Source organism: Acrocarpospora pleiomorpha, assembly GCF_009687885.1.
Classification (GTDB): Bacteria; Actinomycetota; Actinomycetes; order Streptosporangiales; family Streptosporangiaceae; genus Acrocarpospora; species Acrocarpospora pleiomorpha.
Map to the genome: position 1 here is coordinate 1 of NZ_BLAF01000059.1, position 57348 is coordinate 57348.

The following is a 57348-nucleotide window of genomic DNA, read 5'->3' on the forward strand; positions in this document are numbered from 1 at the left end:
GGTGGGGAAACCCCGGTAGCTCTGTTCGTGGTTTTGCGTGATACTTGAGCGCTCTAGTGGGATTTTTGTGCCTAAGGGTTATTCCAACATGACGCATTTACGGGGGATCGCGGTGTTTGAGCTGGGAGTTTGCCCGTGACCGCGGCGCCGGCCAGGACCAGGCGGCGTAGACGTAGGCCGGCTCCGCCACCGCCACCCGCCCGGGCGCCGATCGCCGAGCAGTCGCCCGTCGGCGGGGGACCCAGGCTCGTCGAACTCGACTTAATGCGATTCATCGCCGCGTTCGCGGTCATGGCCTTCCACTACATGGCCGCCAGCAGATCCCTCTGGGGCGACTACCCCACCGAGATCTTCGCCTCCGTCAACCGGGTCACCACCCTGGGCATCCTCGGCGTCGAACTCTTCTTCCTGATCAGCGGCTTCGTCATCCTCATGAGCGCCTGGGGCCGCAGCATCGGCAAGTTCGCCGTCTCCCGCATCTCCCGCCTCTACCCGGCCTACTGGTTCACCGTCGTCGCCCTGTACGTCCTGTACAACTACACCGACGTCACCGGCTTCAAGGGCAACCTCTACCCCGTCCACTACCTCATCAACCTCTCGATGTTCCAGGAGGCGTTCGGCGTCCTGCACGCGGGAGGCGTATTCTGGTCGCTCTGGGTCGAACTCAAGTTCTACTTCCTGATCTCGATCATCGTGATCATCGGCATCAACCTGCGCCGCGCGATGGCGTTCATGTGGGTCTGGCTGGTCCTCGTCGTCGTCGCCGAATACCTCGAGAACGACCTGCTGACCGAGATCGTCATGCCCAGGCAGGCGCCGTACTTCATCGCCGGCATGGCGTTCTACCTGATCCACCGTGTGGGCCCCTCAGTGACCCGCTGGGGTTTCGTCCTGGTTGGGTACGCCTTCGCCGTCTACGCCGCTCTGGAGCGCGTACAGAGCCGGGTGGACGCCATCGGCCTGAAGCGCTTCCCGGCACCGCCGGAGGCCGTCATCGTGGCCATCACGCTCATCTTCCTGTTGATGGCGGCCGTCGCCCTCGGCTGGCTGAGCTGGGTCAAGTGGGCTCCGCTCACCACGGTGGGCGCGCTCACGTACCCGCTCTACCTGCTCCATCAGAATGTCTCAGCCGTGATCATCCCGGGCCTTCGCGACACGCTGAACCCGTGGTTGCTCACCGCGCTGACAATGGCGGCATCTATAGTGCTGGCGTATCTCGTTTACAAGCTGATCGACCGTCCTGGCCAGCGTTTGCTTCGCCGGATTCTCGGTGGCCGGAGACCCGTACGAAACGAATAGTCGGCTCTCTGCCGTAACTGTCGGGTAACCGGGCATAGAAGAGGGGCTAGGCTCGGGATATAAACGGCGGAACGACGGCCATGGGGTGCGCATGACGGTACGGCGGGTGATGGGCATCGAGACCGAGTACGGCATCGCCGTGCCCGGTCAGCCCGGGGCGAACGCGATGGTGACCTCTTCGCAGGTCGTCAACGCGTACCTCGCGGCGTCGGCCGCGCGCGCCAGGCGGGCCCGGTGGGACTTCGAGGAGGAGAACCCGCTGCGCGACGCCCGCGGGTTCGATCTGGCCAGGGAGGCGGCTGACTCCAGCCAGCTGACCGACGAGGATCTGGGCCTGGCCAACGTGATCCTCACCAACGGCGCGCGGCTGTATGTGGATCACGCCCATCCGGAGTACTCCACGCCCGAGTGCACCAACCCCCGGGCGGCCGTGATCTGGGACAAGGCGGGCGAACGGGTGATGCACGACGCCGCCGTCCGGGCGTCGGGCATGCCGGGGAACGCCCCCATCCAGCTCTACAAGAACAACACCGACAGCAAGGGCGCCTCCTACGGCTGCCACGAGAACTACCTGATGCGGCGGGCCACGCCGTTCGCGGACATCGTCCGGCATCTGACGCCGTTCTTCGTGTCGCGGCAGGTGGTGTGCGGCGCCGGGAAGGTCGGGATCGGGCAGGATTCCCGCGGCGACGGGTTCCAGATCAGCCAGCGCGCCGACTTCTTCGAGGTCGAGGTCGGCCTGGAGACGACGCTGAAGCGGCCGATCATCAACACCCGGGACGAGCCGCACGCGGACCCGGAGAAGTACCGCCGCCTCCACGTGATCATCGGCGACGCCAACATGTCGGAGATTTCCACTTACCTGAAGTTGGGTTCGACCGCGCTGGTGCTCGCGATGATCGAGGACGGGTTCCTCACCGGCGATCTCTCCGTGGAGTCGCCGGTCGCCGCGCTGCGGGCGGTATCGCATGACCCGACCTGCAAGTATGAGATCTCGCTGCGGAACGGGCGCAAGATGACGGCCGTACAGCTGCAGATGGAGTATCTGGAGCAGGCCCGCAAGTATGTCGAGGACCGGTATGGCGCGGGTCTGGATGAGATGACCAAGGACGTGCTGAACCGGTGGGAGTCGGTGCTGACCCGGCTGGCCGAGGATCCGATGCAGCTGTCGCGCGAGCTCGACTGGGTGGCCAAGCTGGAGCTCTTGGAGGGGTACCGGACGCGGGACAACCTGCCCTGGTCGCATCCCCGGCTCGGGCTGGTCGACCTGCAGTACGCGGACATCCGCCCGGAACGAGGGCTCTACAACCGGTTGGTGGCTCGCGGGCGGATGCAGCGGCTGGTGACCGAAGACGACGTCGAACGCGCCATCGAGACGCCGCCGACCGATACGCGGGCCTATTTCCGGGGGCGCTGCCTGCGGCAGTACAGCGAGTCGGTGGCCGCCGCGTCCTGGGATTCTGTGATTTTCGACATTCCCGGGCGGGAGTCGCTGCAGCGGGTGCCCACGCTGGAGCCGCTGCGCGGGACGAAAGCCCACGTGGGCGAGCTGCTCGACCGGTGCAGGACGGCCGCCGACCTGGTGGCCGCGCTCACCGGCGAGGGATAGCCGGGTTGACGGGTTTGTCCGTTCGGGGGTACGTTCCCGGTGAATTGTGGCGGCGTGAGGGAAATCCGGTGTAACTCCGGTGCGGTCGCGCCACTGTAACCCTCCCGATGAGGGGAGCCAGGTCACCACCCGCCACAGACCGACGACAGGGACGCGCAATCCCGGAGGAGGACCGTGGCGTGAGCCAGCTCTCAGCCCCGCATGTTCAGCCCATTCCGCTTCGCAACCTGGCCTGGTGGGCACTGGCCGTGCCCGTTCTCCTGCTGGTGGCCTACCTCGTCACCTTCGACCAGGGGGCGATCTCCCAGGCGGGTGACTACCTGCACGAGCTCATGCACGACGGCCGTCACCTGCTCGGCGTTCCGTGCCACTGATGATCCGCCAGTTGTTCGTCCGGGGCCTGCTCGCCGGAATCATCGCAGGACTCGCCGCGGGCGTTTTCGCCTACTTCGCCGGCGAGCCGCACATCGACAGCGCGATCGCCCTCGAAGAGGCCGCCGCGCACACCCACACCGAGGCTCCCCTTGTCAGCAGAAGCGGCCAGGTGGGGGGATTGTTCCTCGCCACCGCTCTGTACGGCCTCGCCCTCGGCGGCCTGTTCGGCCTCGCGTTCGCCCTGGTACGGGGGCGTGTCGGGCCCCGCTCCGGGAGCGTGTTGTCGATCACCCTGGCGGCGGCCGGATTCGCGGCCGTAGTCCTGGTGCCGTTCGTGAAATATCCGGCTAATCCGCCTGCGGTCGGGGATCCGGAGACGATCGGCTCGCGGACGTCGCTCTACCTGGTCGCGGTCGCGATCGGGGTGCTGGCGATGGCCGCCGCCGCAGTCGCGCACCGGATCTTCGAGGTCAACGGGGAGCCGGTGCGGTGGCTCGCGACCGGGCTGGGGTTCCTCGTCCCGGTCACGGCGGCGTGGGTCTTCCTGCCGGTCGTGTCCGAGGTGCCCGAAGGGTTTCCGGCGGACTTGCTGTGGGACTTCCGGGTTTCGTCGCTGGGGACCCAGGTCGTGTTGTGGGGGGTGCTGGGGGTTTCGTACGCGTACCTCGGGCATCGGAGCGAACAGGTAACCGGGGCGCCGCAGGGCGTACCGGCCTGATCGTGGCTGCGCGAGCGGCGCGGGTGATCGTGGTCGCGCATGGCAGGACGGCGGCCGTGCGGGCCGCCGCCTTCCCGTCCCCTGACGACGTTCTGGAGCTCCCGCCAGCCGGGGACGTCGTCAAGGGCGAGGGGAGGGCCGGGCCCGAGGAGCGTTGCCTGGGTACGGCGCGGTGGCTGGGCGTGGCGGCGGTCGCCGATCCGGGGTTGCGTGACTGCGATCTCGGGCGGTGGCGGGGGAGGGCGTTCGCCGAGGTGGCGGCGGAGGAGCCCGAGGGCGTACGGGCCTGGCTGAGCGATCCCGGCGCGGTGCCGCACGGGGGTGAGTCGGTGGCCGGGTTGATCGCCCGGATGGGGGAGTGGCTCGGCGGGCTCCCGCCTGGGCGGTCGCTGGCGGTCACCCATCCGGCGGTCGTGCGGGCGATGCTGGTGTCGGCGCTGAGGCTGCCGGACGTCGCGTACTGGCGGGTGGACGTTCCGCCGCTGGGCCGGGTCGAATTGAGCGGATTCGACGGGCGCTGGAACCTTCGCTTACCACAATGGGGACCTTTGATGGGGGCCTCGCGGGGGTCCGAAGGGATTTTTCCCGATTTTTCGGCTATTTCGGAGGGTGATTTTGAGGGGTAGCGGTGGTGGATTCCTCCATTTGACCAGCCTTCCGAGGTTTTTCGGTCTTGAGAAAAGGGCGTATCTGCGGTGACGTATCCGTTTAGCGCGGTTGTTGGGTTGGCGGATCTGAAACTGGCGCTCGTGCTCAACGCGGTGTCGCCGCGCGTGGGCGGGGTCCTGGTCCGGGGGGAGAAGGGCACGGCCAAGTCGACCATCGTACGGGCGCTGGCGGCGCTGCTGCCGCCCGTGGAGGTGGCGGAGGAGTGCCGGTTCTCGTGCGATCCGAGCGCTCCTGATTCCTTGTGCCCGGACGGGCCGCATTCGGGTGCCGGGCTGGTACGGCCGGCGCGGCTGGTCGAGTTGCCGGTCGGCGCGTCCGAGGACCGGCTGGCCGGGTCGCTTGATCTTGAGCGGGCGCTGACCGAAGGGGTCAAGGCGTTCGAGCCGGGGCTGCTGGCGGCGGCGCATCGGGGGATCTTGTACGTGGACGAGGTCAACCTGTTGCACGACCATCTTGTCGATCTTCTTCTGGATGCCGCCGCGCTGGGGACGTGCTATGTCGAGCGGGAAGGGGTGTCGGTGCGGCATGCGGCCAGGTTTTTGCTCTCCGGGACGATGAATCCCGAGGAGGGGGAGCTTCGGCCGCAGTTGCTCGATCGGTTCGGGCTGACCGTGGAGGCGCGGGCGTCGCGGGATCCGGCGGAGCGGGCGGAGGTCATTCGGAGGAGGCTCGCGTATGAGCTGGATCCGGAGGGATTCGCCGCGCGGTGGGCGGTGGAGGAGGCGGGGCTCGCTCGGCGGATCGTTGGGGCTCGTGCGCTTCTGCCCGGGGTGAGGTTGCCGGATGCGGCGTTGAAGCAGATCGCGACGGTTTGCGCCGGGTTTGAGGTGGATGGCATGCGGGCGGATATCGTCACCGCTCATGCGGCGATGGCGCATGCTGCCTGGCAGGGGCGTACCCGGGTGATTTCAGCGGATGTGCGGGCGGCGGCACGGCTCGCGTTGCCGCATCGGCGGCGGCGGGATCCGTTCGACGCGCCGGGTTTGGACGAGGCCAGGCTTGACGAGCTCCTGAACGATTTCGACGATTACCCGGACGACGACCCCGACGATGGTGCACGTCCGGGCGAATCCGGAAATATCAACACATCCGAGTCCGGCGACGGCGGAGCCGAGCCCAGTGCGGCCGGGTCAGAGGATGGGGGCGGGTCGGGATCAGCTGACTCCTGGGAGCCGAACGCGTCGACGGACTTCGGCCCGTCGGACGGGTTCGGGCCACGGGATTCCACCGGAATGCGGACGGGTTCTGACCAGCCTGGAGCAGAGGGCCGGGACGGCCCGGACACGCTGAGATCGGCGGATTCAGGTAGTACGGGTTTGGCGGAGGGCGGCGCATTCGCGGAGGCGGGTGCGCCCTATCGGACCAGGATTTTCACTGTTCCCGGGGTCGGCATGGGTGTTCCGGGGCGGCGGTCACGGGCGCGCACGCCGGATGGGCGGACGTCGGGATCCCGCCTGCCCGACGGGCGGATCACGAGCGTGCATCTGATGGCGACCCTCCGGGCGGCCGCTCCACATCAGCGGTCGCGTGGTGCGGAGGGCTTCGGGTTGCCGACGGAGAAGGCCGACCTTCAGGGGATGGCTTCGGGTCGGCGGTCGCACGGGGTGGAAGGTCCCGGGTCGCGGATGGAGCAGGCTGATCTTCAGGGACTGCCTTCGCGCCAGCGGTCTGGTGGGGAGGAAGGTCTCGGGTTGCGGGTAGAGAGGGCTGATCTTCAGGGGGTGGCTTCGCGTCCGCGGTCGCGTGGGGTGGAAGGCCGTGGGTTGCGGATTGAGAAGGCTGACCTGCGGGAAGCCGTTCGTGAGGGGCGTGAGGGTAACCTCGTGCTGTTCGCCGTGGACGCCAGTGGGTCGATGGCCGCGCGGAAGCGCATGGGGGCGGTTAAGGCGGCCGTGTTGAGTTTGTTGCTCGATGCGTACCAGCGGAGGGACAAGGTTGGTCTGATCACTTTTCGGGGGGAGGCGGCGGAGCTGGTGTTGCCGCCGACGTCGTCGGTGGAGGCGGGAGCCGCGCGGATGCGCGATCTTCGTACGGGAGGACGGACGCCGCTCGCGGCGGGCCTGCTCAAGGCCGCGGACGTGCTCCGTGTGGAACGGCTCCGCGACCCGGCCCGTCGTCCGCTGCTCGTGATCGTCACCGACGGCCGCGCGACCTTCGGCCCGAACCCCCGCCAGGCCGCTACCCTGCTGACCCAGGTGACCACCGTCGTCGTCGACTGCGAATCCGGCCCGATCCGCCTCGGCCTCGCCACCGACCTGGCCGCGCGGATCGGGGCGCTTCCCGTTCGCCTGGACGCGCTCGCCGAAGGCGGCCTGGCCCAGGTGGTCCGGGCCACCCGGCTGGCCGCATGAACCACGAGGAGAGGTCACATGCCGCAGGGCAAGCCTGACCAAGTGCCCGAAGACGGCCTCACGACCCGGCAGCGCCGCAACCGGCCGCTCGTGATCGTCCACACCGGACCCGGCAAAGGGAAATCCACCGCCGCGTTCGGGCTCGCCCTCCGCGCCTGGAACCAGGGCTGGCCGATCGGCGTGTTCCAGTTCGTGAAGTCCGCCAAATGGCGCATCGGCGAGGAAGCCGCCCTACGCGCCCTCGGCGAACTCGGCCCACCCGTCACCTGGCACAAAATGGGCGAAGGCTGGTCCTGGATCAAGAAAGCGGGCACCGAAGACGACCACGCCGCCGACGCCCGCGAAGGCTGGAACCAGATCAAACGCGACCTCGCCTCGGAAACCTACCGCCTGCTCGTCCTCGACGAATTCACCTACCCCATCAACTGGGGCTGGATCGACATCGAGGACGTGACCACCACCCTGACCACCCGCCCCGGCACCCAACACGTGATCATCACCGGCCGCAACGCCCACCCCGCCCTCCTGGACATCGCCGACCTGGTCACCGAAATGACCAAGATCAAGCACCCCATGGACACCGGCCAGAAGGGCCAAAAGGGCATCGAATGGTGAGTCAGTGATACCGGACGCGGCCAGGGCTTCCAATGGCAAGAGCGTGTGAAGACGGCGCGGGAGCGCCTCGTGTCGGTGTGCGTGCGGTGGCGCTGGGTTTGAGAGGTGAGGGTGTCTGCGAGGGCGATGAACGGTGCCGGAGCGCTTCGCGTCGGTGTGCGTGCGGTGGCGTGGGTGCGGGGGATGGCGCCCAGGACCGGGATGCCGGTGGATTCCAGGGATTCGCGGCAGACCTCCTCGTGGCGCGGGGAGCCTACGCGGTTCAGCAGGCGGACGCGGGTGTCGTACGAGGCGAAACCGTGGGCGATGGTGGTGCCGGAGTGCTTCGCGTCGGTGTGTGCGGTGGTGCTGGGTTTGAGGGGTGAGGGTGTCCGCGAGGCCGATGGTGGTGCCGGAGCGCCTCGTGTCAGTGTCCGTGGCAGGACGATGGTGTGTAGAGCAAGGACGAGAGCGGTGAATCGGATGGGTTTCGGATGGTGATGGTGCCGCGATTGGTCATCGCCGCGCCCGCGTCCGGTGCGGGCAAAACGACCATAGCCACGGGCCTGATGGCGGCACTGGTCCGCCGGGGGCTTGCCGTGTCACCGCACAAGGTCGGCCCCGACTACATCGACCCCGGCTACCACGCCCTCGCCACCGGCCGTCCCGGCCGCAACCTCGACCCCTGGCTCACCTCCGAAGACCTGATCGCCCCCCTCTTCCTCCACGGCGCCGCCAACGCCGACATCGCGATCATCGAAGGCGTCATGGGCCTCTACGACGGCATGCGCGGCACCGCCGACTTCGCCTCCACCGCCCACGTCGCCCGCCTCCTCGAAGCCCCCGTCATCCTCGTCGTCGACGCCACCGGCCAAGGCCAGTCCGTCGCCGCCCTCGTCCACGGTTTCGCCTCGTACGACACCCGCGTCCGCCTGGCCGGAATCATCCTGAACCGCGTAGGCTCCCCGCGCCACAAGGAGGTCTGCCGCGAATCCCTGGAATCCACCGGCATCCCGGTCCTGGGCGCCATCCCCCGCACCCCCGACGCCACCACCCCATCCCGCCACCTCGGCCTCATCCCCGCCGCCGAACGCCACACCGAAGCCACCACGACCATTCCGGCCCTAGCCACTTTGATCGAGTCGACTTGCGACCTGCCCGCCCTTGTCGCCCTCGCCCACCGCGCCGCACCGATCCCGGCCACCGCTTGGAACCCGCAAGACGCTGTCGCCACGACCGCAAACGTAAAAGGGGCGGGTGGGAAAGCCCCCGCTTCAGTCGGACAAGGCGACACCACGGGTGATGGCGAAGGCTTGGCAAGTGGGCCAGCCCCTGTTTCGGTCGGGCAGGGCGAAGCCACGGCTGATGGCGAAGGATTGCCGGGTGGCGGAGCTGCCGTTTCGGTGGGGCGGGGCGGAGCCACGGAAAGAAATCAAGGGTGGGTGGGTGGGAGAACCCCCGTATCAGTAAGGCAGAGCGAAGTCACGGGAGAAGGATGGGTGGGGGTCGATGGGCGGGCTCGGCGGGGTATTCGGCCCGTGGTCGCCATTGCGGGGGGAGCCGCTTTCACCTTTGGCTATGTGGAACAAGTGGAACTGTTGATCGCGGCGGGCGCGGAGGTGGCGACGTTCGATCCGGTTCGGGATGAGGATCTTCCCGAAGGCACTCGTGGAGTGATTCTGCCGGGAGGATTTCCGGAGGTCTACGCCTCGGAGTTGTCCGCCAATGAGCGCCTCCGGGTGAGGATGGCCGAGTTCGTCACCAGTGGGGGCGCGGTCGTGGCGGAGTGTGCGGGGTTGCTCTATCTGAGCAGGGAACTCGACGATCATCCCATGTGCGGCATCCTCGACGCTAAAGCGGAAATGTCTGGACGGCTGACTTTGGGGTATCGGGACGCGGTAGCCGTACAAGATTCGGTGCTGACGCGGGCGGGGGAGCGGTATCGGGGACATGAGTTCCACCGCACGGTCTGCACGCCACCCGACAGCCCGGTCTGGCGCTGGATTGACGGTGGCGACGGATACGCTTCCGGTCGGGTGCTGGCTTCGTACCTGCATCTGCACTGGGCGGGCAGCCCGGTGCTGGCCGCACGATTCGTGGGGGAGTGCCGATGAGTTTCGAGACGTTCTGGAAGGAACGACACCTCTGCACCCTCACCACGATCCGCCCGGACGGCACCCCCCACGTCGTTCCGGTCGGCGTCACCCTCGACGGCGACACCGCCAGGATCATCACCAGCGGCGGATCTCGCAAAGCCGACCACGTCCGCGCCGCCGGCCCAGAAGGCGCGCTCGTCGCTATCTGCCAGGTGGACGGCCGCCGCTGGTCCACCCTCGAAGGCCGCGCCGTCATCCGCGACGACCCCGCCTCGATCGCCGACGCCGAGCACCGCTACGCCGCCCGATACCGCCAGCCCCGCCCCAACCCGGAACGCGTCGTCATCGAAATCAAGGTGACCAGGATTCTAGGAAATGTCCCCCATGCCTGACCCGCACACCCCACGGGACACCCAAAGCGACTCAACGTCGCCGCCCGGCACATCCGGAAACGTGAGTCTGGCCTTCTCACCATGACCGCCCCCGTTGTCGTCGTCGGAATCGGCGCCGACGGATGGGACGGGCTCTCCCCCGCCGCCCGCCGGGAGATCGAAACCGCCGAGGTCCTGATGGGCAGCGCCCGCCAGCTCGCCCTGGTCTCCACCTCCGCCGAACAGATCACCTGGCCGTCCCCCCTGCTCCCGGCCCTCCCCGGCCTGCTCGCCGGCTACCGCGACCGCCGGATCTGCGTCCTCGCCAGCGGCGACCCCATGTTCCACGGCATCGGCTCCACCCTGGTCCGCATCCTCGGCCCGGAAAACGTCAGGATCCTCCCCTCGCCGTCCTCGGTCTCCCTGGCCTGCGCCCGCATGGGCTGGCCGCTCGAACGCACCCACGTGATCAGCGCGGTCGGCCGCCCCCTCGCCACCCTCAACGCGGCCCTCCGCCCCGGCGAACGCCTCCTGATCCTCGGCGCCGACCCCGCCCGAGTCGCCACCCTCCTCATCAACGCCGGTTACGGCGAGAGCCCCTTCAGCGTCCTCGAACTCCTCGGCTCCCCCGACGAGAAGCTCCGCCACACCACCGCCAACGGCTGGGCCATCTGGGGCTACATCCCCGACCCCCTCAACATCGTGGCCGTCGAATGTTTCCCCGACCCCGGCACGCCCACACCCCCACGCGTCCCCGGCCTCCCCGACGAGACCTTCGACCACGACGGCCAGCTCACCAAACGCGAGGTCCGCGCGGTCACCCTCGGCCTGCTCGGCACCGACGGCATCCTCTGGGACATCGGCGCCGGCGCGGGCAGCATCGCCATCGAATGGCTCCGCGCCCACCCCACCGCCACCGCGATCGCCATCGAACGCGACCCCGCCCGAGCCACCCGAATCACCAAAAACGCCGAAACCCTCGGCGTCCCCACCCTCCGCGTCCTCACCGGCACCGCCCCCGACGTCCTGACCGCCCTCACCACCCCACCCACCACGATCTTCATCGGCGGCGGCCTCACCACCCCCGGCCTCCTCGACCACTGCTGGTCCAGCCTCCACCCCGGCGGCCGCTTGGTCGCCAACGCGGTCACCCTAGAATCCGAAGCCGTTCTCTCCACCTGGTACGGCCACCTCGGCGGCGACCTCTTCCGCCTCGCCATCAACAGAGCCGCCCCCCTCGGCGACTTCACCACCTGGCGCCCCCAACTCCCCGTCACCATCTGGTCGGTGACCAAGCCCCACGAGGAACCCCGATGACGGCCATTCCACCTGAGGCCACCCAATCGCACCGCCAGCCAACGATGCCCGCTCCTTCCATCAGCGGCCCGCCGTTCCACCGGCGGCGCGCGGTGATCGTCTCCTCCACCAGCGGCCGGACGATGACGGGCGATTGCACGGGTGGGCCACGATGATCGTTCACTTCACCGGCGGCCAGCCGTTGCACTGTCGGTTCGCGCTGGCGGTCTCCTCCATCAGCGGCCGGACAATGATGGGCGATTGCGCTGGTGGCTCGCGATGACCGTTTACTTCATCGGTGCGGGGCCAGGCGCGGCCGACCTGATCACGGTGCGCGGTCAACGCCTCATTGAGCGGCTGCCCGTCTGCCTGTACGCGGGATCCCTGGTCCCCCCAGAGTTGATCGCCTGCTGCCCCCCAGGGGCCCGGCTGATCGACACCGCACGCCTGACCCTGGACGAGATCATGGCCGAACTGCTCGCCGCGCACGCCGAAGGCCTGGACGTCGCCCGCCTGCATTCCGGCGACCCCTCCGTCTTCAGCGCGATGGCCGAGCAGATGCGCCGTCTCGACGCGGCGGCGGTGCCGTACGAGGTGGTGCCCGGAGTGCCCGCGTTCGCGGCGGCGGCCGCGACTTTGCGACGCGAGTTGACGGTGCCCGGCGTCGCGCAGACCATCGTGCTCACCCGTACGGCTCTCCGGGCGACCCCCATGCCCGAAGGCGAGGATCTCGCCACGCTTGGCCGCAGTCGCGCGACGATCGTCCTGCACCTGGCCGTGCAACGAATCGAGACGGTCGTCGCGGAACTGACCCCCGCATACGGCCCCACCTGCCCGGCGGCGGTCGTCGCCTGGGCGAGCCGTCCCCAGGAGATCGTGCTCCGCGGCACCCTGGCCGACATCGCGGAAAAGGTCGCAACCGCGGGCATCACCCGAACCGCCGTCATCATCGTCGGCCGCGCCCTCACCGCCGCCACGTTCCCCGACAGCCACCTCTATTCGTCATCCCGCGTCCGCGACTGAGCCGTGAGGAGCCAGGGTGTGGCACCAGTACCCATTGCCGCCCCTGCTACCAGCGGAACTCGTACACCACCTCCGTGGACGCAACCAGTATCGGAGTGAGCGCACGGCGGTCCTCCTGCATAGGCCCAAGTGTCGCCGGTCACCGGCATCAGCACACGTTTCACCACAGAATTGCCAACACGATGAGGACCAAGAAGGCCAGTTGGAGCCACCGCTGCCACAGCGGAAGGAGACGTTGGCCGTACCGCCGCTTCTGATTGGGCGGCCTACTGCGACGGCGGCTGAACACGGCCGTCAGCCTTCGGTGGTCAGCCCGAGGTGCTCCTCCAGCCGTGCGATGCGCCGGCTCAGCGGTTCGATTTCCTGACGTACGGCCGCGGCGAGCGCCTGCTGTGCGCCGGCCGACGCCGCCGACTGGCCCTGCCCGCTCTCGGCCCGCAGGTGGACGTAGCCCGCCAGCGCGGCGGTGACGGCTCGGCGGACGAGCTTGGGATCGGCCCCCAGGGCCCGCAGAACCTGTCCTGCGACTCCGTCGGGCTCGACAGCCAGGCCGAGCAGCAGGTGCTCGCAGCCGATGTAGTTGTGACCGAGGGAGGTCGCCTCGGTGACCGCCAGTTCCAGAGCGTTGGCTGCGGGCCCGTCAAACCGGCGCGGATCACGGTCCGGTGGGGCGGTCTCCCGCTCTCCGGGCTGCCGACGGGCCAGATCACGCCCGACCTGCTCCGGCTCGATCTCCATGGCGCGGAGCACGTGGAGGGCCAGGTTGGTGCCCTCGTCCAGCATGGCGCCCAGCAGATGCTCGGTACCTATCCTCGGCGCGCCGGCGTCCCGCGCCCGCTCCACAGCCAGCTTCAGCACGGTACGCGTCCTTGCGGTGAGGTGCGCCAGTGCCCCGGTCGGTTCGTCGTCGAGATCACCCAGAACCGTCTCCCGGATGGCGGTCACCCGTCGCACGGCCTGCTCCAGAGCCCGCTGGCACACCGCCGACACCGGCACACCGGCCTCCTTGACCGCCTCGGCCAGATCATCGGGCAGATAGACGTTGATCTTCGGCATCGCGCACAACTCCATAGACTCCAGCTGTATGTACCCCCAAGATAACCCCATAGGGGTTATTAGGTCCAGTGGGTTCTGCGCCGCCGATGAACTTCCCAATCCCAGAAATGAGCATTTTGAGAACACGGACAGTCAGGAACACTGCGCCGAGCCAGGACACAGCCGGTCAGATCCGGACCTGAGCGCGATCATGAGCGAGCGGCGTCAGCTGATCAACCTCGCCTACCGGCTCCTGGGCTCCCTGACCGATGCCGAGGATGCCGTACAGGAGACCTACGCCCGCTGGTACGCCATGTCCCCGCGGCGGCAACAAGCCATCGAATCCCCCGGCGCCTGGCTGACGAAGGTCGCCGGCCGCATCTGCCTGGACCTGCTCGGCTCGGCACGGGCCCGGCGCGAGAGCTACGTGGGCGAATGGATCCCCGAACCGCTGCCCGATCACACGGAGTGGATCAATGTGCCGCCGGGCGGCACCACGGCCGACCCGGCCGACCGGATCACCCTCGACGAGTCGATCAACATGGCCTTCCTCGTCGTACTCGAATCGATGACCCCGGCCGAACGCGTCGCGTTCATCCTGCACGACGTCTTCGGCTACCCCTTCGCCGAAGTGGCCGAGATCGTCGGCCGGACGCCGGCGGCATGCCGCCAGCTGGCCTCCTCGGCCCGCCGCCGCATTCGTGCGCCGCAGGCTCCCGCGGTTCCGGCAGCGCGGCAGCCCGGCACCGTCAGGGACTTCAAGCAGGCCTGGGAAGCCAAGGACATCGACGCCCTCATCGGCCTCCTCGACCCCGACGCCACGGCGATCGTCGACGGCGGCGGCGTGGTCAGCGCCGGGATCCGCCCGATCGAAGGCGGCGAGCAGATCGCCCGCTACATGATCGCTATCGCCGGCATGGCATCGGACCTGACGATCCTGGAGCGTACGGTCAACGGTCGGCCCGGCCTGGTGGCTCAGCAAGACGGCGTCACCGTGACGGTGGCAGCGTTCGAGGTTGCCGGCGACCGGATCGAGCACATATGGGCGGTACGCAATCCCGAGAAGCTCCGGCCTTGGACGGTGATGTCATAGCACTAGGACCAACCCAGTCGCGCGGCCGTCGACCGGTTCGCCTCTGATGTTGACCTTGGCGGCCTGTTCTCAGGGCCGCCGGACCGTTTGGCCGGTGATCTTTGCGTTCCGGGCGGTCATCCGGTGCGACTCGACGCGGCCCTCGCCATCCGTCAGCCAGGCACTCTCGGTGGTTGTTGTCAGCCGATGGCAGTGGATCGGCCGACGATGGTTCCCGCGCGGTCGATGACGATCACATCCACGGAGACCGGGGCTCCGGTCAGGACGGTGCGGGCGGTGTTCAGGGCGCGGGTGGCCACGAGGTCGCCGAGAGGGACGGCCTCCGCCTGGCAGAGCCGGAGGGCGTGCAAGGCGGTGTTGGCGGATTCGATCTGGGTGACTAGGTCGGGGGGCGCGCCCGCTTCCGCGGCCAGGGTGGCGAGCAGGGGGAGGTTCACCTGGGAGCGGCCGGAGTGCAGGTCGAGGTGGCCGTCGGCGAGTTTGGAGAGTTTGCCGATGCCGCCGACGATGGTGAGGCGGGGGATGGGGTGGCGGCGGAGGTATTTCAGGACGGCGCCGGCGAAGTCGCCCATGTCGAGGAGGGCGTCGTCGGGCAGGCCGTACAGGGTGGAGGCGACCTGTTCTGAGGTGCTGCCGGTGCAGCCGGCGACGTGGGGGTGGCCTGCCGCGCGGGCGACGTCGATGCCGCGGCGGATGCTGTCGATCCAGGCGGAGCAGGAGTAGGGGACGACGACGCCGGTGGTGCCGAGGATGGAGAGGCCGCCGAGGATGCCCAGCCGGGGGTTCCACGTTTTGAGGGCGAGTTCGGCGCCGCCTTCTACGGATATTTCCACTACTACGTCGCCGGTGCCGCCGTGGCGGGCGGCGACCTGGGTGACGTGATCGGTCATCAGGCGGCGAGGGACCGGGTTGATCGCGGGTTCGCCGACCGGGAGGGGGAGGCCGGGTTTGGTCACGGTGCCGACGCCCGGGCCGGCGAGGAAGGTCACGCCGGAGCCGGGGGCGCCGGGGCGGACGGTGGACATGATGAGGGCGCCGTGGGTCACGTCCGGGTCGTCGCCCGCGTCCTTGACGATCGCGGCCATCGCCCAGCCGTCGCCGAGCGCCTCCCGGGCCAGCGCGAATGATGGGTGTTTGTCCTTAGGCAGGGCGATCTCGACGGGGTCGGGGAAGTCGCCCGACAGCAGTGCCGTGTAGGCGGCCGTCGTCGCCGCGGTCGCGCAGGCGCCCGTGGTCCAGCCGTACCTGAGGGCGCTCATCGGGCGATCAGGCCGTCGAGCCAGGTCACGGCCTCAGCGACGGTGGCGGCTGTGGGGACGCCTGGGGGTGGGGGCGGGCGCCGTACCACGACGACCGGGAGGCCCAGCTCGCGGGCGGCGGTGAGCTTGGCGGAGGTCATGGTGCCGCCGCTGTCCTTGGTGACGATCACGTCGATGTGGTGGGCGCGCAGCAGGTGGAGTTCGCCTTCCCGCGTGTACGGCCCCCGGCTGAGCAGCACCTCCATCTGGCGCGGGAACGGAGGCTCGGGCGTGTCGACCGAGCGGGCGAGAAACCATACGTCGTCGAGATGGGTGAAAGCGGGCAGGCTTCGGCGGCCGGTGGTGAGGAAGGCGCGCGTACCGATCCGGGGGAGCCGTTCGGCGGCTTCCTCCAGCGTGGCCGTCCAGCGCCAGTCGTCGCCGGGTTCGGGGGCCCAGCCGGGCCGCCGGAGCACCAGCAATGGAATCCCGGTGCCGTCCGCCGCCTTCACGGCCGAATCGGTCATTCGCGCGGCGAACGGATGCGACGCGTCCACGATCATGGTGATGCGTTCGGCTCGCAGCCAGGCGGCGAGGCCGTCCGGTCCGCCGAAACCACCGATCCTGACCTCGCCGACAGGCAATCGGGGGGAGCTCACCCGGCCCGCCAGGGACGAGATCATGTCGACTCGTCCCTGTACGGCTAGCGCCAGACGCCTGGCCTCGTCCGTGCCCCCGATGATCAGCAGCCGGGGACTCATGCCGGGTAGCGGCGCGGCGTGAACACGACATTCCCTTGCTCGCGGGGAACGATCCGCGTGGTCGAGGAGCCGATGATCAGCAAACAGCGCATGTCGACGTCGGCGGGGTCGAGGTCGGCCAGGGTGGTCACGCGGACGTCTTCGCCGGGCGTACCCACGGAACGGCCGATGATCACCGGCGTGTCGGGGGATCGGTGCTCCAGGAGCAGGTCGCGGGCCGCGGCGACCTGCCAGGTCCGGGTGCGAGACGCCGGGTTGTAGATGGCCAGCACCAGATCCGCGCGGGCGGCCGCGCTGATCCGATCCGCCACCACATCCCAGGGTTTGAGCTGATCCGACAGGGAGAGGACGCAATAGTCGTGCCCGAGCGGCGCGCCCACCCGCGCCGCGACCGCGTGCGCCGCCGTGAGCCCCGGGACCACCCGGACGGGCACCCCCGCGAACCGGGCCTCGCACGACACCTCCAGAACCGCGCTCGCCATCGCGAAAACCCCGGGATCCCCTGACGAGACCACGGCGACCCGCGAACCGGACAACGCCAATTCCAGCGCGTGCGCGGCCCGTTCGGCCTCGACTCGGTTGTCGGTCGCATGCCGTTTCTGCCGCGGATTCACGGGGACCCGATCCAAATAGGGTCCGTACCCCACTAATTCATCGGCCGTCATCAGCGCGTCCCACGCTTCCGGTGTCAGCCACGGCCGACCGGCGGGCCCAAGCCCGACCACGGCCACCTCGCCCATTCCCGAAGCCGGAACAGTCCGCACCGGCACGACCGCCGGATCATTCACCGGACTGGGCAGCAGCGCCAGCGAGAAATAGGGAACCGACGCCGGATCCACATCCGCCAGAGGCGCGATTCGTTCACCCGCCGCCGTGGCCCGCTCCACATACCAGGCATCGTCCAGTTTCCCCGCCGCCACGAAAGCGTCCCGCACCTTCTCGAAGGTACGGCCCAGCTTCAGAATCGCCACCGAATCAGCCGACCCGATGTGCGCCGCGAGCGTCTCCGCCGGAAGCGTCCCAGGCAGAACCGTCAAGGTCTCATCCCGCTCGACCAGCGGCCTCCCTAGGACGGCCGCCGCCCCGCTCACCGAGGTGACCCCCGGCACGACCTCCGTCTCATACCGATGCGCCAGCCGTTTGTGCATATGCATGTACGACCCATAGAACATCGGATCGCCCTCACACAACACGACCACATCCCGCCCCGCGTCCAAATGCTCCGCCAGTCGGATCGCACACGCGGCGTAGAAATCGTCGAGCGCGCCCTGATACCCACCTGGATGATCGGTCGTCTCCGTGGTGACCGGATACACGAGCGCTTCTTCGACTTGGTCCCCACGTAAATATGGGGCAGCCACCGACCGCGCGATACTTCGCCCATGGCGTGCGCTGTGATACGCGATCACCCCGGCCGCCCCGATGAGCCGCGCCGCTTTCACGGTCACCAACTCCGGATCCCCAGGCCCAAGCCCAACACCGTAAAGCCGCCCGCTCTTAACGGCCGGGTCAGGCGCGAGTTCTATATCGTAAAGCCGTCCGCTCTTAGCGGCTGAGTCAGGCGCGAGTCCTACATCGTAAAGCTGCCCGGTCTTGACGACATCGTCAGGCTCGGGTCCGACGCCAGAACGCTGTCCGGTCTTGACGGTTGTCGGTTCAGGTTCGCTGGGCCCGAGTTCAACGCCGCGGGTCTTGACGGACTCTGTATCGCCGGAACGAGTGGGTGAATCCTCGGGGGTTTGTGCAGGCCGGGTCACGTCGTTCGCACCATCCTCGGTCATTCTTCGTCGCTCGCGATCGCGTTGATCGCCGCAGCCGTCATGGCGCTGCCGCCTCTCCGTCCCCGTACCACCAGGAATTCCAGGTCGGCGCGTCCGGCGAGCGCGTCCTTCGACTCGGCCGCGCCGATGAAACCCACCGGAACTCCCAAGACCGCCGCGGGCCGCCCCGCGCCCTCGTCGATCATTTCCAGCAGCCGGAACAGGGCGGTCGGAGCGTTTCCGATGGCGACGACCGATCCTTCCAGCCGATCCCGCCACAACTCCAGAGCAGCCGCGCTCCTGGTCGTCCCCAGGCGTTCCGCCAGCTCGGGCACGCGCGGATCCCCCAGACTGCAAACCACATCATTTCCGGCAGGTAGCCGCTTGCGGGTAACCCCGGACGCCACCATCTGCGCGTCGCACAACACCGGAGCCCCGTCCCGCAACGCCGCCCCAGCCGCCGCGACCACCCCAGGTGACCAGGCCAGATCTCCCACCAGATCCACCATCCCGCAGGCGTGGATCATCCGGACCGCGACCCGCGCCACATCCTCCGGCAGCCCGCCCAACTCCGCTTCCGCGCGAATCGTGGCGAACGACCGCCGATAGATCTCCGCCCCGTCCCGGACGTAACTCACCCGATCCTCCTGCTCCGCACATCCTCCACCACGGCGTGCAATTCCCCGTGAGTACGGCTGACGCCCTCGAAATCCACCCGATAACCCCCCGGAACCGCCACCACATCCACGACCTCACCCCGAGGCCGCCCGCAACGACGCTCGCACCCCGCCCAGTGCACAGGCCTTGACCCGCCCAGCGCCCCCACCGACGTCCGCGCGTCCGCCTGCACATCGGTCAGCGACTTCGCGCACCCCGGCCGTCCCGTACACGCCGTGACCACAACCCAGGGCGACCGCGGATCAGTCACCAGCCCAACATTCCCCAGAGCGACCTCAGCCGACGCGGCGTTATTCGCCGACAACCCGGCCACGACAACCCCCCGCCGGGGCGTCAACCGCACGATCCCCTCCGGCCCCGCCACTTCGGCGAGCACCACGACCTGCGCCGCCGACAACCGCCCCAGCGGGACGACCGCTCCGATCGCGTACGTCCCGTCGCTCAACGCGATGACACCCACAGGCGAAAGCCCGTCTCCGCGTCGGCCATCGCTCCCTAGCGACGCAGTCTGGTCCGCCGCAAGCCGGGGGCTGCCCTGGGAAATGATCGGGGAGGGGGCGGGAGTGCTGCTGACCGGGTCGGCGCTCCGGGTGGAGACCGGGTCGGTGAGGACGGATGTGGTGAGCAGAGGGGATAAACGGGCGGCTATCTGGGCTGGGCCGTCATGGAGTTCGGAGAGTCTCCAGGCCTCGCTGCTCTGGGCGGTTCGTTCGGTGAGGAAGGATTCCGCGGCGGTCAGCATGAGGTGGACGGTGGCGTCGATCGGGCAGCGGAGTCCGTGGTCTTCCCCGGCGAGAAGGATCCGCATGGAATCGGCGTCGGGAATAGCCGATATATCGGCGTTTTGTGTGGCGACGTCTCCAGTGCCGTCGTCCAGCGCGAAGAGGAAGCGACCAGGAAGGGCGGCCAGGGGCGTACGGGAGCAGAGGCCTTTGTCCAGGGCGGTGACCAGCGGGCGGACGTCGAGGATGCCGCGCGGGCCGAGACCGGTCAGGGGGGAGGCGAGGATGTTGCGGACCCGTTCGTGGGTGGGGGATGGGAGCAGGCCCGCGGCGGCGATTCCGGCGGCGAAAGCGATGGGGTCGCGCAGGGCGCGGACCTGGACGTTCGCGCGGGACGTCAGCTCGATGAAACCGTCGCCGAGGCCCGCGGTCAGGGCGCGGAGCGCGGCGAGGGAGAGTTCGCCGCCGGGGACGCGTACGCGGGCCAGCGGGCCATCGGCCGCCTGGTGAAGCTGCAGGGCTCCAGGGCAGGCGTCAGGTCCCGTTCGGATGGGATCTGGCACGCTTCGCGTTGAAATCCCACTATGTCCGGCAATGGCCACGTCCTGGATCGTAGAGCTTGTCCGAGAGCTTTGCTCCGCGGGGGTGCTCCTGTCCGGTAAGCCCGTTGCCATCCTGCGACTGCCCGTCCCTTCGAGTCGCCACGACGGCTACCAGGCCGAGGCATACGGCGCCGACGGTGATGTCCGGTGAGTCATAGTGATGCGCCGTGCCCGTGGGGGAGTTCGAACTGAACGGATGGGGTGCCGTCAACCATGCCAAGCCGAACCGAGGGAACGCGGGTCGCCGCGCCGAGGTTCGGCGAGGTGCTGTCGCCAGTCTCCGGCGTGCGAAATGTCCGTGGCGGCCGTGAGCGCCACCGGTTCGCAGACGAATCCGAGAATGCTCCGCCCGTCGGAGAGATCGACCCGGCCGATGGCCATCGGCTGGACGAGGTCGTCCAGGAAGTCGGCGAGGCCGGCCACCGGCACGAGCCACTCCTCGCCGCCGATGGCGCACCCTTCGGCGTCCGTTCGCACGAGCCCGGGTTTCGGTGGATCGGTGGGCAGTTCGTAGAACCGGTAGCGCGGTGCCGTGGTGATTGGGCGGAGCATCCGGGCTCGGCAACGCGTGAGCTGGTGGGAGAGGGGTTGGCCGGTCATGTGGGCGCCGAACACGGCGAGTGACACGCCTGGCGGAAGCCACGGGTCGGCGACGTCCTCGGAGCGGATCATGGCAGCCAGGTCGAGCAGGGCGCGGTCGGAGAAGGCCGGTCCGACAAGGGTGACGCCGACCGGGGGTGCCCCGGGTATCGCGACCGCGGCCAGGTCGAGAAGGTTCACGAAGTTCGTGTACGTGCCCACCCATGCGTTTTTCCCGACAGGGTTGTCGAGTACCTCCGCGATCGTCGGGTGTCCGGGTGCCGTGGGGAGGAGCAGGGCATCGATGCGTTCCCAGAGAGGGCGGAGCCGGCAGCGCTGTGCGCGGAGCGTCTGCTGGTCTCGTACGAGGTCGGTCGCCAGGGTCGTCGCACCGTTCCCGACGATCTGCTTCACGACGCGATCCACCGTCTCGGGCCCGGCGTCGAGGAGGTGACCGAATGCGGCGGTCCGCTCCGCGACCAGGGCGCCGCCGTACAGCAGCCGGGCGGTGGCGAGCAGCGGTTCGACGTCGACCTCGATGATCGAAAGGCCACGGTCGCGAAGCTCGCCGACCGTGGCGTCGAAGGCGTCGCGCCACTCGGGTGACATCGCGTCCAACGCCGACCCGCCGGGGATGCCGATCCGTCCGATGGCGGGCCCGGCGAGGGGAGCGGTAGCCGGCCACGCGCGGCTCGCCGGATCCTCGGGGTCCTCGGCCGCGATGACCGCCAGCATCCGTTCGGCGGTGGCGAGGTCGCGGGAGAAGACGGTGACGGCGTCGTAGCTTGGCGAGGCGGGAACCACCCCGCGTGCCGACACGAGGCCGAGAGTCGGTTTCACCCCGATGATCCCGTTGAAGGCGGCAGGCACCCGTCCGCTGCCGGCGGTGTCGGTCCCCAGCGCGGCGTCGACGATGCCGAGGGCGACGGCGACGGCCGATCCGGAACTGGACCCCCCGGAGACCAGTTGCGGGTCGTGCGCCGCGCGAACCGGGCCGTACGGGCTGCGTACCCCGACGAGGCCGGTGGCGAACTGGTCGAGGTTCGTCTTGCCCAGCACGAGGGCGCCGGCCAGCCGGAGCCGGCGCACCGCGTAGGCGTCACGTTCCGGATGATAGGCGGCACCCGGGGAGGCGGCCGTCGTCGGCATTCCGGCGACGTCGATGTTGTCCTTGACCGCGATGAACGTTCCGGCCAGCGGCAGATGCTCACCGGCGGCGACTCTGCGGTCGATCTCGACGGCTTGGGCGCGAAGCGCGTCGTGATCCTCCAGGTGGATCCACACCTCGGGCCGGTCGGCCCGCTCCAGCCGGCGCAGCGCGGCCTGGAGACGATCGAGTGCGGCCTGTGTCATCAGATGTCCCTAGGGCGCAGCTGGGTGAACCCAGTGCCGGCCTCGATCGCGGCGCCGTAGGCCAGCAGCGACGCTTCGGCGCGCATGCGTCCGACGAGCTGGAGCCCGAAGGGCATGCCGGAGGCCGTGAACCCGCCTGGCGTGACCAGGGCCGGGTGGCCGGTCATCGTGATGCGGTTGGCCATCCGCTGCCAGCGGAAGTAGCGGTCGAACTTCACACCGTCGATCTCCTCGACCCATTCCACGTCCGCCGGAGGTGCGGTCACCGGGGTCGCCGGCGTGACGAACAGCTCGTAGTCGCGCAGGAGCCGGGCGGTGCGGCGGTAGATCTCGGTCCGCAGGGCGAACCCGTGCGCGATCTCCTTGGCGCTGTAGGCACCGCCCTGCTGGACATTGCGCACGAAGTCGGGCCGATAGCGCTCAGGGGTCGCCTCGACGCCAGGCCAGCCGAAGGAGAAGAACCCGAACATCTCGACGATCTCCCATGCCTCGTCGGCGTCGGAGAAGTCGATCTCCACATCCTCGATGACCGCGCCGAGCGCCTCGAGCCGCGTACGGGCCAGCGCGTAGGCGGCCCGGACCTCCGGGTCGACGGGGAGCCCGTCCGCGTCCTTGCTCCACCCGATGCGGACGCCGTCGAGACGCGCTGGGGACAGGGCGGCGAAGACCTCGGGAGCGTCCTCGATCGAGAGCGGGGCGGCGATGTCCGGGCCGGCGATCGCGGCGAGCATGAGCCCGGCGTCGAGGGAGTTGCGGGCCATCGGGCCGAGGACGCTGTGCGGGGACCATCCGCTGCCGGGAGCGTCCGCGGGCACCCGCCCCGCGGTCGTGCGCAGCCCGACGGTGTTGCAGAAGGACGAGGGGTAGCGCAGGCTTCCGCCACTGTCCGAGCCGTCCGCGACCGGGAGCATGCCCGCGGCGAGGGCGGCCGCGGCGCCGCTGGACCCCCCGCCGTGGGTCGCCAGGTTCCAGGGATTGCGGGTGACGCCGTAGACCGGGTTGAAGGTGAGCGTGCCGACGCCGTGCTCGGGGGTGTTGGTCTTGCCGATGACGATGGCGCCGGCCTCGCGCAGCCGGGTCACGAGAAGGCTGTCCCGGGTCGAGGGCGCGGCGTCCGCGAACGCCGCGGAGCCGTAGGTGGTGGGGAGGCCGCGAACGTCGAGCAGGTCCTTGACCGCGGTAGGCAGTCCGTGCAGGACGCCGAGCTCATCGCCACGGGCAACCGCCGAATCGGCCTCGCGTGCCGCGGCGAGCGCCGCGGAGGCGGGGATCGGGGCCACGATCGAGTTCACCTTCGGGTTGACCTCTTCGATCCGGTCGAGGTGGGCCCGCATCACCTCGACGGCGGAGAGCTCGCGCCGGCGGATCGCGGCGGCCAGGTCGGTGGCGTTCCAGTAGTGGAGCGGCTGCTCGGACATCGCTAGTGGATTCCCTTCATGATGCCCGACACCATGTAGCGGTTGAGGGCGATGGCGACGAGGACGACGGGGAGCGTGGCGATCTGCGCGAAAGCTCCCATCTGGCCGATGCTGATGTCGACACTGCCGACGGTGGCGAGCATGCCCACCGGGAGCGTCGCCGTCCCCGGGTTGGTAAGCAGCAGCGCGAAGAGGAAGTCATTCCAGGAGAAGAGAAACACGGTCAGCGCACTGGAGATGACGCCGCCGCGGGCCAGCGGGAGCGAGATCCGCCAGAAGGTGCCGAAGCGACCGCAGCCGTCAAGGCCGGCGGCGGACTCCACGACCGGGGGAATGGCCCGGAACGTGGTCCACATCGTCCAGACGACGAACCCGACGTTCAGCGCGGCGCTGATGATGATCAGCGCGGCCTGCGTCCCGAGTAGCCCGATGTCGCGCATGAGGAGATAGAAGGGGATGAGCGCGGCGACCGGAGGGACCATCCGCAGGAAGAGGAACACGTAGGCGACGGACGGTGTGAGGCGAGACTCCGACCGGGCGAGCGCGTAGCCGGCGGGCACCCCGAGAAGGAGCGCGACGAGGGTGGTGCCGGACGCCACCAGGAGGCTGTTGAAGAGAAGCTTCCCGGGTTGGAACAGGGAGAAGATGCCGTGGAAGTTGTCGAGACTGGGGGCGAAGAAGGGATTGAGAGGATCCGCGGAGTAGATCTGCACCCGGGTCTTGAACGCGGTTGCCAGAAGCCACAGGACGGGAGCGAGAAAGAGCAGCAGCAGGGTCAGCACCGCGGTGCGGCGCAGAACCGACACGATCCTCCTGCGGCGGCTGCGGCTGACCGCCGCGCGGTGGCGAGGCACGGTCACGACGGTCATGTCACTGTCCTTCGTACTTGCGGTTCAGCCGGCTCAGCGAGGCGATGTAGATCACCGCGAAGACCGAGATGATCACGAGCAGGATGTTGCTGATCGCCGCGGCGTAGCCGACGTTGAAGAACTTCAAGCCCTCGGTGAACGCCAGGAAGTTGAGCGTGGTGGTGGCGTCCCCCGGCCCGCCGCCCGTGATCGCGTAGATCGAGTCGAACACCTTGAAGGCGTCGATGGTGCGGATGATGACGGCGATGAAGATGTAGCTGGACAGCAGCGGCAGCACCATCGAGAACAGGCGACGCCAGTAGCCCGCCCCGTCGAGGGAGGCGGCTTCGGTTACCTCATCGGGGAACGAGCGGAGGCCGGCCAGCAGCGTCAGCGCTATGAGCGGTGTCCACTGCCAGATGTCGACGAGGATCAGCGCCGACATCGCCGTGGCCGGTGAGGCGACGATGCTCTCGGTGCTCCCTCCGGTCAACGTGTTGATGATCGTGCCGAGCGGTCCGTAGCTCGTCGAGTAGAGGTTCTTGAACACGAGCGCGGCGACCAGTGGCGTGAAGGCCACCGGAACGAGCAGCAGCGCGGTGACGGTCTTGTTGAATCTGGTGTCACGCCAGAGCATGAGCGCGAGCGCGAGACCGAGTGCGAGTTCGACGGCGACGGCGACGGTGGCGAAGACGACCGTGTTCACGATCGCGCGCCGGCCCTGGTCGCTTCCGATGAACGTCACGTAGTTGTCGAACCCGACGAACGTCGGCTCGCGGGTTCCGCGGGTGAGGTTGTAGTCGAAGAAACTCAGGTGAACGGCCGAGACGAGGGGATACACGCAGACCAGGGCCGCGTAGACCACCGCGGGTGCGACCATGAACAGGAGGAAGCGGGAGCGCTGGCGGCGAGCCCGGGTCCTGGCCCGCGCGGGGCGCATGCCGACGCTGGGGCTGTGAGTGCCCCGCACCTCGGTAGTTGTCATCGTGGTCCTTACCATCCAGGGGGTGGGCGCCGGTGCGTGCGCGCCCACCCTGTCGAATCAGAAAAGCTTCGCGACGGTGTCCTGCGCCTCATCGAGGGCCGCCTGCGCGGACACGTTCTGCGTGAGGACCTTGCTGACGGCGGTACCGACAGCGGTCTCGATCTCGGAGTACTGCGGCACCCGCGGGCGAGCGTCACCGTCACCGTTGGTGAGTGCCTCGCCGATGACATCCTGGAAGGGGTACTTCGCGAGCAACTCCTTGTCCTCCACCGTCGACTTGCGGATGTACGAGCCGGCGCCGTCGGCGACCCACCGCTTCTGCACGTCGGGTGAGGTGACCCACTTGATGAACTCCCACGCCGCGGCCTGATGCTCGCTTGCGGAATTGATTGCCAGACCCCAGCCCCCGAAGGCGTACTTGGGCGTGACACCCGACGCCATCGGCGCCGGCACGGTGGCGACCTTGCCCGCGACGGTGGAGACGTCCGGCTTCTCGTACGAGGCGCGGCTCACGCTCCAGCTCTCAACCATCGCGGCTTGGCCCTGCGTGAACGCTGTCTCACGCTGGCCCCAGTCGAACTCCTTCGCACCGCCCGGGGCGGCGCCGTCGAACAACTTCTTGTACGTCTCCAGCGACTTGACGTTCACCGCTGAGTTGACCACCGGCTTGCCGGCTGTGTCGAGGATCTGCCCACCGGACTGGAACGCGTACGCCATCCAGTCCTGTGCGGCCGCCGGACCCTGCTGGCCGTTCGCGACCCAGCCCGCCGGCGTGCCCGACTTGCCGATCGCGAGCGCGGCCGACTCGAGTTGCTCCAGGGTCTTGGGTGCTTCGAGGCCCTTCTGCTGGAACACGTCGGTTCGGTAGTTCAGCAGGTTGACGTAGCCGGCGAGCGGGAAGGCGACCTGCTTGTCCCCCCACTTACCCTGGGTCCACGCCGCGTCGTAGATGTCGTCGAGCTGGAGTTGGTCCTTGTCCCGCTCGATCAGCTTGGTGAGGTCGGCCGTGTAACCGGCCTCCGCGAACTCGCCGGTCCAGACGATGTCCATCGTGAGCAGGTCGAAGTTCGCCGTACGCCCGACGAAGTCGCTGCGCACCCGGGTGGCCAGGTCGCCGTAGCCGACGACGTCCACCTGGATGCCGACGCCGTTCTGCTGCCCCCACTCGGCGGCCAGCGTCTTCAGCGTCGGGGCGAACGGGTCGTTCATCGCGATCAGGGTGAGCTTCTGGCCACGCAGGGATCCGGGGCTGGCGGGTGCCGCGCCGGAGGGATCCGTGGAGCCGGAGTTGCCGGAGCAGGCGGCAAGACCGAGGCAGGCGAGTGCCGCGATGCCTGCCAATGCGCGGCGTCGGAGAATGCGCATTCGATATCCTTCGGGTCGTGGGCTGACGTCGTGCGAGGGCGTCGTCCCTTTGTGATGGGTGTGTCACCGGCGCCAGGGTCGTCGATTCTCGGCGGCCCTGGTGTGCGGTCCTGGTCAGTCCATGAAGGCCCCGCCGTTGACCGCGATCGCCTCGCCCGTGATGAACTCGGCGTCGTCCGAGAGCAGGAACGCGACGACCTTCGCGACGTCCCGGGGCTCCTCAAGCCGGCGAAGGGGCGTGTCCCGCAGATAGAGGTCGCGTACCGCTTCCGTCGTCGTGTCCCGCAGGGACGCCTCCCAGATCAGCTCGCGATCCTGCATCGGGGTGGCGACGTAGCCGGGGCACACGCTGTTGACGCGGATCCCCACCTCGGCGAGTTCGAAGGCCATGGCCTGGGTAAGGCCGATGACGCCGAACTTGGAGGCGACGTAGTCACTGAGATACGGGACCCGGCCCTGCTTGCCGGCCATCGAAGCGATGTTGACGATCCGGCCCCCGCCACGCCGGGCGATGACCCGTGCGGCCGCCTGGCCGCAGGTGAAAACCGCGGCGAGGTTGATGGACAGGGTTCGCTCGACCTGCGCGGGCTCGACGTCAAGAAACGGGACCATCGCCGATATCCCGGCGTTGTTGACCCACGCGTCCAGTCCGTGGGCGGCGTCGACCTCCTCGGCGACCGTCGCCGCCGCCCGCGGGTCGCGGACGTCGAGCCGCCGGGCCCAATGGTCGGCGACGTGCTGGGTGGACAGCTGGGCGACCGTCGCCTCCGCGGCGGCCAGGTCTACATCGGTGACGACGACGCGGTGGCCCCGGTCGGCCAGTTCGGTGGCGATGGCGCGGCCGATGCCGCCGCCGGCCCCGGTGATGACGGTGGTGGTCATTGCTCGTTGCTCCTTGCCAGTGCGTGGGAGTGGGGTGCCACGGAGGTGCCGAGATCACGCCACTGGCGATACCTCTCGTCGTATGTCGACGATCGCCGTTGATCGGGCTCCACCGCCGGACCGAGACGAAGTCCCTTGAGGGCGCTTTCCCAGTCCGGTAGCAGCTTGACGCCGACGCCGACGGCCAGCGCGGCCCCGAGCGATGCCCCGGGGTGGTCGATGACGGGATGCATGGGCTGGCCCAGGACGTCAGCGTGGATCTGCTTCCACAGCGTCGATTTGCTCCCCCCGTTGGTGATCAGCGCCCGGGTCAGCGGGACACCGATCTCCGCGAAGACCTCCATGTGGTGCCTGAACCCGAACGCGATCGCCTCCAGGACGGAGCGGTACAGGTCGGCCCGGGTGTGGCCCAGGTGAAGGCCGACGAACGCGCCCCGCAGCAGCGGGTCGTGGATCGGGGACTTCTCACCGAGGAAGTAGGGCAGACACAGCACCGCCCCGGGCTCACGAGCGGCGGCCTCGTCGTCGAGCGCGCTCAATTCGGGCCCGCCGATGAGCGTCCGGTACCAGCGGATCAGGCTCCCGCTCGTCGCCATGCAGCCGTTGGGCAGCCACAGGCCGGGCACCGGATGCGCGTCCAGGTACACCCGTGGGTCGACCACCGGGGTACGGCTGGCGACGAGGATGTCGCCCGCGCCCCCGAGCTTGACCAGCCAGTCGCCGGGGGAGCCTACGCCGGCGGCGTACGCGCTGAGCACGTGGTCGGCACCGCCGACCACGAGCGGCGTCCCCTCCACCAGACCGGTCTCCCTGGCCACGGAGCGGGTGACCGCGCCGACCGGAGTGCCGGGCGACAGGGTCGGCGGGAGCAGCGCCGGGTCCAGGTGGGCGGCCGCGAGCACGGGCTCGGCGATCGCGCCGGAGATGGTGAACAGACCGGATTCCAGCGCCCAGTTCCGTTCCGTGTGCACCGGGGCACCCAGGCGGATCAGCGCCCAGTCATAGCTGCCGACGACGGCCGTCGCCCTGCTCCACGCCTCGGGCTCGTGGCGTTGCAGCCAGAGGGCGGTTGGCGCGACAGACTGCTGACTCAGGGCGCTTCCCGTCAGCTGGACGAGGTCGAGGTGGCCAAGGGCCGTCCGCAGTTCATCGATCTCGGCGGTCGCCCTGGCGTCGTTCTGCAGGATCGCCGCGCGTAGCGGCCGACCGGTCGTGTCCAGGAGCACAACGGCCGGGACCATCCCCGAACTGGACACGCCGGCTATGTCACCGGGGTCGACACCCGACCGGGACAGTAGGGCCCGGATGCCGGAGACGATGCCGTCGCCCCAGGCGACCGGGTCGGCCTCGGCCCACCCGGCGTGCTCCGACCGGAGCTCGTTCGGGGTCGTGTGGCTGGCGACGACCGAACCGTCCACGTCCACGAGGACACACTTGGTCCCGGTCGTGCCGACGTCGATGCCGAGTAGGTACGCGCTCACGACGACGGCTCCTTGACCAGCGTGTCGTCCGTCGCCTGCGCGGGCCGCATGGCTCCGCCGGGTACGCAGGTCACGGTCACGCCGAGCTGGCGGATCTTCCGCACGGTGGCGTCGTTCTCGGCCGCATCGCAGACGATGACGTCGACGCTCGTTGTCGGAGCGATGTTGACCAGGGTGCTGCGGCCGAGCTTGCTGCGGTCGATGGCGACGATCACCCGGTCGCTGGCCTGCATGGCGGCGTCCTTCACCGCGCTCTCGCCCCGGTGATAGTCCGAGAAACCCCGGTCCGGGTGCACACCCGCCACGCCCATGACGAAGGTGTCGGCGTTGTACCGCTTGAAGGTGTCGGCGGCGTCGTGGCCCACGAGGCTGAGGTCTCCCGGCCGCAGGGTGCCGCCGGTGAGAATCACCGTGGTGTCGGGCTCGTCCCCGAGCTCGACGGCGGCCAGAACGCTCGGTGTGATGACCGTGAGACCCAGCCCTCGGCCCCGGATGGCGCGTGCGACGGCGAGCACCGTGCTGCCGCTGTCGAGCACCACCGTCTCGCCGGCCGAGAGCATGGCGACCACTGCCTCGGCGATGTGCCCCTTCTCCTCGCTCGCCTCCGCCACCCGGGCCTGGAACGGCGGTTCGGCGACCTTGCGGGCCAGCGCGATCACTCCGCCGGTGACCCGGCGGACGATCCCCCGCACCTCAAGGGCGTCCACGTCGCGGCGAATCGTCATCTCCGACACTGAGAACTCCCGGGCGAGCGAGGCGAAGTCCACCTCGCCGAGCCGCAGGATGCTCTCCTCCACGAGTGCCCGCCGTCGCTTGGCTGTCATGGCCACAGACCCTAACCCTCCCTGTGTCCAGTTCACAATATTCTGTGCGTTTCAAACATGTTACGGGTTGTCGGGCTCGCATTTCTGTTTCTGGTTCACATATAGTGGCCCCCGCAGCCCGCACCGACAAGCTGAGAGGCAGAGCCATCCATGAGCAACTGGTTGGGAGAGGTGTTCGCCACACCGAAACCCGTGATCGCGATGCTGCACCTGTCCGCGCTTCCGGGCGATCCCGGCTACGACGCGAAGGGAGGGCTCGACGCGATCGTGCGCCGCGCCCGCAGGGAGCTGGACCGGTTGCAGGCCGGAGGGGTCGACGGAGTCATGTTCTCGAACGAGTTCAGCCTCCCGTACATGACCAGGACCGAGCCCATCACCGCGGTCACCATGGCCAGGGTCATCGGCCAGATGATGGACGACATCACGATCCCCTTCGGCGTCAACGTCCTCTGGGACGGGCGGGCGTCCATCGACCTCGCCATGGCCACCGGCGCGAAGTGGGTCCGTGAGATTTTCACAGGAGTCTACGCGAGCGACTTCGGCCTGTGGGACACCAACGTCGGCGAGGTGGCCCGGCACCGCTCCCGCATCGGGGCCGGCCACGTACGGCTGCTGTTCAACATCGTCCCGGAGTCCGCGAAGTACCTCGTCGACCGAGACCTCGCCTCGATCACCAAGACGACGGTGTTCGCCGCCCTTCCCGACGCGCTGTGCGTCTCCGGCCCGACCGCGGGGTCGGCGACCGACCTGGAGGCGCTGCGCACCGTCAAGCAGAACGCCGGTGACGTGCCGGTCTTCGTCAACACCGGCGTCCGGGCGGACACCGCCGAGCAGGTCCTCTCCTTCGCCGACGGTGCGATCGTGGGGACCTTCTTCAAGAAGGACGGCCGATTCGAGAACGAGGCCGACGAGTCCCGCGTGCGCGAACTCATGAGCAGCGTCGAGACCTTGCGCACCGTCCGTGTCTGACGCCGCGCTCGCCCGCGCCGTCAGCGGTCCGGACCATCCGCTGACCGTGCTCGAGGTCGCCCTCCAGGCGGCGCGGGCGGGAGCGGCCGTCGTGGCGCTCGCCGATCGGCCGCGCTCGGCGAGGGCGAAGGAGGCCCGTGGCGACGTGGTCACCGACATCGACGTCGCCGCAGAGCGGGCGATCACATCCGAACTCGCCCGCACCCGGCCCGGGGACCGCGTCATCGGTGAGGAATCCGGCGTCAACGAGTCAGACGCGCCAACCCTCGAGTGGTACGTCGACCCCATCGACGGCACGACCAACTTCCTGCTCGGTCTCCCTCATTACGCTGTCTCCGTCGCCGCCTACTCCCCGGTCCTGGCCCACTGGATCGCCGGAGTGGTGATCACTCCGGCACTCCGAATCACCTACGGAGCCGCTCGGGGCTACGGCGCCTGGGCCGAGACCGACGAGGGCCGGCAAGCGCTCTCCGCATGTTGCGCACCTGGCGCACCCAGGATCCTGGCCACCGGGCTCTCGTACGACGCCGACCTCCGCGCCACCCAGGTCGAGGATCTCTCCCGGGCCCTCCACGGTTTCGACGACGTACGGGCTCTCGGATCTGCGGCGCTCGCCCTGTGTGCGGTCGCGGCCGGCCACGTCGACTCCTACGTCGAGAGCGACCTCTACGTGTACGACTGGGCGGCGGGCGCGCTCATCGCGGAAGAAGCGGGAGCGACGGTCGTCCGGCCACCGCTCACGCGTGGCGGCATCTCCGCACAGGTGCGGCGGTCTGGTTGAACGCCGGCGCACTGTTGGCCGCCGCGTCCACAGGGGTGCCCACTCGGTGAAGTCTGGGCGGGCTGTCCTGGAAAGCGTGGGTGGCATAGGGTCATCGTGGCGACGGCGAATGAGGAAGCCGGTGTGAATCCGGCGCGGTCCCGCCACTGTCACCGGGGAGCGAACCCCACCATGGCCACTGTCACAGGGAAGGCCGGGGGGAGCGTCGAGCCGGGAGCCAGGACACTCGCGCCGTCGTGACTTCGACGACCCGGGGCGCGGACCCCGAGGGAGGGCTTTCGCGTGATCCTGCTGCTGTCCACGTCCGACACCGACCTGCTCAGCGCCCGTGCGAGCGGCGCCGGCTATCGCCTCGCGAACCCGGCCAGGCTCCGGCCGGACGATCTTCCCGACCTGCTGGACGGCGCCGATCTTGTCGTCGTACGGCTCCTGGGTGGCCGCCGGGCCTGGGAGGAGGGTCTGGACCTCCTGCTCGCCGGGCCGGTCCCTGTCCTTGTGCTCGGGGGTGAGCAGGCGCCGGACGCCGAGCTGATGGAACTGTCCACCGTCCCGGGCGGGGTGTGCGCGGAGGCGCACGCGTACCTGGCCCACGGCGGACCGGCCAACCTGGCGGAACTCCACCATTTCCTCTCCGACACGGTGCTCCTCACCGGCCACGGCTTCGAACCGCCCACGCCACTGCCCACCTGGGGAATCCTGTCCCGCCCCGACCACCACGCGGAGTCGTCAGCGGGGCCGCGGCCGGTGGTTGGTGTGCTCTACTACCGGGCGCACCATGTGGCCGGGAACACCGCGTTCGTGGAGGCGCTCTGTGATGCCGTCGAGGCGGCAGGGGGGCGGGCGCTGCCGGTGTACTGCGCGTCGCTGCGGACTGCGGAGCCGGGGCTTTTCGCGGCTTTGCGGCGGGTGGACGCGCTTGTGGTCACGGTGCTGGCGGCCGGGGGGACCAGGCCCGCGACCGCGTCGGCGGGCGGGGACGACGAAGCCTGGGATGTGGGGGCGCTGGCGGAGCTGGACATCCCGATCATTCAGGGGCTCTGTCTCACGGGGGATCGGGCTTCCTGGGAGGCGGGGGACGACGGGCTTTCGCCGCTGGACGCGGCCACGCAGGTCGCGATTCCGGAGTTCGACGGGCGGCTCATCACCGTTCCCTTCTCCTTCAAGGAGATCGACGCGGATGGGCTCACGGTGTACGTCGCCGACACGGAGCGGGCCGCGCGGGTGGCCGGGATCGCGGTACGGCACGGGCTGCTCCGGCATGTGCCCGCGGCCGACCGTCGGATCGCGATCATGTTGTCGGCGTATCCGACGAAACATTCCCGGATCGGGAACGCCGTCGGTCTGGACACGCCCGCGAGCGTGGTCCGGCTGCTGGACGCGATGGCGGCGAGCGGGTACGAGCTCGGCGAGGATCTGCCCCGCCACGAGGGGGATGCGCTCATTCACGCGCTCATCGCGGCGGGTGGGCAGGATCCCGACTGGCTCACTGAGGAGCAGTTGGCGGGCAATCCCGTCCGGATCCCCGCCGAGCGTTACATCGAGTGGTATCGCACCCTTCCCGGGGATCTGCGGGAGGGGATGGAACGGCACTGGGGGCCGCCGCCTGGGGAGCTCTACGTCCAGGACGGGGATATCGTGCTGGCCGCGCTGCGGTCGGGGAACGTCGTCGTCATGGTGCAGCCGCCGCGTGGATTCGGCGAGAACCCGATCGCCATCTACCACGATCCCGACCTGCCGCCCAGTCACCACTATCTCGCCGCTTATCGCTGGCTGTCCGACACGTTCCAGGCGCATGCCGTCGTCCACGTTGGCAAACACGGCAACCTCGAATGGCTGCCCGGCAAGTCGGCAGGGCTCTCCGCTTCCTGCGGACCCGACGCGGCCCTCGGCGACCTTCCGCTGATATATCCGTTCCTGGTCAACGACCCGGGCGAGGGCACCCAGGCCAAACGCCGCGCTCACGCCACCCTCGTCGACCACCTCGTTCCGCCGATGGCCCGCGCCGACACCTACGGCGACCTGGCCCGCCTGGAACAACTCCTCGACGAGCACGCGTCCATAGCCGCCATGGACCCCGCCAAACTGCCCGCCATCCGCGCCCAGATCTGGACCCTGATCCAGGCCGCCCGCCTCGACCACGACCTCGGCCTCGACGACCGCCCGCACGACGCCGAATTCGACGACTTCCTCCTCCACGTCGACGGCTGGCTCTGCGAGGTCAAAGACGTCCAGATCCGGGACGGCCTGCACGTGCTCGGCGTCGCCCCCGAAGGAGAGGCCAGGGTCGACCTCGTCCTGGCCATGCTCCGAGCCCGGCAGATGTGGGCGGGTTCCGAGGCCCTGCCCGGCCTCCGCGAGGCCCTCGGACTGTCGGAGACAGGAGACGCGACCCGAATCGGAGTCGACGAAGCCGAGGCGACCGCCCGCGCACTGGTATCGGCGATGGAAGCCCGAGCCTGGACACCCGACGCCGCCCCCGAGGTCGTTCGCGAAATCCTTGGACTCACGGATAGCGCGATTCCAGCGGATCACGGCTTGGTCGAGCGGGTGTTGCGGTTTGCCGCTGTGGAGGTTGTGCCTCGGCTGGCGCGTACCACCGATGAGATCGATAACGTGCTGCACGCGCTGAACGGAGGATATGTTCCTGCCGGGCCCAGTGGATCGCCCCTAAGGGGGCTGGTCAATGTGCTGCCGACCGGGCGGAACTTCTACTCGGTCGATCCGAAGGCCGTGCCGAGCAGGCTGGCGTGGGAGACCGGGCAGGCGATGGCGGAGTCGCTGGTCGAGCGGTATCGAGCGGATACGGGGGAGTGGCCCCGATCGGTGGGTTTGTCCATTTGGGGGACCAGCGCGATGCGCACGGCGGGGGACGACATCGCCGAGGTGCTCGCGCTGCTGGGCGTGCGGCCGGTGTGGGATGACGCGTCGCGCCGGGTCACCGGGCTGGAGGCGATCGCCGCCGGGGAACTCGGACGGCCACGTGTCGATGTGACCGTGCGGATCAGCGGCTTCTTCCGCGACGCGTTCCCCCATGTCGTGGCCATGCTGGATGACGCGGTCAAGCTGGTCGCGAAGCTGGATGAACCGGGGAACTTCGTCCGCGAGCACGTGCTGGCCGACGCCGCGCGGGGCGAGCGGGCCACGTTGCGGATCTTCGGGTCGGCGCCGGGGGCGTACGGCGCGGGCTTGCTCCCACTCATCGACAGCCGCAACTGGCGGGACGACACCGACCTGGCCGAGGTGTACGCGGTCTGGGGCGGATTCGCCTACGGCCGCGGCGTCGACGGCATCGCGGCCCGCGAGGACATGGAATCGGCCTACCGGCGGATCAACGTCGCCGCCAAGAACGTCGACACCCGGGAACACGACATCGCGGACTCCGACGACTATTTCCAGTACCACGGCGGCATGATCGCCACCGTCCGCGCCCTCACCGGCAAAGCCCCCGCCGCGTACATCGGCGACAGCACGCGCCCCGACGCCGTGCGCACCCGGAGCCTCTCCGAGGAGACCAGCAGGATCTTCCGCGCCCGGGTCGTCAACCCCCGCTGGCTGGCCGCGATGCGCAGGCACGGCTACAAGGGCGCGTTCGAACTGGCCGCCACCGTCGACTACCTGTTCGGCTACGACGCCACCACCGGCGTGGTCGCCGACTGGATGTACGACAAGCTCGCCGCCACCTACGTCCTGGACGAGGAGAACCAGCGTTTCCTCACCGAATCCAACCCTTGGGCGCTCCACGGCATCACCGAACGCCTCCTGGAAGCGGCCGGACGCGGCATGTGGGAACACCCGGACCCTGAAATCCTCCAGCGTCTCCAGGAGGTCTACCTGAAGGCCGAAGGAGACCTCGAATCCAGTTGAGCGATGTGAGGACCGGCGTCCTAGCCCTCAGGGGCCAGCGCTTCGATCTTCGGCGCCGGGAACTTCACGTTGACCGGCTTGTCGTCCGCGGACGAAGCGAACAGGAAGAGCTTCTTCTCGGGTATCTGCACCCCCGCTTTGCTCATGGACTTGGCCGGGAGCGCCGTCCATTCCGTGCCGTCCCTGCTGAACTCCACCTTGCGCATCTTCCGGTTCCTGATGGTCATGCTCAGGTGAACCGTCTCCTCGAAGTACGGCCGCGCGTCGGCGAAGGGGAAAAGCTGCCCGGGCACGTCGCCGGACACGCCGCCAACCTGCTGCCCGCCCGAATCGACGCGCTTGCTGATGCCCACGTAATGGCCGGTCGGCGCGGCCAGCACCATTCCCGCGTGCCGTGCGGCGGGAATGGCCGATTCCGCGTACGAGACGGTCATCCGCGTGGTCACCTGGCAGTGGTCCGGCACGTTGAACACGAGCTTCGGGAAGTTCGCCGCTGACATCGGGCTCGCGATCACCGTCAGACCTTCGGTCCTCTTCTTTTTCAGCGGCACGGGCGCGGGCTCCGCCAGCGACGCGGTGGCGGGATCGAATATCTGGGGCGGTGTGATCTCGCCGCGGGAGAGCCGCACGGCATGGGCCATCGCCGCGTTGATGAGTTTCGTGTACACCGAGACCGCCCCGGTGAGCACGTCGCTGGGCGGCATCTCGTCGAAGAAGTCCGGATTCTGCAGCGCGAACTCCAGATCGTTGCGGGCCTGCAGGTAATGCAGTTTCTTCTCCCGGGTGTCGGCCAGGGCCAGCAGGCAGTCGTCGCGCTCCTCGGGAGTGGGCAGCGGCAGCGGGATCGTGTCATAGGTGGCGACTTCCGTCTCGTACGCCGCCGCGCTGCTCCTGGCGATCTCCGGGAACTCCTTGAACCGCCTGATCACGTCGTCGATGCTGACGGCGGGCGAGATCTGCGCGCCCGCGCCGGCATTCTGGTACATGGACGCGGTGAACTCCGATCGTGTGCTCGAATTGCTTTGCGCCGTTTCGAACGAGGCTTTGAAGCTGCCGGAGGCGATCAGGCCGTTCATCTCCGCCTGCAGGCTCGCGCCCAGTTCGGACTGGGTGCTTGCGGACGTGGACGTGATCCGGATGATCGCGTAAAATTCGCCACCCGTCTGAAGTGCGGCGACAATTCGGAGAACCGGGTCTGGCGGAGCCTAAAACGAGTCGTGACCGTATCTTGCCGGTGCGGATCAAGCTTTCCATTGAGCGGGACCGGAAATCTTAGTTTTCTTGGCCGGCCGTTCAGAGCCGACGCTGACCCGCGCCGCGCTCGGCGGAATCGGGCTGACGGAGAAGTCCGCGGTCGCGATCGAGGCGCTTGCCGAATCTACAATGTAAAGGCGCCGGGCGGGAGGTTCTCGCTGGACGGGAGGGTCTGGGGGCGGCGGCCAGGAGCGGCGGCGGAGATGCCCTCGCGGCGGAGGAGGTCGGCCAGCAGGAGGGCGACCGCCTCGCCGGTCAGGCGGCGGGCGGCCTCGCGCCGCAGCAGGCCCTCGATGACCGGCCACAGGGCTCCGGCGTTCGACGGCGGATCGGGCTCGTGGGTCAGCGCCATCCCGAGCATGGACAGCGGCCCGTCCCCGGGATAGGGCGGCCGCCCCTCCACCGCCGCGTACATGGTCGCCCCCAGCGACCACAGATCCGACGCGTGCGTGGCGGCCTCGCCGCGCATGCGCTCGGGAGCGAGATAGGCGGCCGACCGGGTGAGCGGAATGGTCTGGGAGGCCGTGCTGTCCTCCTCCATCGCCGCGATGCCGAAATCGGTGAGCACCACCCGATCCCCGGTGAGCAGGATGTTCTCCGGCTTGATGTCACCGTGCACGACCCCGCACAGATGCGCGTGCCGGATCCCCGCCAGAAGCTGGAACCCCAGCCAGGCCGACCAGCGGACCGGGATGCGGCCGATGTGCCCGATCGTCTCCTTGAGGGTCAGCCCCTCCAGGAACTCGGTCACGATCCAGAGCCGCCCGTTCTCCTCGAACAGATCGTGCACGGTGATGATCCCGGGATGGCTCAGCCGCGCTGCCGACCGCGCCTCCTTGAGGGCGCGCCGCCGGGTGTCCTCCAGGTCGGGCATGTCCATCCGGTACGGCGGCTGCACCTCCTTGATCGCCACGTCCCGGGTCAGCCGCAGGTCATGAGCCTGCCACATGATGCCCGTGCCATCACGACGAATCGGCGACGCAAGCCGATAACGCTCAAGGAGCAGTCGTGCGCGATCCGTTCCCATATCCACCCGTCTGCTCCGAGCCCTGCATTTCCCGCGTTCCGAGTTCCATATTGTGCTCTGTCACGGTTCCGGAGTGCGGCGTCACTCCCCGTACGGGAGATAACGATCCTATCTACACCAGGCCGATTCCAAGGATCATCGTCCCGGCGCCCAGTCCGACCCCGCCGAGCACGGTAAGCCATATCAGTTTGTTCGGCTTCGTATCAGACGGCCGTACGACCGACAGGAAGAAGCCGAGCGGCATCAGGATGGGGGCGGCGACGATCAGCACCCGGGCCAGGGAGCGCATGCCGTCCGAGAGATCTGCATGATCCAGGTATAGCAGGGCGACCAGTGCGAAGAGCACCAAAACGCCCGCATGGGCGTGTCCGGCTCGCCAGAGGCCGCGTCTGACCGGGTTGTCGAGGTAGCCGGGGATGCGCCCGAGGATGTGGCCCAGCAGGGAGAGCCCGCCGATGCCGACGCCGGAGACGGTGATGAGCAGCACTCCGGCCGTGGAGAGCGAGGAGGGGGACATGCGCGGATCCGTTTCATTGGGAAGCTGTGCTATCCAATAATTGGATAGTTTCGCTATCCAGTCAAGGGTATTTGCCTTTACGCCGCTCAACGGGTTATCTGTCGGGACTCCTTCAGCCGAGCCAAAGATCACACGACGATTCAGGCGAGTTGTCGGTCGGTTCGGGGAAGATATGAAGCAGAGACGTCCCCCGAGCGGAGGTATCACCGATGGCCAGCAAGGACACCGGCGGTCAGAAGCAGACCGGCCGCCAAGAGAGCGAGACCCACGACGTCGAGGCGCAGGACGCCACCGATGTCCAGGAACGGCATGAGAAGCTCACCGACGACGTGGACGCGATCCTCGACGAGATCGACGAGGTGCTCGAGGAGAACGCCGAGGAATTCGTGCGCAGCTACGTGCAGAAGGGCGGCGAGTAAGGGGGGATTCCCCGTCCAGTGTGACCGAAGTCGAGCGTATTTCGCCGGGCCGTGCGGGCCCGCGAACCGGCCCGGTAGCCGGCGGTGACGCGGCTCAGCGTGCATCACCGCCGGTCGCCGGCGACGTCCGGGGACTCTCTGCGTGAACCGCGGCGTTCCTGTCCCAGTTCTACTGAGATGGGGCGCCGCGTCGTTCGCTCCGGGGCATGACGAGCAGGTCGTGGCGGTATTCCCGAGCCAGCCGGGCGAACACCGATTTATCACCCGGGCATGGCATCACCGCGAAACGCGACGCCTTATCCCGGATGACCGCCAGGCGAGCGCCCTGGCCTCCCTCCAGAAGGCCCGCTTCCAGGCGGGCGAACGGCTCACCCGCGCGGAGTTCCACGCGCGCGGTCAGCCCGCCCCCGATGATCTCCGTCGCCGAGACGAGCGTGCCGCGCACGACGTCGTCGACCTCGACCGGGCCGGGCACGCCGCATCCGATCCCGTGGATCTCCCTGCCGTCCGGAGCCCGCAGCGAAATCGTCCCGTCGGGGGCCGCCTCGACCCGGAGCAGGCCGTTGTCGAGAACTCCCGGGACGGGCAGGCCGCCGCCACGGCCGGAGCCGGGAGACAAAGCGGGCGCGGCGGACGCGATTAGGACGATCCTCCCCGACGCGGGGACCGTGACCCGGGCGGCCACGGTCACGACAGGCTCCACGACCACGCCGCCGACGAGCGTCGGACCGTGCTCCAGCCACTGAACCGGCACCCAGGCCCCCGCACGCGTGCGCAGATGCGGACGGCTCTCCGGCAGATCGGTGAAGATCAACCCCGTCCGCTCGTACGCCGAGGGGTTCGCCACCTCGATCTCCAAGTCACCCTCCGATGGCAGGTCTTCACGAAGGATCGGTATACCCCGGGCGCAAGTCGTACAAAGATATGCCCGGGATCTTGAAAGCGGTTCGCGCTCAGCTGATCGGGAAGAGTGCAAGCAGTGCGCCGAGGTGAGTAGGGTCGGCCTAAACAGACGACACATTGGAGGGAGTCGCGTGGCATCTCAGCAGCAGGCCTGGATGAACAACCTCTTCACGAATACGGGTTCTTCGTCGTTCACCGAGTTCTTGGGCATGCACGCGTCGGATCTGCTGCCGTTCCGGTCCGAGACGCTGGCCGTCCCGGTCGGCGACCAGATCCCGCACGCGACCACGATCATCGCGGTGACCTGCGCGGGCGGCGTGGTGATGGCCGGCGACCGGCGTGCCACCTCCGGCAACATGATCCTGCAGCGGGATATAGAGAAGGTCTTCCGCACCGACGACTACTCCTGCCTCGGCATCGCCGGAACCGCCAGCACCGGCATCGAGATGGCCCGGCTCTACCAGGTCGAACTCGAACACTACGAGAAGCTGGAGGGCCGCTCGCTCTCCACCGACGGCAAGGCCAACCGGCTCGCCGCCATGATCAAGGGCAACCTGCCGATGGCCATGCAGGGCCTCGCGGTGGTCCCGATCTTCGCGGCGTACGATCCGAACCTGGACGCCGGGCGGATCTTCGGTTACGACGTGGGCGGCGGGCCCTACGAGCAGCAGCAGTACCATGCCATCGGATCCGGTTCGATCTTCGCCAAGGGGTCGCTGAAGAAGCTCTACCGGGAGAACGCCTCGCCCGAGGACGCGGTGCTGACCTGCGTGCAAGCCCTGTACGACGCGGCCGACGACGACTCGGCGACCGGCGGGCCCGACGTGACCCGTAAGATCTGGCCGGTGGCCGCGGTGATCACGGCGGACGGCTACCGGCGCCTCGGCGACGACGAGGTCGCGGGCTACGTGCACGCGATGCTGGAAGCCCGGATGGCCAACCCCGACGGCCCCACCGCCCCGCTGCGCTAGAGAGGAACCCCACGAGGTGTCCATACCTTTCGGATACGCATCGCCCGAGCAGATCATGCGCGACCGGGCGGAATACGCGCGGAAGGGCATCGCCCGCGGCCGGAGCGTGGTCGTCATCCAGTACGCGGACGGCATCCTGTTCGTGGCGCCGAACCCGTCCAAGGCCCTGCACAAGATCAGCGAGATCTACGACCGGATCGGCTTCGCCGCGGTCGGCCGCTACAACGAGTTCGAGTCGCTGCGTCTGGCGGGGATCAGGTATGCCGATATCAACGGCTACACCTACAACCGCAACGACGTGACCGGCCGCGGCCTGGCCAACCTGTACGCGCAGCAGCTCGGCATGATCTTCACCGACTCGATCAAGTCGCTGGAGGTGGAGATCGTGGTCGCCGAGGTGGGCGACTCCGCCGAGGGGGACCAGATCTACCGGCTGACCTTCGACGGCTCGGTCTTCGACGAGCAGGGCATGGCGGTCATCGGCGGGCAGTCCGACGCGGTGGCCGGGCGGCTCAAGGAGCGTTACCGCCCGGGTCTGTCGCTGGCCGAGGCCCTGGACGCCGCGCTCGCCGCGCTGACCGAGCCGGGCGGCGAACGCTCCCCGATCGGGCAGCTGGAGGTCGCCGTGCTGGACCGGACCCGGGCGCAGCGCAAGTTCCTGCGCCTGGCCGGGCCGCGCCTGGAGCGCCTGCTGGCCGCCGGCCCGCCGGAGGCCCCGGAGGCACCGCCCGCCCCGGCCGAGCCCACGCTGCCGGAGAAGGGCGCCCCCGAGGTCGACACCGGGCCGCCCACCGCCCCCGACGGCGACATCGACACCGGATCCGACTCCTGAATTTCCCCGGATGGCCACCGAAACCCGGTGGCCATCCGGCGTTTCCGGGCACGACCAAATGCGGATTTCGCTAGGCTTTTCCGCATATGACCACTTATTTCCGGCAGGCCGCGCTGGCTGTCGCCGTACTCTCGCTCGCCGCCTGTTCGGGCACCGAGGCCGCGGCCCCCACCGCGACGGTCACCGTCACCGCCTCCACGACGCCGCCCGCCACGGTCACGGCCACCCCGGCGGCCGCCACCCCCAGCCCGCTCGCGTCGCCGTCGCCGACGGAACCGCCAGGGAACCAGGTGTTCGAGCCCTCCGAGGAGTACGACCAGAGCGACGTCATCGGGGCCAAGCAACCGAAGATCAAGGGCGCCAAGTTCCAGTTCGACCCCGGGCACGACTTCACCAAGCGCATCAGCCCCAGCGCCGACGGCATCCTGCGCGGCCGTTTCGTCACCATGCAGGACGGGGACACCGCGGAATACGTCCCGGTCCGCTGGGACGGTGGCACCTTCGTCGGCCCGAAGGAGGGCGACGTCACCGCCTACGCCGCGCCGCTGGCCCCCGGCGTGGTCTACCTGAGCGCCACCGGCTGCACCGGCAATGACCAGACGATCAACGGCGACGGGCTCGGCACCGAGCGCTGCACCCGGGCGCGACTCGCCGAGCACGCCCGCGAAGGCCGCCTCACCGCCCTGATCACCGTCGCGAACGGCCAGGTCACCAAGGTCGTGGAGATCTACTTCTGACCGCCGGGGAGGCCCGCGGGAGCGCCCGGGGACAATCCACTTCATGATCCCTATGTCGTTCCGCCATTCGGGGCATAGGGTGATGTGATGGATCGTCGCATCTTCGGGCTTGAGAACGAGTACGGCGTCACCTGCACGTTCCGGGGGCAGCGCAGGCTGTCACCGGACGAGGTGGCGCGCTACCTGTTCCGGCGAGTGGTGTCCTGGGGCCGATCGAGCAACGTCTTCCTCCGCAACGGCGCGCGTCTGTACCTGGACGTGGGCAGCCATCCCGAGTACGCCACGCCCGAATGCGACAACGTCGTGGAACTGGTGACCCACGACAAGGCGGGCGAGCGCATCCTCGAAGGTCTCCTGGTGGACGCCGAGAAACGGCTCCGCGAGGAAGGCATCGCCGGGGACATCTACCTGTTCAAGAACAACACCGACTCGGCCGGGAACTCCTACGGCTGCCACGAGAACTACCTGGTCGGGCGGCACGGCGAGTTCGGCCGCCTGGCCGACGTGCTCATCCCCTACCTGGTCACCCGCCAGATCATCTGCGGCGCCGGCAAGGTGCTGCAGACCCCGCGTGGAGCGGTCTACTGCGTCTCGCAGCGGGCCGAGCACATCTGGGAGGGCGTCTCCTCGGCGACCACCCGGAGCCGCCCGATCATCAACACCCGGGACGAGCCGCACGCCGACGCCGAGCGGTTCCGCCGCCTGCACGTCATCGTCGGCGACTCCAACATGAGCGAGACCACCATGCTGCTCAAGGTCGGCGCCACCGACCTGGTGCTGCGGATGATCGAGGCCGGGGTGGTGATGCGCGACCTGTCGCTGGAGAACCCGATCCGGGCCATCCGCGAGGTCTCGCACGACATGACCGGCCGCAGGAGGGTCCGGCTGGCCAACGGCCGGGAGGCGTCCTCGCTGGAGATCCAGCAGGAGTACCTGGGCAAGGCCAAGGACTTCGTGGACCGGCGCGGCGGCGACGAGACCAGCAAGCGGGTGCTGGAGCTCTGGGAGCGCACCCTGCGGGCGGTGGAGACCGGCGACCTGGACCTGGTCTCCCGGGAGATCGACTGGGTCACCAAGTACCAGCTGATTGAACGTTACAGAAAGAAGTACGACCTGCCGCTGTCCTCGCCGCGGGTCGCCCAGCTGGATCTGGCCTACCACGACGTGCACCGCCGCCGCGGCCTGTTCTACCTGCTGCAGAAGCGCGGCGCGGTGGAGCGGGTGGCCACCGACATCAAGATCTTCGAGGCCAAGTCGGTCCCGCCGCAGACCACGCGGGCCAGGCTGCGCGGCGAGTTCATCCGCAGAGCCCAGGAGAAGCGCCGTGACTTCACGGTTGACTGGGTGCACCTGAAGCTGAACGACCAGGCCCAGCGGACGGTGCTCTGCAAGGACCCGTTCCGCAGTGTCGACGAGCGGGTGGACAAGCTGATCGCCGGAATGTGATCTCCTTACGTCATCCAGACAGCGGGTTCGGGTAGTGTGACGCGAACCCGCTGTCTGACTCTCCGCTGCCTTCCTGAGGATTCCCATCATGCGCCGCCGCACGGCCATCGCCGCCGCCGCTCTTCCTTTGCTTCTGACCGCCGTCGCGTGCGGCACCGCCCAGAAGACCGCCACCGGGGCCAGCCCCGCCGCCACCCCGGCCGGCACGGCCGCCGCCAGCGGCAGCGCCCCCGCGCCCAGCGCCGCGGCCTCGCTGACCGGCCCGCTCGGCGACGCCAAGAACATCAAGGTCGACGGCTCCGCCGGCACCATGCCGAAGGTCACCTTCCCCACCGGGAACCCCGACCTGACCTCCTCGGCGCGCGTGATCGCCCCCGGGGACGGCAACGCGGCCAAGGAAGGCGACACGCTGGTCGCCAACGTGAGCGTCTACACCTGGGACGGCAAGGAGAACAAGACCGTCGGCTCGGCGTACGACAAGGGAACGCCCGAGTTCGTGCCGGTCAACCAGAACCTCCCGAAAGCGCTACACGACGGCCTGGTCGGGCTGAAGCCCGGCGGCCGGGTGCTGGTCGTGATCGCCAAGGACAGCCTCGACCAGGCCATGATGGACAACGCCAGGCAGCAGGGCACCGACTTCGGGGTGACCTCGCAGGTGCTGGTCATCGACGTGGTCTCGGCCGCCGCCAGGGCCGCCGTGGGCAACGCCACCGACCCCGGCATCGAGGGCGTCAAGCTGGTCAACCCGGGCGGCGAGACGCCCCCCGAGCTGACCACCAAGACCGCGGCGCAGCCGCCCAAGGACCTGGTCGTCAAGACCGTCATCAAGGGCGACGGCCCGAAGGTGAAGGAGACCCAGACGGTCATGGTGCACTACACCGGCAAGATCTGGGGCACCGACAAGGAGTTCGACTCCAGCTGGAAGCGCGGCGAGGCCACCCAGTTCCAGCTCGGCCAGGTCGTCAAGGGCTGGTCCCAGGGCCTGACCGGCGTCGCCGTCGGCAGCCGCGTCGTCATCACCATCCCGCCGGAGCTCGGCTACGGCAAGGAAGGCCAGGCCGAGGCCGGCATCAAGGGCACCGACACCCTGGTGTTCGTGGTGGACGTGCTCGGCGCCGTCTGATCGTTCCGCGGAGCCCTCCTTCCCTCACGGGGAGGAGGGCTCTGGCGTGTCCGTAAACTCCGGCTGTGGACAGTGATGAGGCGGTGGCCCTGCTGGGCGATCCGGTGCGGAGAGAGCTGTACCGGTTCGTGGTCGGGCATGGCCGGGCGGTCGGGCGGGCCGAGGCGGCGGAGGCGACCGGGGTGGCCCGGGGGCTGGCCGCGTTCCATCTCGACAAGCTGGTCGACGCGGGGCTGCTGACGGCGGAGTTCAAGCGGCTGGGGGAGCGGACCGGGCCGGGCAGCGGGCGGCCCGCCAAGGTGTATCGCCGGTCGGGGGCCGAGCATCTGGTCAGCCTGCCGCCCCGGGACTATCGCACGGTGGCGCTGATCCTGGCCGAGGTCGTCGACCTGCTCGGCGGTGACGAGCTGGCCGAGGAGGCCGCGCGGCGGGCGGGCCGGAAGCTGGCCGCCGGCGCGTCCGGGCCGGTACGGGAGACGCTGGCCCGGCAGGGCTACGAGCCCTACGAGGAGGACGGGGTGCTGCGGCTGCGCAACTGCCCCTTCCACGTGCTGGCGGGGGAACATCCGCTGCTGGTGTGCTCGATGAACCTGTCGCTCTGCCAGGGGCTGCTCGACGGGGTCGAGGGCGTGACGGCCCGGCTGGACCCCAGGCCGGGGGAGTGCTGCGTGGTCATTTCTAAAAATAATAGGAATTGACATAGAGAAACGGGCTGGGAATGCTGGGGCCATGCATCTGGCCCAGCTGAACGTCGCGCATCTGCTCGCCCCCCTCGACTCTCCCCAGCTGGCGGAGTTCGTCGCCCTGCTGGAACCCGTCAACCTGCTCTCCGACAGCTCGCCGGGGTTCGTCTGGCGGCTCAAGGGCGGGGACGATCCCACCGACACCGTGCAGCACGACTACGGCGACGAGCTCGTGATCAACTTCTCGGTCTGGGAGTCGCGGGAGGCGCTCTGGAACTTCGTGTACCGGTCCCGGCATCTGGCCGTGTTGCAACGACGGCGGGAGTGGTTCCAGCGGGTCGTGGTGCCGTACAGCGTGATGTGGTGGTGGCCGGAGGGGGAGCCGCCCACTCTGGCGGAGGGGATGGCCCGGCTGGACCGGCTCAGGGCAGAAGGACCCGGACCGGAGGCATTCACTTTCAAAGACTTCTACTTCAATGAGAAACTCGTCCCATAGACAGCCGCATAGCCGCCGTCCAGGCGATTCACCGCTGCGGCCGCCCAGATCACGACTTTCTCATTGATCCCGTCAGCGCGTGATCACAGACCAGTCGAAGGTGTGGCCCTTGGGGCCGATGGCGGCCACGCTGAGGGTGTCGTCGCCGGTGACCTGGACGGCCACGAAATGGTGGCGTTTGCGGGCGGCGGCCCGTTTGGGCAGGCCGGGGCAGCCGTACTTGATCGCGTAGAGGCCCGCGCCGCCCCCGCCGGTGACGATGTAGTTGACCCCGTTGGGGGAGACGAAACGCTGGTAGTTGTGGTCGTGGCCGTTGAGGACCAGGGCCACCCGGTGCCGTTCCAGGATGGGCACCCAGTGCCGGTCCACGGTCGCGGTCGAGCCGTGCAGGGAGCACGACCAGGCGGGCTGGTGGAACACCACGACCCGCAGCCGGGGCCCGGCGGCCGACAGCTGGCGGTCCAGCCAGCCCGCCTGCTCGGCGTGGTCCCGGTTGGCGTCCAGGAACAGGAACTCCACCCCAGGCAGCCGCTTCGCGAACGGCGGCCTGGGCAGGCCGAGGGTCTTCAGCTGCTGGGCGGCGTGCCCCGCCTGCACGTCGTGATTGCCGAGCGCCGCCCAGATCGGGGCTTTCACCCCCTTGTACGGCTTGGTGAGCACAGCCGGGAACTTGTCGGGACTGCCGTCCGGATAGACGTTGTCCCCGGTCGTGATGATCGCGTCGACCCGGTGCCGGGAGGCCCAGCGTTTCATCGCCGCCGCCACCCGCCGCTGCGCCTTGCCGCCGGTGCCGAAGTCGCCGATGGCCAGGAAGCCGACCTGCTGGGGATCGCTCGGCACCGATCCCGCCACCGTGGCGGACGTGCTCGGGACGGGCTCCCGGCCCGCTCTGGACTCGGCGCTCGACCCCGAGCACGCCGGGACCGCCAGCAGGGCGGCACCCAGCAGGGCCACCCGGACTTTCCGCGCTGTTTCTCTCGCGTTCATGCGTCGGATGCTAGAAGTCACGCCCGCGCCGAGCTGGTATTTCAGGCCAGCAGCGTGGCGGTGTGGCGGCCCGCGGCGGCCGCGGCCAGGAAGTAGGCGCGGTCCTGGTCCAGGTTCCTGCCCATCGTGGACAGGGTGACGGGGGACTTCCGCAGCGCCTCGTACAGCCCGCCGACCGGCACCTCCACGAGGATGTGGCGGGAGGCCAGGTCGGCCGCCTGGTAGCGGACCTGGTCGCCGAACTCGCCCGGCAGCGCGGGCACCACCACCTCGGCGGGGGAGAGCGCCACCCGGCCGTACGCGGTGAGCGAATGGTGCGACACCCCGAAGTGCCGGTCCCGCTGGTCGCCCTCGCTGATCCGCAGCGCCGCCACCGGGCGCCCGCCGAGCACCCCGGCCGCGTTGATCGCCTCCCCGGCCATCACCCCGGAGAAACCCCAGCGGGTGCCCGTGCCCAGATTGCCGGGGCCCTGGGCGATGATCGTCACGTCGGCCCTGAGCACGTGCCGGGCGGCCAGCAGGGCGGTGTGCGTGGTCACCGCCTCCACGTCGCCGCCGAACGCCTGCCCGGCCGTCACCACGCCGCACAGCCAGCCGATCTCCCGCAGCCGGGCGCAGGACATGGAGAACCAGGCGGGGAGGGCGCCGCCGTCCTGCATCACGTACGCCACCCGGATCTCGGGGCGGGAGGCGTACAGGCCGCAGAGGATCGGCGGGAGGGCGGAGTGCAGGTCGGCCACCACGACGGGCATGCCGTCCAGGGTGTCGGCGTCGCGGAGCAGCTCGTGGTGGGGCGAGTTCTGCTCGTCCGCGCCCTGCACGGTGGCCTGCAACGGCGTGTACCGCGCCTTCACCAGGTGACCAGGACCCACCGGATCTTGTGGCAAACGGTCAGGAATCGCCACCACCATGGCGTAACCTCCCGTACCGAGGCCCATCGCGAGTGCGGTCGTGTTCAGGAGCACCGCGTCGCCGGGCTCCGGACGGCCCACCAGCGGGGGATAGGCCAGCGCCCGGCACCGGGTTCCGTCCTCGACGGACACCTCCAGTTCCACCGCGCCCGGCCAGTCACGCCTGATCCCCAGGACCTCGCCCTTGCGCCATCTGATCACCTGGAAAAGGGTAGCGTTCTTCATCGGAGAAGGAGGGGAGGGGCCATGTCCCGGCGGAAGACCGAGCGATTGCTCAATCTGGTGATCTGCCTGCTCTCGACCCGGCGGCCGCTGAGCGCGGAGCAGATCCGCCACGTCGTCCCGGGCTACGACCCGGACAACGACGAAGCCTTCCAGCGCATGTTCGAGCGGGACAAGAACGAGCTGCGCGAGATCGGCATCCCGATCGAGGTCAACAAGGACCCGTGGGAGGACGATCCCGGCTACCGCATCGTCCGGCAGGCCTACGAGCTGCCCGAGATCACCCTGGAACCCGACGAGGCCGCCGTGCTGGGGCTGGCCGCGCAGGTCTGGCAGCGGGCCAACCTGGCCGAGGCGGCCAGCGGCGCGATGCTCAAGCTGAAGGCGGGCGGGGTGGAGACCGATCTGGTGGAGGGCCCGCTGGAGCTGCGGGTGGACACCAGGGACGCCTCCTTCCCGACCTTGTGGGAAGCGGTCAGGGACCGGCGGGTGGTGGCCTTCGACTACCGCTCCTCCGGCAGCGAGTCGGTGCTGCGCCGGGTGGTCGAGCCGTGGGGCGTGGTCAGCCGCCGCGGCCGGTGGTATCTGGTCGGGCACGACCGCGGCCGCGACGACACCCGGGTGTTCCGGCTGAGCCGCATCGCCGGCCCGGTCGCCACGCTCGGGCGGCCCGGCGCGGTCCGCGTGCCCGACGGCATCGACCTGCGCGCCCAGGTGGGTTACGCGGGCGAGGAGTTCCCCGAGCGTACGGCGCTGCTGCGGGTGCGCCCCGGCACCTGCCAGGGGTTGCGGCACCTGGCCAGACAGGTCCGGCCGGGAGCCGAGTGGGACGAGGTGGAGCTCGCGTTCACCGACGCGGAGCGGCTGGCCGGGTGGATCGCCAGCCTCGCCGCCGACGCCCAGGTGATCGACCCGCCGGACGCGCGGGAGGCCGTCATCCGCCGCCTGAAGGGGGCTCTGCAGTGAACGACCGGCTGCCCCGGCTGCTGGCGCTCGTGCCGTACCTGATGTCCCATCCCGGGGCGCAGGTGCCGGAGGTGGCGCGGCTGTTCGGGCTGAACGAGAAGCAGCTCATCGACGACCTGCAGCTGGTCTGGATGTGCGGGCTGCCGGGGCACACCCCCGGCGACCTCATCGACGTCTCCTGGGACGGCGGCGAGATCCTCATCGACAACGCCGAGACCATCGCCCGGCCGCTGAAGCTGGGCGTGGACGAGGTCAGCGCCCTGCTGGTGGCGCTGCGTATGCTGGCCGAGCTGCCGGAGTTCGCCGGGACCGAGGCGCTCGGGCGGGTCATCGCCAAGCTGGAGCAGGCCGCAGGCGACGGCGCGGCGGCGGTCAGCAACCAGGTCGCGGTGGAGGTGGACGCCGCGCCCGGCGCGCTGGTCACCGTCACCACGGCGGCCAGGCACAAGCGGCGGGTGTCGCTGCGCTACTACGTGCCCGGCCGCGACGAGGTGACGCCGCGCGAGGTCGACCCGCTCCGGGTGGTGCTGGTGGACGGCCACCACTACCTGGAGGGCTGGTGCTACCGGGCCGAGGCGATGCGCATGTTCCGGGTGGATCGCATCCTCGCGGTGGACATGCTGGACGTGGCCGCCGACCCGCCCGCCGAGGCCGAGCCCATGGACGTCGCCGACGGGGTGTTCCGGCCGTCGGAGAGCGACGAGCTGGTGGAGCTGGAGGTCACCCCCGCCGGGCGCTGGGTGTCGGAGTACTACCCGGTGGAGAGCCTGGAGGAGCTCGGCGAGGGCCGCCAGCGCGTCACCCTGCGGGCGCGTGACCAGACCTGGCTGGTCCGGCTCGCGCTCCGGCTGGGCGACTCCGGCCGCGTGATCAGGCCCGAGTCGCTGGCCGAGCGGGTGACGGAGACCGCCAAGGAAGCCCTGGCCAACTATTACTGAGGGGCGTCATGATCTGGATCTATGCCGCGGTGGGGCTGGGGGTGGCCGGTATGGCCGTGCTCGGGGTGCTGACCGCGCGGGTTCTCATGGCCGCGCGGGGGCTCGGGCGGGAGCTCGACCGGGCCAGGAAACGTATCGAACCCGCGCAAGCCCGGTTACGCGCCGAGATCGGGAATCGTCCTTCCGAAGGATGACATCACCCCTGTTGGAAGGGCAGGGTGATGAAGTACTGCCCGCACGGCGTACCATCGGGCTGAGACGTGCCTCTGCACCATCGGCCCCGTAAGGAAGTGTCATGCCAACCCTGGGACCCACTGAGCTGATAATCATCGGGCTCATCGTCATCCTCCTGTTCGGCGCGAAGAAGCTTCCGGACACGGCTCGGGCCCTTGGGCAGTCGCTGCGGCTGTTCAAGAAGGAGACCAAGAAGCTGAACGAGGACGACGAGGACTCGACGGTCGTGCAGGCCAAGGCCGAGACCGTGCCGCCGCCCCCGGCGCAGATTCCGCCGACCGTTCCGGCCGCCGCCAACCCGGCGACCCCCTCGGTCGAGGACCGGCTGCGCACGCTTGAGGAAGAGAACGCCAAGCTGCGCGCCGCGCAGGCTGACAAGCAGAACTGAACGCTCCTTCCCCTAGCCCAGGAATCGTCCAATGGCGCTGCTGAAACGGTCGGCTCCCACGGCCGCGAGTGACGACGACGGCCGCATGTCGCTCATGGATCACATCCGTGAGCTGCGCAACCGCATCGTCAAGATCATTCTTGGCATTGTGGTGGGGACGATCGTCGGGTTTATCTTCTTCGACCCGATCTGGGATTTCATGACCGGGCCGTTCTGCCGGCTGCCCTCGAATCTCCGGCTGGGCAACAGCACCAGCACCGACTGCAACCTCAACCTCGTAGTCGGCAGCGTGACCGGGGGCATCTTCATCAACCTCAAGGTCGCGTTCATGTTCGGCCTGGTGGTGGCCGCGCCGATCTGGCTGTATCAGGTTTGGGCGTTCGTGACCCCGGGTCTGTACCGCAACGAGAAGAAGTACTCCTACACCTTCCTCGGCCTCGCCGTGCCGCTGTTCCTGGCCGGGTCCGCGCTGGCGTACCTGACCATGGACAAGGGCCTGTCGCTGCTGCTGGGATTCGTGCCGGAGAACGCGGTCCCGCTGATCGACGTCAACGACTACCTGTCGTTCCTGATGCTGATGCTGGTCATCTTCGGCGTGTCGTTCCTCCTGCCGCTGCTGATGGCCTTCCTGAACGTCATCGGCGTGCTGCGCTACTCCGCCGTGGCCAAACATCAGCGCATGGTCATCTTCCTGATGTTCGTGTTCGCCGCGATCGCCACCCCGAGCCAGGATCCGTTCACCATGCTGGCGCTGGCCATGCCGATGATCGCGCTGTTCTACCTGGCGCTGGCGTTCATGTACTTCCGTGACCGCAGGCAGGACGCGCTGGACGCGCAGCGGGCGCGGGCGCTGGAAGAGGAGCTCGACGGTCCCAGCGTTCCGGCCGACGATTAGTGGCGGGCGAGCTCGTCGTCGTGGTGAACCCGACCGCGCGTGGCGGGCGGGGGATCCGGTCGCTCGACCCGGTCCTGGCGCGATTACGGGCTGGTGGCCGGGAGGTCTCCGTCCTGATCGGCGACTCCGCCGCCGACGCGCTGGCCAGGGCCCGTACGGCTGTCGCCGCCGGGCCCGCCGCCCTCGTCGCGTTCGGCGGGGACGGGCTGGTGCATCTGGCCGTGCAGACGGTGGCCGGCACCGGCGTGCCGCTGGGGATCATTCCGGCCGGGACCGGCAACGACATCGCCGACGCGCTGGGCATCCCGCGTCGTGACCCGCTGCGGGCCGCGGACGCGGTGCTCGGCGGGCGCGTGCGGGTGATCGACGCGGCCCGGATATCTCCGGGCTCGCGATGGTTCGCCGGGGTGGTCGCGTGCGGCTTCGACTCCCGCGTCAACGAGCGCGCCAACCGGATGACCTGGCCGCCCGGCATGTCGAAGTACATCCTCGCCCTGGTGCAGGAGCTGCGCTCGTTCACCCCGATCCCGTTCACGATCACGATCGACGACCAGGTGATCAAACGGGAGGCCATGCTGGTGGCGGTGGGCAACACGCGCTCGTACGGCGCCGGGATGCGGGTGTGCCCCGACGCGAAACCTGACGATGGCCTGCTGGACGTGATGATCCTGGCGGCCATGCCGAAGACCGCGTTCCTGCGGGCCTTTCCCCGCGTCTACAAAGGCACCCATACCGATCTTCCGGCGGTGCAGATCCTGCGCGGCCGCACGGTCACCCTCGACGCGCCGGACACGATCGCCTACGCCGACGGCGAACGGGTGGGTCCCACGCCGATCGGCTGCTCCGTGGAAGCGGGGGCGTTGCGGGTGCTGGTGCCGTGAGCATGCCGTACAAAAGGAATCTACTTTGTAAAGGCGCGAGGCCGGGCGCGGGACGGCCGTAACGCGGATATCGGTAGGGTTGACGGCATGAGCACGCCTGCCGAACGCTACGCCGTCTTCAGAGAGCAGCAGAGCGAGAGCGGCCCGGCGCTCACCTCGTTCCGCGAGCTGTACGACTTCGGCCTCGACGAGTTCCAGGTCGACGCCTGCCAGGCGCTGGAGGCGGGCGACGGAGTGCTGGTGGCGGCCCCGACGGGCTCGGGCAAGACGGTGGTCGGCGAGTTCGCCGTGCACCTGGCCCTGGAGCAGGGCCGCAAGTGCTTCTACACCACGCCGATCAAGGCGCTCTCCAACCAGAAGTACAACGACCTGGTCCGGCGCTACGGCGCGGCCAAGGTCGGCCTGCTCACCGGCGACAACAGCGTCAACGGCGAGGCCCCGATCGTGATCATGACGACCGAGGTGCTGCGCAACATGCTCTACGCCGGGTCGGGCACCCTGGCCGGGCTCGGCTACGTGGTCATGGACGAGGTGCACTACCTGGCCGACCGGTTCCGCGGCGCGGTCTGGGAGGAAGTGATCATCCACCTGCCCGAGTCGGTGCGGGTGGTGGCGCTGTCGGCCACCGTCAGCAACGCCGAGGAATTCGGCGAGTGGCTCGGCGAGGTGCGCGGCGACACCACGGTGATCGTCGACGAGCACCGCCCGGTGCCGCTCTGGCAGCACATGCTGGTCGGCAACCGCCTCTACGACCTGTTCGCCAACGAGGACGGCGCGACCAGGATCAACGCCAGCCTGATGCGCCTGTCCCGGGACGAGCAGCGGCTGGCCAACACCCGCGGCAAGCGCGGCTACCTGCGCCCCCGCCGCAACGGACACGACCGGGCGACGACCATCGAACGGCTGGACGCGGAAGGGCTGCTGCCCGCGATCACGTTCATCTTCTCCCGGGCCGGGTGCGACGCCGCCGTCCAGCAGTGCCTGGCCGCGGGGCTGCGGCTGACCAGCGACAAGGAGCGGCACGAGATCCGCCAGCTGGTGGACGAGCGGACCGCCCACCTGCCGGACGAGGACCTGGCCGTGCTCGGCTACCTGGAATGGCGGGACTGCCTGGAGCGCGGCCTGGCCGCCCACCACGCGGGCATGCTCCCGGCCTTCAAGGAGGTCGTCGAGGAGCTGTTCACCAACGGCCTGGTGAAGGCGGTGTTCGCGACCGAGACGCTGGCGCTGGGCATCAACATGCCCGCCCGCTCGGTCGTGATCGAGAAACTCGACAAGTGGAACGGGGAGACGCACGCCGACCTGACGCCGGGGGAGTACACGCAGCTGACCGGGCGGGCCGGGCGGCGCGGCATCGACGTGGAGGGCCACGCGGTCGTCGTCTACCAGCCGGGCATGGATCCGATGAGCGTGGCCGGTCTGGCCAGCACCCGGACCTATCCGCTGCGGTCGAGCTTCCGGCCCTCGTACAACATGGCGGTCAATCTCGTCGGCCAGGTCGGGCGGGAACGCGCCCGCACGCTCCTGGAGGACTCCTTCGCCCAGTTCCAGGCAGACAGGGCGGTGGTCGGCCTGGCCCGGCAGCTGCGCAAGTCGGAGCAGGCCCTGGAGGGCTACGCGGAGGCGATGACCTGCCATCTGGGGGATTTCCCCGAGTATGCGGCGATGCGCAGGCGGCTGTCGGACCGCGAGGCCGAGATGGCGCGGCAGCGCGGAGCCGCCCGGCGGGCGCAGGCCGTGCAGAGCCTGGAGGAGCTGAAGCCCGGGGACGTGATCCGGATCCCCGGGGGGCGGCGGGCCGGGCTCGCGGTGGTGCTCGACCCGGGGCTCGGGCCGCGCGGGGAGGGGCCCACACCGACGGTGCTGACGGTGGGACGGCAGGTCAAGCGGCTGGCGGCGGCGGACTTCCCGGTGCCGGTGGAGCCGGTGGACCACATCCGCATCCCGAAGAACTTCAACGCGCGCAGCCCGAAGGAGCGGGCCAACCTGGTCTCGACCATGCACGCCAAGCTGGGCGACCGGGATCTGGGCAAACCGGCCCGGGCGCGCGACCACGCCACCGAGGACGAGGAGATCAACCGGCTGCGCCGGGAGCTGCGCCAGCACCCCTGCCACGGATGCGACGAGCGGGAGGACCACGCCCGCTGGGCGGAGCGGTACTACAAGCTCCAGCGGGAGACCGAGACGCTGCGCCGCCGGGTCGAAGGGCGGTCGCACGTGATCGCCCGCACCTTCGACCGGGTCTGCGGGGTGCTGGACCAGCTCGGCTACCTGGACGGCGAGGCCGTCACCGACCAGGGGCGGCGGCTCGCCCAGCTCTACACCGAGCTCGACCTGCTCACGGCCGAGTGCCTGCGGGCCGGGATCTGGGAGAAGCTGGATCCGGCCGAGCTGGCGGCCTGCGTGTCCTCGCTGGTGTTCGAGTCCCGCCAGTCCGACGACACGCGCAGCCCGAAGATCCCGGCCGGCGGCGCCAAGGAGGCGCTGGCCGCGATGCTGCGGCTGTGGGGGGAACTGGAGGGCATCGAGGAGGACCACGGCCTGTCGTTCATCCGCGAGCCCGACTTCGGGTTCGCCTGGGCGGCGTTCCGGTGGGCGAAGGGGCACACCCTGGACGCGGTCCTCACCGACGGCGACCTGGCGGCCGGCGACTTCGTGCGGTGGGTCAAGCAGCTGCTCGACCTGCTCGGGCAGCTGCGGGACGCCGCGCCCAAGGGCAGCAAGGTGCGCGACAACGCGGGCAAGGCGGTCGACGCGCTGCGTCGGGGCGTGGTGGCCTACTCCTCGGTCAGCTGATCCTGGTGAACCGGACCTCGCGCTTGTTCGGGTCCGCGCGCACCAGCCGGACCCGGATCCGCTCGCCGAGAGGCAGCCCGTCGCCGTCGCAGCGGGCGATCACGGCCGGGTCGGTGACCTGGACGTGGCCGCCCGGCTTGTCCTCGGCGACGTCGACCACGACCGCGTCGAACTCCTCGCCGACCCGCTCGTGCAGCACGAACGCCTCGACCAGGTCCACGCAGGCCCGGTCGGCCCCGCCGGTCCTGCGCCCCGCCGCCCGCATCTGGTCGGGCAGCACCACCAGGGCCTCCTCGACCCGTTCCGGCACGGGTTCCCCGGCCGCGACGGCCAGGCACACCTCGGTCGCGTAACGGTCCACCAGGCGGCGCAGCGGCGCCGTCACGTGCGCGTACGGCCCCGCGATGGCGGCGTGCTCGGCCAGCCGGGGCGGCTCCCCGTTGAAGGAGACATACGCCGCGCCGCGCAGCAGCACCGTGGATTCGTGCAGGAACGCGGCATGTCCGGGAATCTTCGGATCGAGGCCGTGGACGACCTCGCCGTAGGTCGCGCCCTCCGGCCACGAGACGCCCAGCGCGAGCGCCACCCGGCGGATCTTGGCCAGGTCGCGTGGATCGGCCGGGGGCAGCACCCGGAGCAGGCCGATCTCGGCGTCCAGCATCAGCTGCGCCGCCGCCATGCCGGTGAGCAGCGAGATCTGCGCGTTCCACGCCTCGCACGGCAGCGGCGTCCGGAACTCCAGCCGGTAACCGCCCGCCTCGTGCACGACCTCCTGGTCCGGCGTGGGCAGGCTCACCCCGCCTCTGGCCCGTTCGAGCGCCAGCCGGAGCGGGCCGATCTCGGCGAGCAGGCGCAGCGTGCCGTCGGCCCGTTGGGTGTCGACCGCGGTCTGCACGTAGTCGTAGTCGAGCCGCTCCCGGCTGCGGACCAGTGCCCGCCGCACGTCCACGCCGACGGTGCGGCCCTCGGCGTCCAGGTCCAGGCACCAGAGCGCGGCCGGGCGGACCTCGCCCGGCAGCAGGCTGGCCGCGCCCTCCGACAGCACGGCCGGATGCAGCGGGATCCGGCCGTCCGGCAGGTAGACGGTCTCGCCGCGGGTCCTGGCCTCCAGATCGATCGCGCCGCCCGGGCGGACGAAGGAGCCGACGTCGGCGATCGCGTACCAGACGCGGTAGCCGCCTCTGGGGCGTTCCTCCAGGCAGAGGGCTTGGTCCAGGTCCATCGAACCGGGCGGGTCGATGGTCAGGAACGGCAGGTCGGTGCGGTCCTCGCCGGCCGGAGGGCGGGAGGCCACCTGCTCGGCCTCGGCCCGGACCGGCGCGGGGAAGGCGGCGGGCAGGTCGAATTCATCGCGGATCCGCTCGAATCCATCGACGAGCCGTGGTTTCTGCGCGTCCGGGACCCGGATCGTTCTGTGCGGCACGCCCATCAACGTAGCGGAGCGCGGACCCCGGTCGGGCGCATTAGCCCCGTGCTCGCCGTGCGGACGGCGGCGCCCACGGGCGGACCTCGGGCGAGCGCGTCACGTCGCCGGGGATGGTCGGAGCCGGGCTTCGGGCGTGCCCCTTCGGCCGGGCTGGGGCCAGAGAACGTGTCGGAGCCTGGATTTCAACCAGGCGAGTTTCCGGCCCGGGACGGTCGAGCGCGGTGGAGCCGAGGTAGCCGGGCGCGCGTGTTCACCCGGCCTGGGCACGAAGTGCGGACGTGGGTGTTTGCCCGGCCTGGGCGCGAATTCCGGCGCGGCTACCCGGCCTGGGCTCGGGCCAGCACGGGGAGCAGGCGGTTGAGCGGGCTGTCCAGGCCGTAGCGGTCGGCGAGTTCGACCAGGCGGGCGGGGTCCTTGGGTTCGGCCGGGACGCGCAGGTCCACGTCCGGGATCGGGGCGTCGTGGGCGACCTGGACGACCGCGGGCGCGACCGCCAGGTAGTCGCGGGCGGCGGCCAGCTTGTTGCGCGCGCCCGCGGGGAAGCCGTCGTCGCCGGCGGCCGCCAGCAGGGCGTCGAGCGAGCCGAACCGGGTGATCAGCGCGGCGGCGGTCTTCTCGCCGATGCCCGGCACGCCCGGCAGGCCGTCGCTCGGGTCG

Annotated in this window: 53 protein-coding genes and 2 riboswitches (1 of these 55 only partly in view); of the genes, 31 read left to right on the plus strand and 22 right to left on the minus strand. The window is 69.4% G+C overall.

Annotated features, from left to right (window positions below; translation table 11 throughout):
• The first annotated feature begins 135 nt into the window (after nt 1-135).
• From Aple_RS38605 to cobM, 11 genes are all read left to right on the plus strand, one after another.
• A complete protein-coding gene (locus Aple_RS38605) occupies nt 136-1299 on the plus strand; it encodes an acyltransferase family protein (RefSeq protein ID WP_246265048.1) in 1164 nt (387 codons plus the stop codon).
• Nucleotides 1300-1390: 91 nt separating this feature from the next.
• On the plus strand, nt 1391-2908 hold the full coding sequence (dop, locus tag Aple_RS38610; protein ID WP_155349717.1) for a depupylase/deamidase Dop: 1518 nt from the start codon (nt 1391-1393) through the stop codon (nt 2906-2908).
• Between the two features lie 33 nt (nt 2909-2941).
• A riboswitch (cobalamin riboswitch) is annotated at nt 2942-3056 on the plus strand.
• A 31-nt stretch (nt 3057-3087) separates the two neighbouring features.
• Complete coding sequence (locus Aple_RS38615; protein WP_170317135.1) at nt 3088-3282, plus strand: CbtB domain-containing protein; 195 nt, start codon at nt 3088-3090, stop codon at nt 3280-3282.
• Nucleotides 3282-4001 (plus strand): CbtA family protein, encoded by a 720-nt coding sequence (locus Aple_RS38620; protein WP_174889932.1) that lies wholly within the window; start codon nt 3282-3284, stop codon nt 3999-4001. Before Aple_RS38615 ends, Aple_RS38620 begins: the two co-directional genes overlap by 1 nt.
• A 2-nt stretch (nt 4002-4003) precedes the next feature.
• Nucleotides 4004-4627: a histidine phosphatase family protein gene (locus tag Aple_RS38625; RefSeq protein ID WP_155349719.1), complete on the plus strand. Its 624-nt coding sequence runs from the start codon at nt 4004-4006 to the stop codon at nt 4625-4627.
• Between the two features lie 99 nt (nt 4628-4726).
• The gene (locus Aple_RS38630) at nt 4727-7021 is read left to right on the plus strand and encodes a VWA domain-containing protein (RefSeq protein WP_246265049.1); all 2295 of its coding nucleotides are present in this window, start codon (nt 4727-4729) and stop codon (nt 7019-7021) included.
• An 18-nt stretch (nt 7022-7039) separates the two neighbouring features.
• A complete protein-coding gene (cobO, locus tag Aple_RS38635) occupies nt 7040-7636 on the plus strand; it encodes a cob(I)yrinic acid a,c-diamide adenosyltransferase (RefSeq protein ID WP_155349721.1) in 597 nt (198 codons plus the stop codon).
• A 479-nt stretch (nt 7637-8115) separates the two neighbouring features.
• Nucleotides 8116-9729: a cobyrinic acid a,c-diamide synthase CobB gene (locus Aple_RS38640; RefSeq protein ID WP_218038719.1), complete on the plus strand. Its 1614-nt coding sequence runs from the start codon at nt 8116-8118 to the stop codon at nt 9727-9729.
• Nucleotides 9726-10103 (plus strand): PPOX class F420-dependent oxidoreductase, encoded by a 378-nt coding sequence (locus Aple_RS38645; RefSeq protein WP_155349723.1) that lies wholly within the window; start codon nt 9726-9728, stop codon nt 10101-10103. Before Aple_RS38640 ends, Aple_RS38645 begins: the two co-directional genes overlap by 4 nt.
• An 81-nt stretch (nt 10104-10184) precedes the next feature.
• Nucleotides 10185-11399, plus strand: a complete 1215-nt coding sequence (gene cbiE / locus Aple_RS38650) for a precorrin-6y C5,15-methyltransferase (decarboxylating) subunit CbiE (RefSeq protein ID WP_155349724.1) — start codon at nt 10185-10187, stop codon at nt 11397-11399.
• Nucleotides 11400-11657: 258 nt separating this feature from the next.
• The gene (gene cobM / locus Aple_RS38655) at nt 11658-12401 is read left to right on the plus strand and encodes a precorrin-4 C(11)-methyltransferase (RefSeq protein WP_155349725.1); all 744 of its coding nucleotides are present in this window, start codon (nt 11658-11660) and stop codon (nt 12399-12401) included.
• Nucleotides 12402-12695: 294 nt separating this feature from the next.
• Here cobM and Aple_RS38660 read toward each other — a convergent pair whose 3' ends face one another.
• Nucleotides 12696-13457, minus strand: coding sequence for a Clp protease N-terminal domain-containing protein (locus Aple_RS38660; RefSeq protein ID WP_155349726.1), 762 nt, complete (start codon nt 13455-13457; stop codon nt 12696-12698).
• Between the two features lie 190 nt (nt 13458-13647).
• On the opposite strand from Aple_RS38660, the gene sigJ reads away from it, so the two are divergent.
• The gene (sigJ, locus tag Aple_RS38665; RefSeq protein WP_218038720.1) at nt 13648-14529 is read left to right on the plus strand and encodes an RNA polymerase sigma factor SigJ; all 882 of its coding nucleotides are present in this window, start codon (nt 13648-13650) and stop codon (nt 14527-14529) included.
• A 179-nt stretch (nt 14530-14708) separates the two neighbouring features.
• Here sigJ and Aple_RS38670 read toward each other — a convergent pair whose 3' ends face one another.
• The 13 genes from Aple_RS38670 to Aple_RS38730 all read right to left on the minus strand — a co-directional run bounded on the left by Aple_RS38670 (nt 14709) and on the right by Aple_RS38730 (nt 30025).
• On the minus strand, nt 14709-15788 hold the full coding sequence (locus Aple_RS38670; RefSeq protein WP_155349728.1) for a cobalt-precorrin-5B (C(1))-methyltransferase: 1080 nt from the start codon (nt 15786-15788) through the stop codon (nt 14709-14711).
• Complete coding sequence (locus Aple_RS38675) at nt 15785-16528, minus strand: cobalt-precorrin-6A reductase (protein WP_155349729.1); 744 nt, start codon at nt 16526-16528, stop codon at nt 15785-15787. The genes Aple_RS38670 and Aple_RS38675 overlap by 4 nt, the downstream gene beginning before the upstream one ends.
• A complete protein-coding gene (locus Aple_RS38680) occupies nt 16525-18054 on the minus strand; it encodes a precorrin-2 C(20)-methyltransferase (protein ID WP_155349771.1) in 1530 nt (509 codons plus the stop codon). Before Aple_RS38680 ends, Aple_RS38675 begins: the two co-directional genes overlap by 4 nt.
• 251 nt (nt 18055-18305) lie before the next feature.
• The gene (locus Aple_RS38685) at nt 18306-18926 is read right to left on the minus strand and encodes a precorrin-8X methylmutase (RefSeq protein WP_155349730.1); all 621 of its coding nucleotides are present in this window, start codon (nt 18924-18926) and stop codon (nt 18306-18308) included.
• The gene (locus Aple_RS38690; RefSeq protein WP_218038721.1) at nt 18923-20251 is read right to left on the minus strand and encodes a ferredoxin-like domain-containing protein; all 1329 of its coding nucleotides are present in this window, start codon (nt 20249-20251) and stop codon (nt 18923-18925) included. Before Aple_RS38690 ends, Aple_RS38685 begins: the two co-directional genes overlap by 4 nt.
• Before the next feature lie 246 nt (nt 20252-20497).
• Nucleotides 20498-22222 carry an allophanate hydrolase gene (atzF, locus tag Aple_RS38695; RefSeq protein ID WP_155349732.1) on the minus strand — a complete coding sequence of 575 codons (1725 nt, stop codon included), beginning with the start codon at nt 22220-22222 and terminating at the stop codon, nt 20498-20500.
• Entirely contained in the window at nt 22222-23640 is a 1419-nt protein-coding gene (locus Aple_RS38700) for an amidase (RefSeq protein ID WP_155349733.1), read from the minus strand. The genes atzF and Aple_RS38700 overlap by 1 nt, the downstream gene beginning before the upstream one ends.
• Before the next feature lie 2 nt (nt 23641-23642).
• A complete protein-coding gene (locus Aple_RS38705; protein WP_155349734.1) occupies nt 23643-24509 on the minus strand; it encodes a carbohydrate ABC transporter permease in 867 nt (288 codons plus the stop codon).
• Between the two features lies 1 nt (nt 24510).
• The gene (locus Aple_RS38710; RefSeq protein ID WP_170321887.1) at nt 24511-25473 is read right to left on the minus strand and encodes a carbohydrate ABC transporter permease; all 963 of its coding nucleotides are present in this window, start codon (nt 25471-25473) and stop codon (nt 24511-24513) included.
• A 57-nt stretch (nt 25474-25530) separates the two neighbouring features.
• Nucleotides 25531-26838: an extracellular solute-binding protein gene (locus Aple_RS38715; RefSeq protein ID WP_155349736.1), complete on the minus strand. Its 1308-nt coding sequence runs from the start codon at nt 26836-26838 to the stop codon at nt 25531-25533.
• Nucleotides 26839-26952: 114 nt separating this feature from the next.
• A complete protein-coding gene (locus Aple_RS38720; RefSeq protein ID WP_155349737.1) occupies nt 26953-27720 on the minus strand; it encodes an SDR family NAD(P)-dependent oxidoreductase in 768 nt (255 codons plus the stop codon).
• Complete coding sequence (locus Aple_RS38725) at nt 27717-29201, minus strand: FGGY-family carbohydrate kinase (protein WP_155349738.1); 1485 nt, start codon at nt 29199-29201, stop codon at nt 27717-27719. The genes Aple_RS38720 and Aple_RS38725 overlap by 4 nt, the downstream gene beginning before the upstream one ends.
• The gene (locus tag Aple_RS38730) at nt 29198-30025 is read right to left on the minus strand and encodes a DeoR/GlpR family DNA-binding transcription regulator (RefSeq protein WP_155349739.1); all 828 of its coding nucleotides are present in this window, start codon (nt 30023-30025) and stop codon (nt 29198-29200) included. Before Aple_RS38730 ends, Aple_RS38725 begins: the two co-directional genes overlap by 4 nt.
• A 150-nt stretch (nt 30026-30175) precedes the next feature.
• On the opposite strand from Aple_RS38730, the gene Aple_RS38735 reads away from it, so the two are divergent.
• From Aple_RS38735 to cobN, 3 genes are all read left to right on the plus strand, one after another.
• On the plus strand, nt 30176-30994 hold the full coding sequence (locus Aple_RS38735; RefSeq protein WP_155349740.1) for a BtpA/SgcQ family protein: 819 nt from the start codon (nt 30176-30178) through the stop codon (nt 30992-30994).
• The gene (locus tag Aple_RS38740; RefSeq protein ID WP_155349741.1) at nt 30987-31775 is read left to right on the plus strand and encodes an inositol monophosphatase family protein; all 789 of its coding nucleotides are present in this window, start codon (nt 30987-30989) and stop codon (nt 31773-31775) included. Before Aple_RS38735 ends, Aple_RS38740 begins: the two co-directional genes overlap by 8 nt.
• Before the next feature lie 71 nt (nt 31776-31846).
• Nucleotides 31847-32023: riboswitch (cobalamin riboswitch) on the plus strand.
• Nucleotides 32024-32057: 34 nt separating this feature from the next.
• Nucleotides 32058-35639: a cobaltochelatase subunit CobN gene (cobN, locus tag Aple_RS38745; protein ID WP_155349742.1), complete on the plus strand. Its 3582-nt coding sequence runs from the start codon at nt 32058-32060 to the stop codon at nt 35637-35639.
• A 20-nt stretch (nt 35640-35659) separates the two neighbouring features.
• Here the strand turns inward: cobN and Aple_RS38750 are convergent, their stop codons facing one another.
• Nucleotides 35660-36568 (minus strand): hypothetical protein, encoded by a 909-nt coding sequence (locus Aple_RS38750; RefSeq protein WP_155349743.1) that lies wholly within the window; start codon nt 36566-36568, stop codon nt 35660-35662.
• Between Aple_RS38750 and Aple_RS38755 the strand changes: the two genes are divergently transcribed.
• Nucleotides 36552-36788 carry a hypothetical protein gene (locus tag Aple_RS38755; protein WP_155349744.1) on the plus strand — a complete coding sequence of 79 codons (237 nt, stop codon included), beginning with the start codon at nt 36552-36554 and terminating at the stop codon, nt 36786-36788. The genes Aple_RS38750 and Aple_RS38755 overlap by 17 nt on opposite strands.
• Nucleotides 36789-37017: 229 nt before the next feature.
• Here Aple_RS38755 and Aple_RS38760 read toward each other — a convergent pair whose 3' ends face one another.
• Both Aple_RS38760 and Aple_RS38765 read right to left on the minus strand, forming a co-directional pair.
• Nucleotides 37018-37842 carry a serine/threonine-protein kinase gene (locus Aple_RS38760; protein WP_170321888.1) on the minus strand — a complete coding sequence of 275 codons (825 nt, stop codon included), beginning with the start codon at nt 37840-37842 and terminating at the stop codon, nt 37018-37020.
• A gap of 190 nt (nt 37843-38032) precedes the next feature.
• The gene (locus Aple_RS38765) at nt 38033-38437 is read right to left on the minus strand and encodes a hypothetical protein (protein ID WP_155349746.1); all 405 of its coding nucleotides are present in this window, start codon (nt 38435-38437) and stop codon (nt 38033-38035) included.
• 209 nt (nt 38438-38646) lie between these two features.
• On the opposite strand from Aple_RS38765, the gene Aple_RS38770 reads away from it, so the two are divergent.
• Nucleotides 38647-38856, plus strand: a complete 210-nt coding sequence (locus Aple_RS38770) for a ubiquitin-like protein Pup (protein WP_155349747.1) — start codon at nt 38647-38649, stop codon at nt 38854-38856.
• A 169-nt stretch (nt 38857-39025) separates the two neighbouring features.
• Here Aple_RS38770 and Aple_RS38775 read toward each other — a convergent pair whose 3' ends face one another.
• Nucleotides 39026-39715, minus strand: a complete 690-nt coding sequence (locus Aple_RS38775; protein ID WP_155349748.1) for a hypothetical protein — start codon at nt 39713-39715, stop codon at nt 39026-39028.
• A gap of 199 nt (nt 39716-39914) precedes the next feature.
• On the opposite strand from Aple_RS38775, the gene prcB reads away from it, so the two are divergent.
• The 7 genes from prcB (at nt 39915) to Aple_RS38810 (ending at nt 46047) form a co-directional block, all read left to right on the plus strand.
• Nucleotides 39915-40730, plus strand: coding sequence for a proteasome subunit beta (gene prcB, locus Aple_RS38780; RefSeq protein WP_155349772.1), 816 nt, complete (start codon nt 39915-39917; stop codon nt 40728-40730).
• Between the two features lie 16 nt (nt 40731-40746).
• Nucleotides 40747-41562 carry a proteasome subunit alpha gene (gene prcA / locus Aple_RS38785; RefSeq protein WP_155349749.1) on the plus strand — a complete coding sequence of 272 codons (816 nt, stop codon included), beginning with the start codon at nt 40747-40749 and terminating at the stop codon, nt 41560-41562.
• A gap of 86 nt (nt 41563-41648) precedes the next feature.
• On the plus strand, nt 41649-42299 hold the full coding sequence (locus tag Aple_RS38790; protein WP_155349750.1) for a hypothetical protein: 651 nt from the start codon (nt 41649-41651) through the stop codon (nt 42297-42299).
• Nucleotides 42300-42386: 87 nt separating this feature from the next.
• Entirely contained in the window at nt 42387-43745 is a 1359-nt protein-coding gene (pafA, locus tag Aple_RS38795) for a Pup--protein ligase (RefSeq protein WP_155349751.1), read from the plus strand.
• Nucleotides 43746-43833: 88 nt separating this feature from the next.
• Entirely contained in the window at nt 43834-44868 is a 1035-nt protein-coding gene (locus Aple_RS52905; protein WP_155349752.1) for an FKBP-type peptidyl-prolyl cis-trans isomerase, read from the plus strand.
• A gap of 65 nt (nt 44869-44933) precedes the next feature.
• Entirely contained in the window at nt 44934-45566 is a 633-nt protein-coding gene (locus Aple_RS38805) for a helix-turn-helix transcriptional regulator (RefSeq protein WP_155349753.1), read from the plus strand.
• Between the two features lie 31 nt (nt 45567-45597).
• Nucleotides 45598-46047 (plus strand): DUF3291 domain-containing protein, encoded by a 450-nt coding sequence (locus Aple_RS38810; protein WP_155349754.1) that lies wholly within the window; start codon nt 45598-45600, stop codon nt 46045-46047.
• A 72-nt stretch (nt 46048-46119) separates the two neighbouring features.
• Here Aple_RS38810 and Aple_RS38815 read toward each other — a convergent pair whose 3' ends face one another.
• Together Aple_RS38815 and Aple_RS38820 are read right to left on the minus strand one after the other, a co-directional pair.
• Nucleotides 46120-47034 carry a metallophosphoesterase family protein gene (locus Aple_RS38815; RefSeq protein WP_155349755.1) on the minus strand — a complete coding sequence of 305 codons (915 nt, stop codon included), beginning with the start codon at nt 47032-47034 and terminating at the stop codon, nt 46120-46122.
• Between the two features lie 41 nt (nt 47035-47075).
• The gene (locus tag Aple_RS38820; RefSeq protein WP_246265050.1) at nt 47076-48146 is read right to left on the minus strand and encodes a DUF3866 family protein; all 1071 of its coding nucleotides are present in this window, start codon (nt 48144-48146) and stop codon (nt 47076-47078) included.
• Nucleotides 48147-48191: 45 nt separating this feature from the next.
• On the opposite strand from Aple_RS38820, the gene Aple_RS38825 reads away from it, so the two are divergent.
• The 7 genes from Aple_RS38825 to Aple_RS38855 all read left to right on the plus strand — a co-directional run bounded on the left by Aple_RS38825 (nt 48192) and on the right by Aple_RS38855 (nt 55265).
• The gene (locus Aple_RS38825) at nt 48192-49133 is read left to right on the plus strand and encodes a helix-turn-helix transcriptional regulator (RefSeq protein WP_155349757.1); all 942 of its coding nucleotides are present in this window, start codon (nt 48192-48194) and stop codon (nt 49131-49133) included.
• Between the two features lie 41 nt (nt 49134-49174).
• The gene (locus Aple_RS38830) at nt 49175-50071 is read left to right on the plus strand and encodes a helix-turn-helix transcriptional regulator (RefSeq protein ID WP_155349773.1); all 897 of its coding nucleotides are present in this window, start codon (nt 49175-49177) and stop codon (nt 50069-50071) included.
• 8 nt (nt 50072-50079) lie between these two features.
• Nucleotides 50080-50265 carry a hypothetical protein gene (locus Aple_RS38835; protein ID WP_155349758.1) on the plus strand — a complete coding sequence of 62 codons (186 nt, stop codon included), beginning with the start codon at nt 50080-50082 and terminating at the stop codon, nt 50263-50265.
• 101 nt (nt 50266-50366) lie between these two features.
• Nucleotides 50367-50693, plus strand: coding sequence for a Sec-independent protein translocase subunit TatA (gene tatA, locus Aple_RS38840; RefSeq protein WP_155349759.1), 327 nt, complete (start codon nt 50367-50369; stop codon nt 50691-50693).
• Nucleotides 50694-50724: 31 nt separating this feature from the next.
• Nucleotides 50725-51588, plus strand: coding sequence for a twin-arginine translocase subunit TatC (gene tatC / locus Aple_RS38845; protein ID WP_155349760.1), 864 nt, complete (start codon nt 50725-50727; stop codon nt 51586-51588).
• Nucleotides 51588-52469, plus strand: a complete 882-nt coding sequence (locus Aple_RS38850) for a YegS/Rv2252/BmrU family lipid kinase (RefSeq protein WP_155349761.1) — start codon at nt 51588-51590, stop codon at nt 52467-52469. The genes tatC and Aple_RS38850 overlap by 1 nt, the downstream gene beginning before the upstream one ends.
• 87 nt (nt 52470-52556) lie before the next feature.
• Nucleotides 52557-55265, plus strand: coding sequence for a DEAD/DEAH box helicase (locus tag Aple_RS38855; protein ID WP_155349762.1), 2709 nt, complete (start codon nt 52557-52559; stop codon nt 55263-55265).
• On the opposite strand, the gene Aple_RS38860 is transcribed toward Aple_RS38855, so the two are convergent.
• The gene (locus Aple_RS38860) at nt 55258-56694 is read right to left on the minus strand and encodes an RNB domain-containing ribonuclease (protein ID WP_155349763.1); all 1437 of its coding nucleotides are present in this window, start codon (nt 56692-56694) and stop codon (nt 55258-55260) included. The two genes, Aple_RS38855 and Aple_RS38860, sit on opposite strands and share 8 nt — an antisense overlap.
• 314 nt (nt 56695-57008) lie before the next feature.
• Nucleotides 57009-57348 carry the 3' portion of a 5'-3' exonuclease gene (locus tag Aple_RS38865; RefSeq protein WP_155349774.1) on the minus strand. Its footprint extends 557 nt past the window's final position, so 340 of the gene's 897 nt are visible here — the last part of the coding sequence; the start codon falls outside the window, past its right edge — the gene reads right to left on this strand; the stop codon is at nt 57009-57011.

What these genes read in the sequence shown, in the direction of transcription:
- dop (WP_155349717.1), top strand. Translation starts at nt 1,391, where the DNA reads ATGACGGTACGGCGGGTGATGGGCATCGAGACCGAGTACGGCATCGCC.
- Aple_RS38620 (WP_174889932.1), top strand. Translation starts at nt 3,282, where the DNA reads ATGATCCGCCAGTTGTTCGTCCGGGGCCTGCTCGCCGGAATCATCGCA.
- cobO (WP_155349721.1), top strand. Translation starts at nt 7,040, where the DNA reads ATGCCGCAGGGCAAGCCTGACCAAGTGCCCGAAGACGGCCTCACGACC.
- Aple_RS38640 (WP_218038719.1), top strand. Translation starts at nt 8,116, where the DNA reads ATGGTGCCGCGATTGGTCATCGCCGCGCCCGCGTCCGGTGCGGGCAAA.
- Aple_RS38645 (WP_155349723.1), top strand. Translation starts at nt 9,726, where the DNA reads ATGAGTTTCGAGACGTTCTGGAAGGAACGACACCTCTGCACCCTCACC.
- cbiE (WP_155349724.1), top strand. Translation starts at nt 10,185, where the DNA reads ATGACCGCCCCCGTTGTCGTCGTCGGAATCGGCGCCGACGGATGGGAC.
- cobM (WP_155349725.1), top strand. Translation starts at nt 11,658, where the DNA reads ATGACCGTTTACTTCATCGGTGCGGGGCCAGGCGCGGCCGACCTGATC.
- Aple_RS38660 (WP_155349726.1), bottom strand. Translation starts at nt 13,457, where the DNA reads ATGCCGAAGATCAACGTCTATCTGCCCGATGATCTGGCCGAGGCGGTC.
- sigJ (WP_218038720.1), top strand. Translation starts at nt 13,648, where the DNA reads ATGAGCGAGCGGCGTCAGCTGATCAACCTCGCCTACCGGCTCCTGGGC.
- Aple_RS38670 (WP_155349728.1), bottom strand. Translation starts at nt 15,788, where the DNA reads ATGAGCGCCCTCAGGTACGGCTGGACCACGGGCGCCTGCGCGACCGCG.
- Aple_RS38675 (WP_155349729.1), bottom strand. Translation starts at nt 16,528, where the DNA reads ATGAGTCCCCGGCTGCTGATCATCGGGGGCACGGACGAGGCCAGGCGT.
- atzF (WP_155349732.1), bottom strand. Translation starts at nt 22,222, where the DNA reads ATGACACAGGCCGCACTCGATCGTCTCCAGGCCGCGCTGCGCCGGCTG.
- Aple_RS38700 (WP_155349733.1), bottom strand. Translation starts at nt 23,640, where the DNA reads ATGTCCGAGCAGCCGCTCCACTACTGGAACGCCACCGACCTGGCCGCC.
- Aple_RS38705 (WP_155349734.1), bottom strand. Translation starts at nt 24,509, where the DNA reads ATGACCGTCGTGACCGTGCCTCGCCACCGCGCGGCGGTCAGCCGCAGC.
- Aple_RS38710 (WP_170321887.1), bottom strand. Translation starts at nt 25,473, where the DNA reads ATGACAACTACCGAGGTGCGGGGCACTCACAGCCCCAGCGTCGGCATG.
- Aple_RS38715 (WP_155349736.1), bottom strand. Translation starts at nt 26,838, where the DNA reads ATGCGCATTCTCCGACGCCGCGCATTGGCAGGCATCGCGGCACTCGCC.
- Aple_RS38720 (WP_155349737.1), bottom strand. Translation starts at nt 27,720, where the DNA reads ATGACCACCACCGTCATCACCGGGGCCGGCGGCGGCATCGGCCGCGCC.
- Aple_RS38730 (WP_155349739.1), bottom strand. Translation starts at nt 30,025, where the DNA reads ATGACAGCCAAGCGACGGCGGGCACTCGTGGAGGAGAGCATCCTGCGG.
- Aple_RS38735 (WP_155349740.1), top strand. Translation starts at nt 30,176, where the DNA reads ATGAGCAACTGGTTGGGAGAGGTGTTCGCCACACCGAAACCCGTGATC.
- Aple_RS38760 (WP_170321888.1), bottom strand. Translation starts at nt 37,842, where the DNA reads ATGTGGCAGGCTCATGACCTGCGGCTGACCCGGGACGTGGCGATCAAG.
- Aple_RS38765 (WP_155349746.1), bottom strand. Translation starts at nt 38,437, where the DNA reads ATGTCCCCCTCCTCGCTCTCCACGGCCGGAGTGCTGCTCATCACCGTC.
- Aple_RS38770 (WP_155349747.1), top strand. Translation starts at nt 38,647, where the DNA reads ATGGCCAGCAAGGACACCGGCGGTCAGAAGCAGACCGGCCGCCAAGAG.
- prcB (WP_155349772.1), top strand. Translation starts at nt 39,915, where the DNA reads ATGAACAACCTCTTCACGAATACGGGTTCTTCGTCGTTCACCGAGTTC.
- Aple_RS38790 (WP_155349750.1), top strand. Translation starts at nt 41,649, where the DNA reads ATGACCACTTATTTCCGGCAGGCCGCGCTGGCTGTCGCCGTACTCTCG.
- pafA (WP_155349751.1), top strand. Translation starts at nt 42,387, where the DNA reads ATGGATCGTCGCATCTTCGGGCTTGAGAACGAGTACGGCGTCACCTGC.
- Aple_RS52905 (WP_155349752.1), top strand. Translation starts at nt 43,834, where the DNA reads ATGCGCCGCCGCACGGCCATCGCCGCCGCCGCTCTTCCTTTGCTTCTG.
- Aple_RS38810 (WP_155349754.1), top strand. Translation starts at nt 45,598, where the DNA reads ATGCATCTGGCCCAGCTGAACGTCGCGCATCTGCTCGCCCCCCTCGAC.
- Aple_RS38815 (WP_155349755.1), bottom strand. Translation starts at nt 47,034, where the DNA reads ATGAACGCGAGAGAAACAGCGCGGAAAGTCCGGGTGGCCCTGCTGGGT.
- Aple_RS38825 (WP_155349757.1), top strand. Translation starts at nt 48,192, where the DNA reads ATGTCCCGGCGGAAGACCGAGCGATTGCTCAATCTGGTGATCTGCCTG.
- Aple_RS38830 (WP_155349773.1), top strand. Translation starts at nt 49,175, where the DNA reads ATGTCCCATCCCGGGGCGCAGGTGCCGGAGGTGGCGCGGCTGTTCGGG.
- Aple_RS38835 (WP_155349758.1), top strand. Translation starts at nt 50,080, where the DNA reads ATGATCTGGATCTATGCCGCGGTGGGGCTGGGGGTGGCCGGTATGGCC.
- tatA (WP_155349759.1), top strand. Translation starts at nt 50,367, where the DNA reads ATGCCAACCCTGGGACCCACTGAGCTGATAATCATCGGGCTCATCGTC.
- tatC (WP_155349760.1), top strand. Translation starts at nt 50,725, where the DNA reads ATGGCGCTGCTGAAACGGTCGGCTCCCACGGCCGCGAGTGACGACGAC.
- Aple_RS38855 (WP_155349762.1), top strand. Translation starts at nt 52,557, where the DNA reads ATGAGCACGCCTGCCGAACGCTACGCCGTCTTCAGAGAGCAGCAGAGC.
- Aple_RS38860 (WP_155349763.1), bottom strand. Translation starts at nt 56,694, where the DNA reads ATGGGCGTGCCGCACAGAACGATCCGGGTCCCGGACGCGCAGAAACCA.